This is a genomic window from Vibrio sp. Isolate33 (assembly GCF_022397895.1).
Taxonomy (GTDB): Bacteria; Pseudomonadota; Gammaproteobacteria; order Enterobacterales; family Vibrionaceae; genus Vibrio; species Vibrio pomeroyi.
In genome coordinates this window covers 173,014-230,684 of sequence record NZ_JAKEUP010000005.1, presented here as the reverse complement: position 1 = coordinate 230,684, position 57,671 = coordinate 173,014, and the positions used below count along the sequence as shown (strand labels likewise).

General features: G+C 44.5%; 52 protein-coding genes and 1 riboswitch (1 of these 53 running past the window's edge). Of the genes, 13 read left to right on the top strand and 39 right to left on the bottom strand.

The window, feature by feature from the left end:
• Both L1D37_RS10960 and L1D37_RS10955 read right to left on the bottom strand, forming a co-directional pair.
• On the bottom strand, positions 1–537 hold the 5' portion of the coding sequence (locus L1D37_RS10960; protein WP_239847906.1) for a DUF6363 domain-containing protein. It extends 678 nt beyond the left edge of the window; the window shows 537 of its 1,215 coding nt (coding positions 1–537); its start codon is at positions 535–537; its stop codon lies beyond the left edge, outside the window.
• 41 nt (positions 538–578) lie between these two features.
• On the bottom strand, positions 579–668 hold the full coding sequence (locus tag L1D37_RS10955) for a YnhF family membrane protein (RefSeq protein WP_100214626.1): 90 nt from the start codon (positions 666–668) through the stop codon (positions 579–581).
• Positions 669–813: 145 nt separating this feature from the next.
• Here L1D37_RS10955 and L1D37_RS10950 point away from each other — a divergent pair, with 145 nt between their 5' ends.
• On the top strand, positions 814–1,407 hold the full coding sequence (locus L1D37_RS10950; RefSeq protein WP_239847905.1) for a porin family protein: 594 nt from the start codon (positions 814–816) through the stop codon (positions 1,405–1,407).
• Between the two features lie 33 nt (positions 1,408–1,440).
• On the opposite strand, the gene L1D37_RS10945 is transcribed toward L1D37_RS10950, so the two are convergent.
• The 15 genes from L1D37_RS10945 to yceD form a co-directional block, all read right to left on the bottom strand.
• Entirely contained in the window at positions 1,441–1,845 is a 405-nt protein-coding gene (locus L1D37_RS10945; RefSeq protein ID WP_239847904.1) for a hypothetical protein, read from the bottom strand.
• 229 nt (positions 1,846–2,074) lie between these two features.
• A complete protein-coding gene (gene ptsG / locus L1D37_RS10940; protein ID WP_017630544.1) occupies positions 2,075–3,505 on the bottom strand; it encodes a PTS glucose transporter subunit IIBC in 1,431 nt (476 codons plus the stop codon).
• 444 nt (positions 3,506–3,949) lie between these two features.
• On the bottom strand, positions 3,950–4,717 hold the full coding sequence (locus L1D37_RS10935) for a YchF/TatD family DNA exonuclease (protein WP_176680170.1): 768 nt from the start codon (positions 4,715–4,717) through the stop codon (positions 3,950–3,952).
• A complete protein-coding gene (locus L1D37_RS10930; RefSeq protein WP_239847903.1) occupies positions 4,708–5,673 on the bottom strand; it encodes a DNA polymerase III subunit delta' in 966 nt (321 codons plus the stop codon). Before L1D37_RS10930 ends, L1D37_RS10935 begins: the two co-directional genes overlap by 10 nt.
• Before the next feature lie 6 nt (positions 5,674–5,679).
• Positions 5,680–6,312, bottom strand: coding sequence for a dTMP kinase (gene tmk, locus L1D37_RS10925; RefSeq protein ID WP_239830243.1), 633 nt, complete (start codon positions 6,310–6,312; stop codon positions 5,680–5,682).
• Positions 6,313–6,322: 10 nt separating this feature from the next.
• Positions 6,323–7,339, bottom strand: coding sequence for an endolytic transglycosylase MltG (mltG, locus tag L1D37_RS10920; RefSeq protein WP_132743046.1), 1,017 nt, complete (start codon positions 7,337–7,339; stop codon positions 6,323–6,325).
• Positions 7,336–8,196, bottom strand: a complete 861-nt coding sequence (gene pabC, locus L1D37_RS10915; RefSeq protein ID WP_239847902.1) for an aminodeoxychorismate lyase — start codon at positions 8,194–8,196, stop codon at positions 7,336–7,338. The genes mltG and pabC overlap by 4 nt, the downstream gene beginning before the upstream one ends.
• A 104-nt stretch (positions 8,197–8,300) precedes the next feature.
• Positions 8,301–9,545, bottom strand: coding sequence for a beta-ketoacyl-ACP synthase II (gene fabF, locus L1D37_RS10910; RefSeq protein WP_017630538.1), 1,245 nt, complete (start codon positions 9,543–9,545; stop codon positions 8,301–8,303).
• Positions 9,546–9,638: 93 nt separating this feature from the next.
• A complete protein-coding gene (acpP, locus tag L1D37_RS10905; RefSeq protein WP_004737381.1) occupies positions 9,639–9,872 on the bottom strand; it encodes an acyl carrier protein in 234 nt (77 codons plus the stop codon).
• 166 nt (positions 9,873–10,038) lie between these two features.
• On the bottom strand, positions 10,039–10,773 hold the full coding sequence (gene fabG, locus L1D37_RS10900; RefSeq protein WP_026084209.1) for a 3-oxoacyl-ACP reductase FabG: 735 nt from the start codon (positions 10,771–10,773) through the stop codon (positions 10,039–10,041).
• A 25-nt stretch (positions 10,774–10,798) separates the two neighbouring features.
• Positions 10,799–11,722: an ACP S-malonyltransferase gene (fabD, locus tag L1D37_RS10895; RefSeq protein ID WP_017630537.1), complete on the bottom strand. Its 924-nt coding sequence runs from the start codon at positions 11,720–11,722 to the stop codon at positions 10,799–10,801.
• 80 nt (positions 11,723–11,802) lie between these two features.
• Positions 11,803–12,753, bottom strand: coding sequence for a beta-ketoacyl-ACP synthase III (locus L1D37_RS10890; RefSeq protein ID WP_010437276.1), 951 nt, complete (start codon positions 12,751–12,753; stop codon positions 11,803–11,805).
• A 5-nt stretch (positions 12,754–12,758) separates the two neighbouring features.
• The gene (gene plsX / locus L1D37_RS10885) at positions 12,759–13,784 is read right to left on the bottom strand and encodes a phosphate acyltransferase PlsX (protein ID WP_017062152.1); all 1,026 of its coding nucleotides are present in this window, start codon (positions 13,782–13,784) and stop codon (positions 12,759–12,761) included.
• Between the two features lie 9 nt (positions 13,785–13,793).
• On the bottom strand, positions 13,794–13,964 hold the full coding sequence (gene rpmF / locus L1D37_RS10880) for a 50S ribosomal protein L32 (protein WP_004737376.1): 171 nt from the start codon (positions 13,962–13,964) through the stop codon (positions 13,794–13,796).
• A gap of 35 nt (positions 13,965–13,999) precedes the next feature.
• Entirely contained in the window at positions 14,000–14,527 is a 528-nt protein-coding gene (gene yceD, locus L1D37_RS10875) for a 23S rRNA accumulation protein YceD (protein WP_017630536.1), read from the bottom strand.
• 149 nt (positions 14,528–14,676) lie between these two features.
• Here yceD and L1D37_RS10870 point away from each other — a divergent pair, with 149 nt between their 5' ends.
• The gene (locus tag L1D37_RS10870; RefSeq protein WP_239847901.1) at positions 14,677–15,258 is read left to right on the top strand and encodes a nucleoside triphosphate pyrophosphatase; all 582 of its coding nucleotides are present in this window, start codon (positions 14,677–14,679) and stop codon (positions 15,256–15,258) included.
• A 297-nt stretch (positions 15,259–15,555) separates the two neighbouring features.
• Here L1D37_RS10870 and rluC read toward each other — a convergent pair whose 3' ends face one another.
• Positions 15,556–16,500, bottom strand: coding sequence for a 23S rRNA pseudouridine(955/2504/2580) synthase RluC (gene rluC, locus L1D37_RS10865; RefSeq protein WP_048659718.1), 945 nt, complete (start codon positions 16,498–16,500; stop codon positions 15,556–15,558).
• 618 nt (positions 16,501–17,118) lie between these two features.
• On the opposite strand from rluC, the gene rne reads away from it, so the two are divergent.
• Positions 17,119–20,271 (top strand): ribonuclease E, encoded by a 3,153-nt coding sequence (rne, locus tag L1D37_RS10860; RefSeq protein ID WP_239847900.1) that lies wholly within the window; start codon positions 17,119–17,121, stop codon positions 20,269–20,271.
• 259 nt (positions 20,272–20,530) lie between these two features.
• Entirely contained in the window at positions 20,531–22,078 is a 1,548-nt protein-coding gene (locus L1D37_RS10855) for a SulP family inorganic anion transporter (protein WP_176680177.1), read from the top strand.
• A gap of 123 nt (positions 22,079–22,201) precedes the next feature.
• Here the strand turns inward: L1D37_RS10855 and L1D37_RS10850 are convergent, their stop codons facing one another.
• Positions 22,202–22,651 (bottom strand): low molecular weight protein-tyrosine-phosphatase, encoded by a 450-nt coding sequence (locus L1D37_RS10850; RefSeq protein WP_239847899.1) that lies wholly within the window; start codon positions 22,649–22,651, stop codon positions 22,202–22,204.
• 84 nt (positions 22,652–22,735) lie between these two features.
• On the opposite strand from L1D37_RS10850, the gene cobO reads away from it, so the two are divergent.
• Entirely contained in the window at positions 22,736–23,341 is a 606-nt protein-coding gene (gene cobO, locus L1D37_RS10845; protein ID WP_239847898.1) for a cob(I)yrinic acid a,c-diamide adenosyltransferase, read from the top strand.
• 368 nt (positions 23,342–23,709) lie between these two features.
• Here the strand turns inward: cobO and L1D37_RS10840 are convergent, their stop codons facing one another.
• From L1D37_RS10840 to apbC, 3 genes are all read right to left on the bottom strand, one after another.
• Positions 23,710–25,848, bottom strand: coding sequence for an AsmA family protein (locus tag L1D37_RS10840; protein ID WP_239847897.1), 2,139 nt, complete (start codon positions 25,846–25,848; stop codon positions 23,710–23,712).
• A gap of 106 nt (positions 25,849–25,954) precedes the next feature.
• Positions 25,955–26,596, bottom strand: coding sequence for a uridine kinase (gene udk, locus L1D37_RS10835; RefSeq protein ID WP_004734002.1), 642 nt, complete (start codon positions 26,594–26,596; stop codon positions 25,955–25,957).
• Positions 26,597–26,871: 275 nt separating this feature from the next.
• Positions 26,872–27,948 (bottom strand): iron-sulfur cluster carrier protein ApbC, encoded by a 1,077-nt coding sequence (apbC, locus tag L1D37_RS10830; protein WP_239847896.1) that lies wholly within the window; start codon positions 27,946–27,948, stop codon positions 26,872–26,874.
• A 157-nt stretch (positions 27,949–28,105) separates the two neighbouring features.
• Here apbC and metG point away from each other — a divergent pair, with 157 nt between their 5' ends.
• Both metG and L1D37_RS10820 read left to right on the top strand, forming a co-directional pair.
• Positions 28,106–30,166 carry a methionine--tRNA ligase gene (metG, locus tag L1D37_RS10825; protein ID WP_239847895.1) on the top strand — a complete coding sequence of 687 codons (2,061 nt, stop codon included), beginning with the start codon at positions 28,106–28,108 and terminating at the stop codon, positions 30,164–30,166.
• 220 nt (positions 30,167–30,386) lie between these two features.
• Positions 30,387–30,866: a DUF1456 family protein gene (locus tag L1D37_RS10820; RefSeq protein ID WP_176680183.1), complete on the top strand. Its 480-nt coding sequence runs from the start codon at positions 30,387–30,389 to the stop codon at positions 30,864–30,866.
• A 113-nt stretch (positions 30,867–30,979) separates the two neighbouring features.
• On the opposite strand, the gene fadR is transcribed toward L1D37_RS10820, so the two are convergent.
• Positions 30,980–31,819, bottom strand: coding sequence for a fatty acid metabolism transcriptional regulator FadR (gene fadR, locus L1D37_RS10815; RefSeq protein WP_019823572.1), 840 nt, complete (start codon positions 31,817–31,819; stop codon positions 30,980–30,982).
• Between the two features lie 640 nt (positions 31,820–32,459).
• Here fadR and nhaB point away from each other — a divergent pair.
• Together nhaB and dsbB are read left to right on the top strand one after the other, a co-directional pair.
• Positions 32,460–34,052, top strand: a complete 1,593-nt coding sequence (gene nhaB / locus L1D37_RS10810; RefSeq protein WP_017632516.1) for a Na(+)/H(+) antiporter NhaB — start codon at positions 32,460–32,462, stop codon at positions 34,050–34,052.
• Positions 34,053–34,464: 412 nt separating this feature from the next.
• Positions 34,465–34,974: a disulfide bond formation protein DsbB gene (gene dsbB / locus L1D37_RS10805; protein ID WP_239847924.1), complete on the top strand. Its 510-nt coding sequence runs from the start codon at positions 34,465–34,467 to the stop codon at positions 34,972–34,974.
• A 126-nt stretch (positions 34,975–35,100) separates the two neighbouring features.
• On the opposite strand, the gene L1D37_RS10800 is transcribed toward dsbB, so the two are convergent.
• Positions 35,101–35,721 carry a YecA family protein gene (locus L1D37_RS10800; protein WP_019823577.1) on the bottom strand — a complete coding sequence of 207 codons (621 nt, stop codon included), beginning with the start codon at positions 35,719–35,721 and terminating at the stop codon, positions 35,101–35,103.
• Between the two features lie 211 nt (positions 35,722–35,932).
• Between L1D37_RS10800 and L1D37_RS10795 the strand changes: the two genes are divergently transcribed.
• Both L1D37_RS10795 and dusC read left to right on the top strand, forming a co-directional pair.
• On the top strand, positions 35,933–36,472 hold the full coding sequence (locus L1D37_RS10795; RefSeq protein ID WP_239847894.1) for a type II secretion system protein: 540 nt from the start codon (positions 35,933–35,935) through the stop codon (positions 36,470–36,472).
• Between the two features lie 71 nt (positions 36,473–36,543).
• On the top strand, positions 36,544–37,500 hold the full coding sequence (gene dusC, locus L1D37_RS10790) for a tRNA dihydrouridine(16) synthase DusC (RefSeq protein WP_076656953.1): 957 nt from the start codon (positions 36,544–36,546) through the stop codon (positions 37,498–37,500).
• A gap of 58 nt (positions 37,501–37,558) precedes the next feature.
• Here dusC and L1D37_RS10785 read toward each other — a convergent pair whose 3' ends face one another.
• The 4 genes from L1D37_RS10785 to yfbV all read right to left on the bottom strand — a co-directional run bounded on the left by L1D37_RS10785 (position 37,559) and on the right by yfbV (position 42,992).
• Positions 37,559–39,025 carry a GGDEF domain-containing protein gene (locus L1D37_RS10785; protein WP_239847893.1) on the bottom strand — a complete coding sequence of 489 codons (1,467 nt, stop codon included), beginning with the start codon at positions 39,023–39,025 and terminating at the stop codon, positions 37,559–37,561.
• A gap of 168 nt (positions 39,026–39,193) precedes the next feature.
• Positions 39,194–41,065: a maltodextrin glucosidase gene (malZ, locus tag L1D37_RS10780; RefSeq protein ID WP_239847892.1), complete on the bottom strand. Its 1,872-nt coding sequence runs from the start codon at positions 41,063–41,065 to the stop codon at positions 39,194–39,196.
• 190 nt (positions 41,066–41,255) lie between these two features.
• Complete coding sequence (locus L1D37_RS10775; RefSeq protein WP_239830258.1) at positions 41,256–42,221, bottom strand: ABC transporter substrate-binding protein; 966 nt, start codon at positions 42,219–42,221, stop codon at positions 41,256–41,258.
• Positions 42,222–42,539: 318 nt separating this feature from the next.
• On the bottom strand, positions 42,540–42,992 hold the full coding sequence (yfbV, locus tag L1D37_RS10770) for a terminus macrodomain insulation protein YfbV (protein WP_017062168.1): 453 nt from the start codon (positions 42,990–42,992) through the stop codon (positions 42,540–42,542).
• Positions 42,993–43,335: 343 nt separating this feature from the next.
• On the opposite strand from yfbV, the gene L1D37_RS10765 reads away from it, so the two are divergent.
• Both L1D37_RS10765 and pta read left to right on the top strand, forming a co-directional pair.
• Entirely contained in the window at positions 43,336–44,532 is a 1,197-nt protein-coding gene (locus L1D37_RS10765) for an acetate kinase (RefSeq protein ID WP_010437209.1), read from the top strand.
• Between the two features lie 147 nt (positions 44,533–44,679).
• Positions 44,680–46,845 carry a phosphate acetyltransferase gene (pta, locus tag L1D37_RS10760; protein ID WP_050633749.1) on the top strand — a complete coding sequence of 722 codons (2,166 nt, stop codon included), beginning with the start codon at positions 44,680–44,682 and terminating at the stop codon, positions 46,843–46,845.
• Between the two features lie 82 nt (positions 46,846–46,927).
• Here pta and L1D37_RS10755 read toward each other — a convergent pair whose 3' ends face one another.
• The 11 genes from L1D37_RS10755 to moaA form a co-directional block, all read right to left on the bottom strand.
• Entirely contained in the window at positions 46,928–47,866 is a 939-nt protein-coding gene (locus L1D37_RS10755; protein WP_239847891.1) for a glutathione S-transferase family protein, read from the bottom strand.
• 204 nt (positions 47,867–48,070) lie between these two features.
• Complete coding sequence (gene oppF, locus L1D37_RS10750; protein WP_239847890.1) at positions 48,071–49,063, bottom strand: murein tripeptide/oligopeptide ABC transporter ATP binding protein OppF; 993 nt, start codon at positions 49,061–49,063, stop codon at positions 48,071–48,073.
• Entirely contained in the window at positions 49,060–50,031 is a 972-nt protein-coding gene (locus tag L1D37_RS10745; RefSeq protein WP_048659733.1) for an ABC transporter ATP-binding protein, read from the bottom strand. Before L1D37_RS10745 ends, oppF begins: the two co-directional genes overlap by 4 nt.
• A gap of 42 nt (positions 50,032–50,073) precedes the next feature.
• On the bottom strand, positions 50,074–50,976 hold the full coding sequence (gene oppC, locus L1D37_RS10740; protein ID WP_048662067.1) for an oligopeptide ABC transporter permease OppC: 903 nt from the start codon (positions 50,974–50,976) through the stop codon (positions 50,074–50,076).
• A gap of 12 nt (positions 50,977–50,988) precedes the next feature.
• Complete coding sequence (gene oppB / locus L1D37_RS10735) at positions 50,989–51,909, bottom strand: oligopeptide ABC transporter permease OppB (protein WP_017062174.1); 921 nt, start codon at positions 51,907–51,909, stop codon at positions 50,989–50,991.
• A 114-nt stretch (positions 51,910–52,023) separates the two neighbouring features.
• The gene (locus L1D37_RS10730) at positions 52,024–53,655 is read right to left on the bottom strand and encodes an ABC transporter substrate-binding protein (protein ID WP_055319722.1); all 1,632 of its coding nucleotides are present in this window, start codon (positions 53,653–53,655) and stop codon (positions 52,024–52,026) included.
• A gap of 632 nt (positions 53,656–54,287) precedes the next feature.
• The gene (gene moaE / locus L1D37_RS10725) at positions 54,288–54,743 is read right to left on the bottom strand and encodes a molybdopterin synthase catalytic subunit MoaE (RefSeq protein WP_102332513.1); all 456 of its coding nucleotides are present in this window, start codon (positions 54,741–54,743) and stop codon (positions 54,288–54,290) included.
• A gap of 2 nt (positions 54,744–54,745) precedes the next feature.
• Complete coding sequence (gene moaD / locus L1D37_RS10720; protein WP_239847889.1) at positions 54,746–54,991, bottom strand: molybdopterin synthase sulfur carrier subunit; 246 nt, start codon at positions 54,989–54,991, stop codon at positions 54,746–54,748.
• The gene (gene moaC, locus L1D37_RS10715) at positions 54,988–55,467 is read right to left on the bottom strand and encodes a cyclic pyranopterin monophosphate synthase MoaC (RefSeq protein ID WP_239847888.1); all 480 of its coding nucleotides are present in this window, start codon (positions 55,465–55,467) and stop codon (positions 54,988–54,990) included. Before moaC ends, moaD begins: the two co-directional genes overlap by 4 nt.
• A gap of 12 nt (positions 55,468–55,479) precedes the next feature.
• Positions 55,480–55,992 carry a molybdenum cofactor biosynthesis protein B gene (gene moaB / locus L1D37_RS10710; protein ID WP_017084034.1) on the bottom strand — a complete coding sequence of 171 codons (513 nt, stop codon included), beginning with the start codon at positions 55,990–55,992 and terminating at the stop codon, positions 55,480–55,482.
• Positions 55,993–56,348: 356 nt separating this feature from the next.
• A complete protein-coding gene (gene moaA / locus L1D37_RS10705; RefSeq protein WP_017632500.1) occupies positions 56,349–57,338 on the bottom strand; it encodes a GTP 3',8-cyclase MoaA in 990 nt (329 codons plus the stop codon).
• Positions 57,327–57,479, bottom strand: a riboswitch (molybdenum cofactor riboswitch). (Overlaps the previous gene by 12 nt.)
• Between the last annotated feature and the right edge of the window lie 192 nt (positions 57,480–57,671).

Genomic DNA, 57,671 nt, shown 5'->3' with positions numbered 1-57,671 from the left:
GTCGCCGATGAAGATCTCATCATTGTACAAACGAGGAATCGCACAGGTGGCGATCATCACCTTGTACCAATCTTCTCCCAATAACGGGAAGTAGTGATCGCGTAGATCTTTAGAGTCTGTCACTGCCGCATAGAAATGTCTGTCGCCTAAGGTTTGTCGCCCTAAATCAAGGTCGAGCTTATAGGGATAAGCCATAATTTGTTCTAAGGCCCACTCTAATCCCAGATTTTTCCTGTGTCGTATATAGGAGAAGATATTGAAGAACTCTGGTGAGGTGGTGAGATCGAGCACGAAAGAGCGGCCGAGGCCTTTATCGCGGCAAAGGTACGCACATAAGTTAAGGGCACCTGCAGATGTACCAAAAAATTCATCGAAGGGGTCAAAATTAGAAAGAAGAAAAGCATCCAGCACACCTGAAGTAAAAATACTTCTCTGTCCGCCACCTTGAGCGACCAGTGCTGTTTTTCCAGCAATAAACTTAGCGTAGTAATCCAAGTCTATTGCTGTATCAATATTGGTTACAAGCCCACTATTCATTAGTCCCTGAGTATCAAAACTCAGCCTCGCAATAGATGGTATTAACTACCAATCGCAATAAAGCCAAATGAAAGAATGATCATGTAAATAAACACGGTAATTTGTAGGGCATTTTTCAGATTATGGTCCATAGACACCTCTGGCTTATTATTAATTTGTCGAGTCTCTATTTAAGTACTATCAGGTGTGTGAAGTATCTTCAAGAATCGTCGAAATTAGTCGCACAATATTGATGTAACCATCACAATTAGTAAGTGTATGGATAAGGATATACTCATGAATAACAAAGCAAATATGATGGCGCTTATCGCGCTTTTCTCTGTATCGAGCGTGTATGCTTCACCGGAGATCATCATTACCCCAATGGTGGGCTATACCGGAGGTGGTAGTGTCGAAGACCAGGATGGCAAAACCTACGACATGAAAGCGTCTGAAAACTACACCTTTGCCATTGAAACACCACTTGATAAAGGTCGCATCGGCTTTTTCTATTCTAACCAGAGTTCTGAGCTAGAAACGCTCAACCTAAGCTCCTCAATCCAGTACCTGCACTTGCAAAGCAGTATCTACTACCCGGCTTCGCCTGTGTTATCTGGATACCTTGGCTTAGGTCTTGGTGCTTCTTACGTGGATGTTGACTGGGCGAAAGATAAATATGGATTCTCGACCTCAATCTTTGGCGGTTTGGAATACAAATTCAGCGACCGTTTAGCACTCAACACACAAGTACGTTGGTTGGGCACAGTTGTTGATAACGACACATCTGGTGTGTGTAACATCCCTAGTACGGGTCAAGAGTGTATCATCCGCTTTGATACTGATTGGATGAATCAATTCCAAGCCAATGTCGGGCTGAGTTTTACGTTCTAATTACTGTAACTGATAAAACGGTTTAAGTTCACTTTAGAACTTATAAGTCACACCCAGTGCACCACCGACTTGCAGCTCAACGCCTTTGTACATGTCTAGCTCAGGGTGAACTTGTGCGTAAGCATTCCAGCCTTCGTAGAAATTCACTTTGACGCCCAACGGCAAACGCAAGCCAAAATCGTCATTCCATTCAGCCCAAGCACCAGCACCTACATACCAGCTTAACGGAGCTTCCGTTTCGAACTGACCACGTTTCCAAATGTAGTCGAATGCCGCGCCGTCATTACCAACGGTTGCACGGTACTTCTGATCAAACTCAACAACGACACTCAGGTCTTGGTCAATGGCTAGACCAACTTCTAAATCTGGAGCTTCAGAAGCATGAGCAAACGAAGCTCCGCTGCAGCACATAAGGCCAATCAAGTAACGATGTTTCATAATATTCTCAGAATGTATTTTAAAAACGGTAGATTACTTAAATCACAACGGATGTTGTCATCATAAAGTTAAAGATAAGAGGTACCCAAAGCGGATAATTGAGCATCAGAACATCGAGCTGTTCGATAACCGATTGAGTGGAAAAGAATAAGTGCGGGAAGGACTTTCCTAAGGCAGAAAACAAAAAAGGAGGCCTCTCGGCCTCCTTTCAATTTATTGAATCAGTGAATTAACCGTTGTTACGGATCCACTCATCCATGTCTGTCTTAAGGTTGTCAGACTTAGTACCGAAGATAGCTTGAACGCCACCAGCAACTACAACAACACCTGCTGCGCCTAGTTTCTTCAGTTTGTCTTGGTCAACAACTGCTGTATCAGCAACTGCAACACGTAGACGAGTAATACAAGCGTCAAGACCAGTGATGTTCGCTTTGCCACCGAATGCAGCAACTAGCTCACCAGCAAGTTCAGAACCAGTCGCAACTGACTCTTCTTCAGTCTCGTCTTCACGGCCTGGAGTTTTAAGGTCTAGAGCTTTAATCACAGTGCGGAATACGATGTAGTAAATTGCAGCGTAAGCAATACCACATACAACCATTAGGCCCATCTTAGACGCGTTGCCAGATAGAACTAGGAAGTCGATTAGACCGTGTGAGAAAGATGTACCGTGTACAAAACCTAGAGTGTTCGCAAGAACGTAAGCAGAACCAGCTAGTAGAGCGTGGATTGCGTACAGTACAGGAGCAACGAATAGGAATGAGAATTCGATTGGTTCAGTGATACCCGTTAGGAATGAAGTTAACGCAGCAGAAGCCATGATACCCATTACTTTAGCGCGGTTTTCAGGCTTAGCTGAGTGTGCAATAGCGATTGCAGCAGCAGGTAGACCGAACATCTTGAACATGTAACCACCAGCTAGCTGACCGAAGCCATTGCCCGCTGCACGAGATGCGTCATCAGCAACTAGGTAACAAGTAAGAACACCGTTTTGAGTTTCGCCAGCAGCGTTTACACAAGTACCAGCTTCAAAGAAGAAAGGTACGTTCCAAACGTGGTGAAGACCAAATGGAATCAGAGAACGCTCAACGATACCGTAGATACCAAACGCCACTTGTGGGTTTTGGTGAGCAGCCCAATCAGAGAACGCAGAGATTGCGCCGCCAACTGGTGGCCATACGATAGATAGTAGGATTGCTAGACCAATCGCAGAGAAACCTGTGATGATTGGCACAGCACGCTTACCAGCGAAGAAGCCAAGGTACTCTGGTAGTTGAATACGGAAGAAACGGTTGAATGCCCAAGCAGCAACACCACCGACTAGGATACCACCTAGTACACCAGTGTCGATTTTATCAACGCCCATTACACCAGCCATTACGCCAAGTGTAGCAGTCATGATGCCGTAACCAACGATTGCAGCTAGACCAGCTACACCATCGTTGTTAGTAAAGCCAAGTGCAACACCTACTGCGAACAGCAGTGCCATTTGACCGAATACTGAACCACCAGCTTGTTCCATTAAGTTTGAAACGATTTCTGGAATGAAAGGAAGATCTGCTGCACCGACACCTAGCAAAATACCCGCAACTGGTAAAACTGATACTGGAAGCATCAGAGACTTACCAACTTTCTGCAGGCTAGCAAAAAGGTTCTTAAACATGTTTATGCTCCTGATAAAGATAAAATAATTATATGGGTACTAACGGCACACCCCCGTAGCCTATATGTTAGCACCCTGCGAAAATGTAACCATGTATTGCATTATATTTTCTGCCGCTAAATATATATTGATGGGGAACTAACTTTCTAGTCACTTACGAAATTTAGTTTCAAAACACGTCTTGGATCACATGTCAAATCTAGAAATGCAATGCTTTACAAGAGTTTAATTAGTTGAAATATATAGTTATTTTTCAAGAGCTCTATTATTTTACTGGGTAAATAAAATAGGAGCGAATGTTATTTTTAGTAACAAAATTACAAATGTTATAATTAGCGCTCTCAAGTTCAACATAATTCGTAAACATTAAAAAAAAACGCACTTTTGGTGATCAAAAACACAAAAAGGAAGCTTTCGCTCCCTTTTATTTGTTTACTTAGTTTTTTATCGCAAAAAAAGTTTTTGATAGTTTTTGGTCGTTTGTTCAGCAACCTCTTTCATCGACACACCTTTCAACTGCGCAATATAGGCCGCCACTTCCACGACATATGCAGGTTGATTCTGCTTCCCACGATATGGGATTGGTGCCAAGTATGGAGAATCCGTCTCGATCAGTAACCTATCTAACGGTAGATTCTTAACAACTTCTTTAAGTTCTGTTGCCTGCTTAAAGGTCACAATGCCTGAAATTGAGATATAGAAACCTAATTCCATTGCCGCTTCAGCGAACGCTTGATCTTCGGTGAAGCAGTGAATCACACCACCACACTTCTCAGCACCACCATCACGCAGAATCGCGAGAGTGTCTTCACGCGCGTTGCGTGTATGGATGATCAAAGGCTTGTTCAGCTCTACGGCCAACGCGACATGTTGCTTGAATCGCAGCTGTTGCAATTCCGCCGTCTCTGGTTGGTAATGGTAATCTAAGCCTGTCTCACCAATCGCAACAACTTTTGGGTTGCTCGCGTATTCACGCATTCTCTCTAAACAGAAATCACTCTCTACATCGAGAGGATGAACGCCACAAGACGCTTTAACGTTATCAAACGGCGAGATCATCTCGAGCATATTTTCAAACGAATCCAGTGTCACACCAACAGACAACAGCTGGTCTACGTTTGCTGCCTTCGCTTTGTTCACAACGTCTTCTACGCTTGTGTGTAAATCTTGATAATCCAGTTTGTCTAAATGACAGTGGGAATCTACGAACATGTTTCCTCGCAAGTGGCTATCAGCCAATTCATTATGAGTAGCTCCGTATTGAGCCCAGGGTGTTGCTTTAACTGCTCAATCAATGTGAGCAGTTTACTCGATGCTGCGTAAGCACTTTGATAAGACATCACCTCAACCAGTGCTTTCGCGCTAGGAGTGATCGCCTGATTCGCCAAGCCAAAATGCAGCTTCTGTACGTCAGACAATAAGTGCCATAACCAACCCAATTGAATCAAAGGGTCTTTGCTAAGCTCTGTCGAGAATTTTAGCATGTCAGGTTGAGTGCCCTTGATGACATTAACAAAGCCATCAAGCGCTTTGGTCGAAGCCTCTACCCCACCCTGCTCAAACATCGCCTTTGCTTTTAAAGGCGCGTTGTCATTGAGCGCTAAAATATATTGTGGGACAGCCTTACCAACTTCACCATCTAACCAAGCCGACCCGGCCTCCAACTGTGGGCTTACCACATTAAATTGTTGGCAACGGCTAATGATAGTCGGCATCAAACGGTTACTGTTACGAGTAGAAAGAATGAAGATACACTTGCTTGATGGCTCTTCCAGCGTTTTCAACAGCGCATTAGAGGCCGACTCATTCATTGCCTCTGCCGGGTTAAGCAAGATAACGCGTAAGCCACCCAATTGAGATGACTCTTGAGCCCAGCGGTTACTGGCACGCACTTGATCAACAGTGATCGACTTACCTTCTTTCTCAGGCGAGATAACATGAAAATCAGGATGACTGCCCGACTTCATTAATTCACAGCTATGACAAAACCCGCACGACTCACTTTCGTAGTTGGTGCACATTAATGCTGCGGTAAGTTGATCAATCAACGCATCAACGCCAAGCCCTTCCGGCGCATTAACAATCACCGAGTTAGGAAAACGCTCAGCATCAAGACTTTTTTTCCACTCATTCCATACGGGAGTGAGCCAAGAATACACTTCAGCCATGACTACCTACTGTTTGTCGAGCCAAGCACCAAGCGCTTGCTTAATATCAGCAGCCACTTGATCTATCTCTTGCTGCGCATTAATCACAAGAACCGTGTCGTCTTGTGCGGCAATCTCAAGGTAACGTTCACGCGTACGATCGAAGAACGAGATATCCATTTTTTCGATTCTATCTAACTCACCACGACCACGTGCGCGTTCAAGCCCTACTCTAGGGTCTAAGTCCAAGTATAGGGTTAGATCAGGCTTAAAATCGCCTAGCGTGGTTGCTTTCAATGATTCCATCGTTGTGCGTGCGATCTGACGACCACCACCTTGATAAGCCTGAGAAGACATATCATGGCGATCACCCAATACCCACTTACCACTGTCTAGTGCAGGCTTGATAACGTTTTCTACTAATTGAACGCGTGCAGCGTACATCAGCAGTAATTCAGTCATGTCTTGAAGCTTCTCGCCTTCGTGTTCTTCTTTAACCAGTGAGCGCATCTTTTCTGCCAACACGGTACCGCCCGGTTCACGAGTGTTGACGAGTTCTTCTACACCAGATGCTTTCAATGTTTCTACGATGGCATTGATTGCAGTGCTTTTGCCCGCGCCTTCAAGGCCTTCAACCACGATAAATTTCGACTGATTCATAATTCTTTCTTTATTTGTTTTTTCTTAATTGCTTTAAGTAAGCTCGTACTGCACGGTTGTGCTCAGCCAAACTCTTTGAAAATACGTGACCGCCCGTTCCGCTCGCAACAAAATACAGGTAGTTGCTGTTCTCTGGGTTCAGAGCTGCATTAATCGACGCTCGACCCGCCATAGCGATCGGCGTAGGTGGCAAACCGCTCATTGTGTATGTGTTGTACGGCGTTGGTGTGCGCAGATCTTTCTTACGGATATTGCCTTTGTAGCTGTCACCCATGCCATAGATAACCGTTGGATCAGTTTGCAAACGCATACGCTTGTTCAAACGGTTAACGAATACAGAAGAAACACGCTCGCGCTCTGAAGCAACGGCGGTTTCTTTCTCAATGATAGACGCAAGAATCAGAGCTTCATAAGGTGACTTAAGAGGCAGTTTATCCGCTCTGTTTTCCCATTCATCGTTCACCACATTCATTAGGTCACGATGAGCGCGTTTCAACAAATCTAAATCGGTTGTGCCGTAGGTGTAGTGATAGGTTTCCGCTAAGAAAAGACCTTCTAGCTTCTCATTTTCGATGCCCAGCTTTTCAGCGATCTCTTTTTCAGAAACACCATCCAACGTTTGTTGAATGAATTCGTTATCTTTTAGCTGCACAAGCCATTCATCAAAGCGGCTGCCTTCAACGAAGGTAATCGTGAATTGGTGCTCTTTGCCCTCAACAAGCACTTGTAGCGCCTGCTCTAGGGTCAAACCCGGCTCTAGCAGAAATGTACCCGCTTTTACGTCAACCAGCTCAGGATGTAACTTACGGATTAATTTCTCGTAAGGAGAAGCCTCAAATAGCCCCTCATTTATCAACTGTGCCAGAACACGATTAAAGCTGCTGCCTGAAGCAACGGTTACGACCTGTGGTTTTTCTAATTGGATGACTTGTTTCAGGTTGTCTTGTGCTTGGTTATAAACATAGAACCCAGCAGCGCCTGCTGCGATTAGGCACAAGATAAGAAAAATAAATAACTTTTTGATCACGAGTTTAGTTGTCCTTGAAGGCTACGAGTAACGGTTCCAATGTTAAATTGGGTTTCACTAATACGGGTAACTGGGGCAACCCCTAAAATGGAGTTGGTCATGAAAACCTCATCAGCTTGCATGAGTTTAGATAAGCAGTAGTCACTAATAGTAACGGAAAGTTCAGCTTGATTCAGCGCGGTTAACACTTGCTTACGCATAACCCCTGCGACGCCACTCTGCGTCAGTTGAGGTGTGTAGATGGTATCCCCTTTTCGCCAAAACAGGTTAGCCATAGTGGTTTCAATGACATTGCCTGAAATATCAAGTACCACACCATCGACTTCATTGGCCTGATCCATTTCATCTTTCATCAAGATTTGCTCTAGGCGATTATTGTGCTTGTGCCCGGCAAGCAATGGGCTCAAGCCTAAAGCTTGTTGGCAGACACCGAGTTCAACACCAGAGTCTTGCCACGCTGAATAATGGCTCGGAAAAGCAAACGTACTGATGGTAACCGTAGGTTTAGCGATATTCTTGGTGCTATAACCTCTGCCACCAGAGCCACGACTAACGTGCAGCTTTATTCCTGCTTTTTCATCATGAGGCTTGTTTGTCTCATGGCGGTTCTCTGTTCCATGAAACGCATTATTTTGGATGTGTTGAAGTGCAATATCGAGCCAAACATTAACCACATCCCAATCAAGTTCAGAAATGCGTAACGCTTTCAGGCATTCATCGACACGACGCTGATGATCGTGAAAATGTTGAATCTCGCCACCTTTTACAAACATGGTGGTAAAACAGCCGTCTCCGTATTGAAACGAACGGTCCAAGATATCGACAGTTTGCTGGCTTTCTCCATCAACCCAAAACATGTTTTTCCCCATAAAAAGAAACGGCTCAATGCTAAAGCATCAAGCCGTTTAAAAACAAGTCTAATTGTGACTATCTACGAGTGTTTGCGTCTTTAATAAGATGATTAAATCTTTTTGAAGATCAAACAGCCGTTTGTACCACCGAAACCGAATGAGTTACATGCAGCATATTCCATGTTGCTAACTTCACGCGCAGTGTGAGGTACTAAGTCAATATCTAAGCCTTCTTCAGGATCATCTAGGTTGATTGTTGGTGGAACAATTTGGTCAACCAGAGACATCGCCGTGATGATAGCTTCAGCAGAACCAGCAGCACCTAGAAGGTGACCAGTCATCGATTTCGTAGAAGAAACCAATACTTGCTTGCTGCCTGCTTCGCCAAGAGCACGCTTAATGCCCTTAACTTCCGCTACGTCACCCGCAGGAGTCGATGTACCGTGTGCGTTAACATAACCGATTTGTTCACCAGTAATGCCAGCATCACGCATAGCCGCTTCCATCGCTAGTGCACCACCAGAGCCATCTTCACTTGGAGATGTCATGTGGTAAGCGTCACCCGACATACCGAAGCCAACTAGCTCACAGTAAATCTTAGCGCCACGAGCTTTCGCATGTTCGTACTCTTCAAGAACCATCATGCCAGCACCGTCACCGAGAACGAAGCCGTCACGGCCCTTGTCCCATGGACGAGAAGCTTTTTGAGGCTCATCGTTACGAGTAGACAGTGCTTTAGCCGCACCAAAACCGCCCATACCTAGTGGAGTTGATGCTTTTTCAGCACCACCCGCTAGCATTGCGTCAGCATCGCCGTATGCAATCATACGTGCCGCGTGACCAATGTTATGTAGGCCAGTCGTACATGCAGTAGAGATCGCGATGTTTGGACCGCGTAGGCCGCGCATGATAGACATGTGACCAGCAATCATATTCACGATCGTCGACGGTACGAAGAACGGGCTGATCTTACGAGGGCCTTTTTCAGTTAGAGCTTGGTGACCTGCTTCGATCAAACCAAGACCACCAATACCAGAACCGATTGCAACACCCACACGTGGAGCGTTTTCTTCAGTAATAGTTAGGGCTGAATCATCTAAAGCTTGAATACCTGCTGCGACGCCGTACTGGATGAACAAGTCCATCTTACGAGCATCTTTTTTAGACATATACTCTTCGCAGTTAAAGTCTTTAACTAGACCTGCAAAACGAGTTGAGAAATTGGTTGCATCAAAGTGCTCGATATTAACGATACCACTTTGACCAGCTAGCAGGGCTTTCCAAGAAGATTCTACAGTGTTGCCTACCGGTGACAACATACCCATGCCAGTGACAACTACACGACGCTTGGACACGATTTTACACTCCGGAGATTGAGGTGATTTAAGATGAGGATAGATGAGTTAGATAAAACACAGGCGGTCGAGGTGACCGCCTGGGAGAGATTATTACTGAGCGCTAGTTACGTAATCGATAGCTGCTTGAACAGTAGTAATTTTCTCAGCTTCTTCATCTGGGATTTCAGTGTCGAATTCTTCTTCTAGAGCCATTACTAGCTCAACTGTGTCTAGAGAATCTGCACCTAGGTCATCAACGAAAGAAGCTTCGTTTTTAACTTCAGCTTCGTCTACACCTAGCTGTTCAACAATGATTTTCTTTACGCGTTCTTCGAGGTTGCTCATTTTTTCTTTTCCTTTACAGAGTTCGCTTTATGCGATGTTTTCCGTAGTTTATTCAATCTATTGAAAGTTGCAAGGTCAACTTTTCTGGTCAAACCACAATTTTCACGATTTTAACCGAAATTACGTATGATCTTGACTTAAATCATGCACAAATGTTGCACATAATTTACACCATGTACATACCGCCATTGACGTGAAGTGTTTCACCTGTGATATAAGCTGCCGCAGGTGACGCCAAAAATACCACAGCTTCAGCGATTTCGCGAGGGTCACCTAGTCGACCTGCTGGTACATTCGCCAAAGTTGCTGCACGTTGGTCATCATTTAGCGCTTTAGTCATATCAGTTTCGATGAAACCAGGAGCAACAGTGTTCACTGTAACGCCACGAGATGCAACTTCACGAGCCATTGATTTAGTAAAACCAATTACACCAGCTTTAGCCGCTGCGTAGTTAGCTTGACCAGCGTTACCCATAGTACCTACTACAGAACCAACGTTAACGATACGGCCTTGACGCTTCTTCATCATGCCACGCAATACAGCTTTAGACATACGGAAGATAGGCGTTAGGTTAGTATCGATGATGTCATTCCATTCGTCGTCTTTCATACGCATAAGAAGGTTATCACGAGTGATACCTGCGTTGTTAACTAGAATGTCAATCGCACCGAACTCATCGTTGATGGTTTTCAGTGTCGCTGCAATTGAATCAACATCCGTTACGTTAAGAGCAAGACCTTTACCGTTCTCACCAAGGTACTCGCTGATTGCAGCAGCGCCGCCTTCAGACGTAGCAGTACCGATAACTTTAGCACCACGCTCAACTAAAAGTTCAGCGATTGCACGACCGATGCCACGGCTTGCGCCTGTAACGAGTGCAACTTTGCCTTCTAAATTCATCATAACTTCTCTATTAAGTGGTTATTTACTTAGCAGCTTCTAGTGATGCAGTGTCATTAACTGCAGCAGCTGTCATAGTTTTTACGATTCGTTTTGTTAGACCAGTAAGAACCTTACCTGGACCTAATTCTAATAGCTTCTCAACGCCTTGCTCGTTCATTGCTTGTACGCCTTCAGTCCAACGAACTGGGCTGTATAGCTGACGAACAAGGGCGTCTTTGATTTTTGCAGGGTCTGTTTCAGCAATAACATCAACGTTATTGATAACAGGCAGTGCTGGTGTATTGAACTCTAGAGCTTCTAGAGCAACCGCTAGCTTGTCTGCTGCAGGTTTCATCAGAGCACAGTGAGATGGCACAGAAACAGGTAAAGGAAGTGCACGCTTAGCGCCCGCTTCTTTACATAGTGCACCAGCACGTTCAACTGCTGCTTTGTTACCTGCGATAACAACTTGGCCTGGCGAGTTAAAGTTAACTGGCGACACAACTTCGTCTTGCGCAGCTTCTTCACACGCTTTAGCAATCGCTTCATCATCTAGACCGATGATTGCGTACATTGCACCAACACCCGCTGGTACTGCTTCTTGCATCAGTTGACCACGTAGTTCAACCAGCTTAATCGCTTCTTTAAAGTCGATAACGCCAGCACATACGAGTGCAGAGTATTCGCCTAGGCTGTGACCTGCTAAGTTTACAGGTTGCTCTAGACCAAGCTCTTGCCATACACGCCAAATTGCAACAGACGCTGTTAATAGAGCCGGTTGAGTGCGGAAAGTTTCATTTAGATTTTCTACTGGACCATCTTGAACCAATGCCCATAGATCGTAACCAAGTGCTTCTGAAGCTTCAGCAAATGTTTGTTTAACAACATCATACTGTTCGCCTAGGTCAGCAAGCATACCGATAGCTTGAGAGCCTTGGCCTGGGAATACGATAGCAAACTTGCTCATTGTAATTATCCTTTAAGCAAAGCAAAAAATTGAATAAGGCACATAAGTTATGTGCCTTGTTTGTTGATTATCGCTTGGGGTTAGAATTTAACTAACGCAGAACCCCAAGTGAAGCCGCCGCCAAATGCTTCAAGTAGAAGCGTTTGACCACGTTTAATTCGCCCGTCGCGAACAGCCTCATCGAGGGCCGTTGGTACGGTAGCTGCCGAAGTATTGCCGTGCTTATCAAGGGTAATTACCACTTGATCAAGTGACATCGTCAGCTTTTTAGCCGTTGCCGAAATAATACGGTAGTTCGCTTGGTGTGGAACTAACCAATCAAGCTCTGACTTATCCATATTGTTCGCAGCTAATGTGTCTTTAACTAGCTTAGAAAGCTGAGTTACCGCCACTTTGAATACTTCGTTGCCCGCCATGTGCAGCCATTTGTCAGCATCACCGCCGCGCTCTGGTACTTCTAAGCTTAGAAGCTCACCATATTTACCATCAGAGTAAATGTGAGTAGACAAAATACCTGGCTCTTCGCTTGCGCCTACAACCACCGCGCCTGCTGCATCACCAAATAGGATGATAGTAGAGCGGTCAGTCGGATCACAGGTTTTTGACAGTGCATCCGCACCAATTACCAAAACGTTCTTGCACATACCAGTCTTGATGTGTTGATCAGCAACAGACAGTGCGTAAACAAAACCAGAACACGCTGCAGCCAAATCAAACGCAGGGCAACCTTTAATACCAAGCTTACCTTGTACCTGACATGCCGAAGACGGGAATGTGTGGCTACTGCTGGTTGTCGCAACGATGATTAAATCAATATCTTCTTTATCGATACCTGCCATTTCAATGGCATTTTCAGCAGCGTAAAACGCCATATCAGCAACGGTTTCGTTTTCCGCTGAAATACGACGCTCTTTAATACCTGTTCTAGCAACAATCCACTCATCGCTAGTCTCTACCATTTTCTCTAAGTCTGCGTTTGTACGCACCTGAGATGGCAAGTAGCTGCCAGTACCTAAAATTTTGCTATACATGAAGACTAATAATGCCTCTCGAGTAAAACCGCTTCCAAACGATCGCTAATGCGGCTGGGGACTTGTCGTTTGACCTCGTGTACTGCCTCACCAATCGCGTTGACGACTGCAGACACATCAGCACTTCCATGACTTTTAATGACAATGCCGCGCAATCCTAACAAACTTGCGCCGTTATACTGGTCGGGGTTCAAGGTTTTTAATTCAGTAAATAGCTCAGAAAACAACATTCTGGCTATCCAACCCTTTATTGTTGAAGCCATCATGCGCGTTTTTAGCTTATCAATAAAGAGCTGAGCTGTACCTTCGCACGTTTTTAAGCAGACATTGCCCACAAAACCATCACATACGACGACATCAGCAGCATCTTGAAGTAGTTGATTACCTTCAATATAGCCTATGAAGTTCACAGACTGAGTATTCGACAACATTTCAGCGCATCGTTTTACAAGGTCATTGCCTTTGATTTCTTCTGCGCCGATATTCAATATAGCGACACGTGGAGCGCGACCTAAATGTTGTTCGGCTAATGCACTGCCCATCACGGCAAACTGAAAGAGTGAATCCGCATCACTAGAAACGTTCGCCCCTAAATCAAGCATCCATGTGCGATTCCCTGATGCGGTAGGCAAAGCTGAAACCAATGCAGGCCTATCAATACCAGGAAGAAGTTTAAGTCGGAAACGGGACAAAGCCATCAGTGCGCCAGTGTTACCACCACTCACACAAGCATCGGCCTGTGATTCGGCAACCAGATCGATAGCGGCACGCATAGAACTGCCCTGACTATTACGTAAGGCTAGTGAAGGTTTTTCAGAATTGGAAATAACTCGATCACAATGCTGGATGCTCAAACGAGAATCAGGCATTCGACCTAATGAAGATAATTGAGATGTGATCGCATTTCGATCACCTATGAGAATGACTTTTAGCTCTGGGAAATACGACAGTGCCTGCACGGCGGCAGGCACTGTTACACGAGGACCGAAGTCCCCGCCCATTGCATCAAGCGCAACGGTTAGATTTTGCAAAGGTCAACCTTACTTGTTGATAACCTTTTTGCCGCGGTAGAAACCTTCGGCAGTCACGTTGTGACGTAGGTGAGTTTCACCTGAAGTTGCGTCTACAGAAAGTGCAGCTGTAGTTAGTGCATCGTGTGAACGACGCATGCCACGCATTGAACGTGATTTCTTGCTCTTTTGTACGGCCATTGACCCTACTCCTATGTAAATTCTTAAAGAAGCTGTTACTTCTTCAAGCTTTTTAAAACATCAAATGGATTCGGCTTTTTATCTTCCTCAATTTCTTCAGGAAGTTCGCCAAACACCAAATTATTTGAGTTAACGCTACAGTCCGCATCGTCGTGCATTGCTATTTGTGGCAATCCAAGGATGAACTCGTCTTCAACTAATTGAATCAGGTCTAACTCACCGTACTCGTTCAGATCTACCAAATCGTACTCTTCCGGTGCTTCCTCTTCACTTTTCTCGCTGTAAACAGGAGTATAAGTAAATTGGACATCGCACTCATGTGCGAAAACCTCATTACAACGTTGACACTCTAAATCGACTTCGACGTTAGCTTTACCAGAGATAACGACTAATCGTTGTTCATCAAGCCCAAATGACATTGAGACTTGCGCGTCACGTTTTACGCCTTCAGTTGCTTCAGTTAAACGCTTTAAAAGACTGACTTGAATGATGCCATTCATATCCAGTCGTTTTTGAGCCGTTCTTGCCGGATCAACTGTACGCGGTATTTTTTCCTTTTGCATAGGGCGCGAATCTTATCTTCCAAATCATGTTTAGTCAAAGGAAATGGCAAAAAAAATGTACTTTCCTGCCTTTCCTATTCAGAGCATTATGAATAGCAGGACAAGTTACGTTATCCTGAGATAAATGCTTCCTTGAATTGTAAATTAAAATGAGAAATTACCAACTAGTTTTAGCCTCTACATCACCATTTAGGCAAGAGATCCTCAAAAAACTACAGTTAAGCTTCATTACTGCTAAACCAGACTGCGATGAAACGCCGCTTTCAAATGAGACGCCTCAACAGTTAGTCATGCGCCTTGCCGAGACCAAAGCTAAGTCTTGCGCGGTAGAGCAACCGAGCTTGGTGATTGGTTCTGATCAAGTTTGTGTGATTGATGGGGAGATCATTGGTAAGCCACATACTCGTGAAAAAGCAATTGAACAGCTATCTCGTCAAAGCGGTAAGAGCATCACTTTCTATACTGGTCTTTCTGTTTGGAACAGCGAAACCGACAAAGCTGACACGCGTCTCGACACCTTCATCGTGCATTTTCGTGATTTAACCGAGCAGCAGATCGTCTCCTATGTTGAGAAGGAACAACCTTATTACTGCGCGGGCAGTTTTATGTGTGAAGGGTTAGGTATTGCTTTATTCAAGCGAATGGAAGGGAAAGATCCGAACACCCTAATTGGTCTGCCACTGATCAACTTGGTCGATATGCTTGAAGTACAAGGAATGAGTGTGCTTTAACTAACGCTTATCACACTTACAGAGATTCCCTACTCCTTCCTTCGTCAGTCTAGGGAATGACGAAATAATTACAGTCCTGAAGGCTTCTACTTATTTAGCCATTGGTAATTCAATGTGTCGTCATCCTCAAGAGCGAGGCACGAGCGAGTCGGGGATCTTCTACAGTAGGCACAAACAAAAAAGGTTGACGATATTCGTCAACCTTTATCAATTTCAGATAGCTGATACTCAATCCTGAAAGGGTTTTTCCTTTCGTATCTCGTATCTCGTATCTCGTATCTCGTATCTCGTATCTTCTTAGATCTTACGCAATCCGGTCAGTGCTTTTTCAAGTCTCGCTTCCATTGGCGCAGAGATATCCATCTTCTCTTCACTACCTGGGTGCGTGAACTTAATGTTTGCTGCGTGTAGGAACAAACGATCCAAGCCAACCTTACCAGTGTAAGCATCAAAACGACGATCACCGTAACGATCATCCCAAGCGATTGGGTGGCCAGTATATTGAGTGTGCACACGGATTTGGTGTGTACGCCCCGTAATTGGACTTGCTTGAACTAACGTCGCATCTTTGAATTTTTCTAAAACTCTAAAGCGCGTCTCAGAGGCTTTACCATTCGGGTTCACACGAACAATGCTGTTCACTTCGTTTTTCAATAATGGAGCGTTAACAACCTTACAGCTGTTCTTCCATTCGCCCATGACTAAAGCGAAGTAATATTTTTGAACCGTTTTTTCACGGAACTGTGCTTGAAGGTGTCTTAGCGCCGAGCGCTTCTTAGCAACAAGCAAAATGCCAGATGTATCTCTATCAATACGATGCACTAACTCTAGAAAACGAGCATCAGGACGAAGTGCACGCAATGCTTCGATTGCGCCAAACTTCAACCCACTGCCACCATGAACAGCAGTGCCCGAAGGTTTGTTTAGAATCAGCATGTGATCATCTTCATAAATGATGCACTGTTCTAATTCTGAAACCTTATTGAGTTTCGTGCTTGGCACGTTCTCTTCAGTTTTCTCTTCAATCGTGACTGGCGGGATACGAACTAAATCACCAGCTTTTAGTTTGTACTCAGCCTTGATGCGTTTTTTATTTACGCGGACTTCGCCTTTACGCACGATTCGGTAAATCATGCTTTTCGGGATGTTTTTTAATTGGTTGCGTAAGAAGTTATCAATACGCTGACCAGCCATATCTTCGTCAATGTCGACAAATTGGACTTGGGTTCTAATTTCGCTCATTGGGCTATTGTATCACTGTCACTTTTGATAATTGAGATTTTCTTAGCTCGATTCCGAACTTATTTATCCATAATCCCTACCGATCTATCCTCAAATGCTCGTTGAAGTTCTATATTTCTTTGATTCTTCGAACAAAAAAGCACCAAGATTCCTGCAAATTAAAATATCAATTGATAAATTATTTATAGACAGTGAGTTAGAGCTATCAAAACCCAAACAAAAACTGTTTTTTTTACAGCATTCCGACAAAGCAGATTGCTGTGTTTACCGACCGCTGCTATAGTTCACAGCTGCTATCAGTGGTTTGACTATTATTTAAACAGCTAACCATTCATAAGCAAGTAAATGAGTAGATAACTCAGATTAGACAGTGCTGCAATCGGCGTAAGACACGGTCAACTGAGTTCCTTATCGCTCTACTCACGTACGCTCATGTTGAGTATTCACCGCCACATCGCGGATCATAGGCTAACTCCCTATGATGACTGACGTGCCCCAGAGCATCCCTCTCCAGCCGGGAGGCTGCACCGATAAAGCCATGGGATCTGGCACCATGAGAAACGAAATAAAGCGATAAGAACAATGATGAAAATAAGAAAAGACAATGAGAATTTCTAAATGAAAAGAATGTTAATTAACGCAACTCAAAAAGAAGAGTTGCGTGTCGCTTTGGTTGATGGCCAGCGACTGTTCGATCTAGATATCGAAAGTCCAGGTCACGAGTCAAAAAAAGCGAATATCTACAAAGGACGTATTACCCGTATTGAGCCAAGCCTAGAAGCGGCATTTGTTGATTACGGCGCAGAACGTCACGGTTTCCTCCCTCTTAAAGAAATTGCCCGCGAATACTTCCCTGAAGGTTATACATACCAAGGCCGTCCTAGCATTAAAGAAGTGCTAAAAGAAGGCCAAGAAGTAATCGTACAAGTAGAGAAAGAAGAACGTGGTAGCAAAGGTGCTGCACTGACAACTTTCATCTCTTTGGCGGGTAGCTACTTAGTTCTTATGCCTAATAACCCTCGTGCTGGCGGTATTTCTCGTCGTATCGAAGGTGATGAGCGCACTCAACTGAAAGCAGCATTAAGCACTCTTGAGCTTCCTCAAGGTATGGGCTTGATCGTGCGTACAGCAGGTGTTGGCAAAAGTGCAGAAGAGTTAGAGTGGGACCTGAATGTTCTATTGAATCACTGGGGCGCTATCAAGCAAGCTTCTGATTCGAATGCAGCTCCTTTCCTAATTCACCAAGAAAGTAACGTTATCGTTCGCGCGATTCGTGACTACCTACGTCGTGACATCGGCGAGATTCTAATCGACAGCAACACTATTTTTGAACGTGCACAAGCGCACATTCAATTAATACGCCCAGATTTCATGAATCGCGTTAAGAAGTACGATGGTGAAGTACCACTATTCAGCCATTACCAGATTGAAAGCCAGATCGAATCTGCTTTCCAACGTGAAGTTCGTCTTCCATCTGGTGGTTCTATCGTAATCGACCCAACAGAAGCTCTAACTTCTATCGATATCAACTCTGCTCGTGCAACAAAGGGCGGCGATATCGAAGAAACAGCGCTAAACACTAACCTAGAAGCAGCGGATGAAATTGCACGTCAATTACGTCTACGTGACCTAGGTGGTCTTGTTGTTATCGACTTCATCGATATGACTCCGGTTCGCCACCAACGCGAAGTAGAAAGCCGTCTACGTGATGCCGTTCGTTTAGACCGCGCACGCGTTCAGATTGGTCGTATTTCTCGCTTTGGTCTTCTAGAGATGTCTCGTCAACGTTTGAGCCCATCACTAGCGGAAGCAAGCCACCACATTTGTCCTCGTTGTACAGGTACTGGTGTTGTTCGTGATAACGAGTCTCTAGCACTGTCTGTTCTACGTTTGATCGAAGAAGAAGCTCTAAAAGACAACACAGCGCAAGTACTTGCTGTTGTGCCTGTGCCAATCGCTTCTTACCTTCTGAACGAAAAACGTCGCTCAGTAAACCACATCGAGAAGAACCAAGAAGTTAAGATCACTGTTGTTCCTAACTCAGACATGGAAACACCACACTTTGAGGTTATCCGTGTTCGTGAAGGTGAAGAGTTCGATCTACTGTCTTACCTACTTCCTAAGAAGCTAGACGCTCTTAAAGAAGCAGAAAGCAAAGAACCAGCAGAACAGACTATTCGTCCTAAGAAGATCGAAGAGCCAGCTCTGAAAGGTTTCGCAGCCCCTGCTCAATCAGCTCCAACTCCTGCTCCAGCACCTAAAGCTGTAGAAGAGAAGAAAGCTGAGCCAGCAGCGACTCAAGAACCAGGTCTAATTGGTCGTTTCTTCAAAGCTATCGGTAGCTTCTTATTCGGCTCTTCAACTCAAGAAGAGAAGAAAGAAGAAGAGAAGAAAGAAGAAGAAAAACCTAAGAACAATCGCAACAACGGCAACCGTCAACGTCGTGATCGTAACGATAACCGTCGTCGCAACCAACGTGGTGAGCGTGGTGACAATCGTAACGAAAACCGTGACAACAAGCGCCGTCGTAAGCCAGCTCGAGACGAGAAACCTGAAGAGCAGAAAGAAGCAGCTCCACAGCAAAATCGTCAACCTCGCAAGCCTAAGCAAGATCGTCGCAACAAGCCACGTGATGAGCAGAAGCAACGCGAAGAGCAAGTTCCTTCTAAGCTAGCAGAAGAAGGTCTACAGCTAGCGGCAGAAGCTCAAGCTGACAAGCCAGAAGCGCCTAAAGCTAAGCCTGAAGCGAAAGCGGCTAAGATCAAAGAGCGTCGTCAACGTCGTAAACTGAACAAGCAAGTTCGTGTTAAAGACCAGCAAGCTCAAGCTGAAGACAACGCGTCAAAAGAACAAGCTGTTGCAAAAGAACTATCTGTTTCAAAAGAACAATCAGTCGCTCAAGAGCAAAAAGTTGCGGAACAAGTAGAAGCAACTCAAGCAAATGCTGAGCAAACTGAACAGGAAGAGCCGAAGCAACGTCGTAACCGTCGTTCTCCACGTCACCTACGTGCAAGTGGTCAACGTCGTCGTCGCGGTCGTGATCGTCGCCCGAACCCATTCCGCCTACGTAAAGGTGGTGTAGCTTCTCCAGAGATGGCTATGGGTAAAGTGATGCCTCGCTTCATTCCGAAACCTCACCACAAACAGGCAAAACCTGAAGTGGCTGAAGTTCAAGTAGCAGTTGAAGCTCAAGTTTCTGTTAAAGAACAAGAGCAAAACGTAGCTCAAGAGACGGCTCCACAAAGCAACGTAGCAATGGCAGGCGGCTTTGCATGTCCTGAACTGGCTATGGGTAAAGTGATTATCCGTCGCGAAGAAGCTGTTGTTGAAGCTCAAGTAGCTGAGACTCCTGCTGTAGTTGAAGAAGCTCCAGTTGTTGCTGAAGTGAAAGTTGAGGCTCCTGTCGTTGAAACTGCAGTAGTTGAAGCACCTGTTGAGACTGTGAAAGCAGAGGAAGCGGTTGTTGAAGCACCAGTTGTTGAAACTGCAGTCGTTGAACCAACAAAAGCAGTTGAAGCGCCTAAAGCTGAAAGTGTGAAAGTTGAACAAGCTCCTGTGGTAGAAGCACCAGCTTCAGAAGCAGCACCAAAAGCGGCAGTTGCTAAGAAACAAGCGGGTTCGCCAATGACTAAAGCTCCTGGTCCTCAAGAGATCAAAGAGATTGAAGTTGTTGCTGCTCCATTCCGTACTGAGCGCTTTGTACCGAAAGGTGCAGGCAGTCAAGCAGCGTCAAACAAAGCTGGCGCAGGCATGACTAAGCCAAACTACTAGCGTTTACTTCTAAGTAATCACTAGAAAATCGAATCAAAGGCTGCTTATTAAAGCAGCCTTTTTCATATCTGCTAATCGAATAAAAATTAATAGATATATTACTCAAAGTTAGGTTCAACCTTGAACTTAATCACATTTTTGGGTAGCATTCGCGCACTTATCTTTTCGACACTTCGCTATTGCCGCTCTTTTCAATCACCGTTTGGCTACGCAATACACTCGTGTCGGGTAAATCCATCTAAAGCATAGCTGAGCAAACATGTTCGAATTCCCACAATTTTCAAAGCACTCTGTAAAGAATGATGTGCTTTCAGGTCTAACAGTAGCCCTAGCTCTGGTACCTGAAGCCGTAGCATTCGCCTTTGTTGCAGGCGTTGACCCAATGGTTGGTCTTTACGCAGCATTCATCGTAGGTTTAATTACTTCTGTCTTCGGCGGTCGTCCAGGTATGATTTCTGGTGCAACTGGCGCAATGGCTGTTGTAATGGTGAGCCTAGTAGCAACCCATGGCGTTCAATACCTATTTGCGGCAGTTATGCTAGCCGGCCTTCTGCAAATTGCAGCGGGTGTATTTAAGCTAGGTAAATTCATCCGTATCGTTCCGCATCCAGTAATGATTGGTTTCGTGAACGGTTTAGCGATCGTTATCTTCTTAGCGCAGCTTGGTCAATTTAAGGCACCAGACGTAACAGGTGCACTAACTTGGTTACCAAGTGGTCAAATGACACTGATGTTAGGCCTTGTAGCACTGACTATGGCTATCATCCACTTCCTACCTAAGCTAACAACAGCGGTACCATCGTCATTGGTTGCCATTGTTACGGTAACGGCTTTGGTTGTTGGCCTTGATCTAGAAACTCGTACTGTTGTTGATTTCTTGCGCACTATGTCTGGTGACGAAGCAGCAACACTAGCGGGCTCTCTACCAACATTCTCTATTCCAGCCGTACCATTTAGCCTAGAAACGCTATACATCATCCTGCCTTACGCAGTGATTCTTGCAGCGATTGGTCTAATCGAATCATTACTGACGCTAACTGTACTAGACGAAATGACAAACACTCGTGGTCAATCTAACCGTGAATGTGTTGGTCAAGGTATGGCGAACGTGACGTGTTCAGTATTTGGCGCGATGGGTGGTTGTGCGATGATCGGTCAATCGATGATCAACGTAAACTCAGGTGGTCGTGGTCGTCTTTCTGGTATCGTTGCTGCCGTTGCACTACTGATGTTCATCCTATTCGGCTCTGCACTTATCGAGATGATTCCTCTAGCAGCGCTAGTGGGTGTAATGTTCATGGTTGTAATTGGTACATTCGAATGGGCAACCTTCAAGCTTGCACGTCGCGTACCTAAGCAAGACTTCTTCGTTATCGTTCTTGTTACGGTTGTAACTGTAATGACTGACCTAGCGGTTGCTGTATTTGTGGGTGTAATTGCATCTGCACTGATGTTTGCATGGCAACATGCCAAGCATATCTACGCAGACACGTCGGTAAATGACAAAGGCTCTAAAGAGTACAAGGTTAACGGCCCAATCTTCTTTGGTTCAACGGCTAACTTCCTAGAGTTGTTTGACGCATACAACGATCCACAAGATGTTATCGTTGATTTCGCAAACTCACGCGTTACCGACCACTCAGCTATTGAAGCGATTGATACCATTGCAGAGCGTTACGCAGCACTAGGTAAAACGCTTCACCTTCGCCACCTAAGCCAAGACTGTGTTGCTATGCTGCACAAAGCTGGTAGCTTAGTGGAAGCGAACGTTGCAGAAGACCCAATCTACAAAGTAATGTCTAAGTAATCTTAGTCAAAACGTAAGCTAGATTTTAAAAGGCCGACATTGAATGTCGGCCTTTTTTATACGTCGTCTTTAATAACTCGCCAGCAAAGCACTGAACACCAAACACTAAACATAGCTTCGATGTTAAATAGACCTCAATATCGCTTCGCTCGACTCTTCGATTAAGTCCAAAACCAGCTCAAAACCATCGCCCTCTCCATAATATGGATCCGGAACCTCTTGATAGTCCGATTCTCCAAAACTCAAAAATAACGCAAGCTTGTATTGGAGGTGCGCAGGGCACAGACTCATTAAGTCTTCTAAATTCGCCTTATCTGCCGCGAGTATCAGGTCAAACTCTTCGAAGTCATTCGCGCTCACTTTACGAGAAGTAATTCCCTTGAAACTGTAGCCTCGCTTCTCGCCTGCCGCCTTTGAGCGCGAATCCGGTGGGTTTCCTTGATGGAAGCCAATCGTCCCTGCAGAGTCGACCACAACATCAATATCCAGCTGTTGCGCTTTCTTTCTGAGTACCGCCTCACCTGTTGGCGAGCGACAAATATTCCCCATGCAAACCACGAGTATCTTTTTCATCCGTAATCACCTGTTCTTCCGATGGTTTTTGCTATCGTTAAGTTAGGCTATGATAGGCGCAATCACAACTTAAAAGGATTTGTTATGTCGACTGAAGACAACAAAGAACAACGTCATAAAGCAAGACAACAGAAAGTCAAAGAACAAGTCGATGCTCGTGTCGCTGCAGCACAAGAAGTAAAAGGCCTGCTACTGGTCATCACTGGTAATGGCAAAGGCAAATCGACCTCTGGATTTGGCACCATAACTCGTGCAGTAGGCCACGGTAAGAAATGTGCGGTTGCTCAGTTTGTTAAAGGCACTTGGGATAACGGCGAGAAAAATGTCCTGCAAAAGCTAGATGTCGAGTTCCAAGTAATGGGTACTGGTTTTACGTGGGAAACGCAGAACAAAGCGCAAGATATTGAAGCGGCACAACGCGTATGGAAAGAGTGTAAACGCATGCTGGCTGACGAGTCGATTGATGTGATTCTGTTTGATGAGCTGACATACATGGTGAGCTACGGCTACATTGAGCTAGATGAAGTCGTTGAAGCGCTTAACAACCGTCCGAAGATGCAATCAGTGATCATTACAGGCCGTGGGGCACACCGCACACTGACTGAAATAGCAGACACCGTATCAGAAGTACGTAACGTGAAGCACGCATTTGAATCTGGTGTTAAGGCGCTACAAGGCGTTGACTGGTAATCACCTTCAACCAGAGATCCCCGACTCGGTCATTCTTCCCTCTCGAGGGTGACGACCACTAGGCCGTTACGCTCTTGAACAAAGGGCGAATACCTGTCGTCATTTCCTAGAGCGAGGAACGAGTGTCATAGGGAATCTCTTTGATTGCGAGACTCTAAAAGTAAGCACTAATGCGCCTAAGCTTACCTCGCGAGGGTGACGAGCACTAGACTGTCACGTTCTTAACAAAGGGCGAATACCTATCGTCATTCCCTAGAGCGAGGGACGAGTGTCATAGGGAATCTCTCTTGAGTATTATCGAGCCAAAATAAAAAGCGCCATTCCTACAACAGGAATGGCGCTTTATTCATTTTCAAATGAGATGAAGATTAGTTAAATAAACCTTTTAGTAGACCGTTTACTGCGTCTCTTGTTTTCTCATCTTTGATCTTGTCGCCGTACTTTTCGTCCAGCTTTTCTAAACCACGATCAATCTCTTTCTGTGCTTTCTGTTTCAACACATCATCAAAGACAAGTGCGAATTTTGGCTCAGCCCACTGACCAGTGATCTTGATTGGGATCGTCACGTCTTTCAGGTCATCAATGCTCTTACCGCCCTGGCCTTCAAGTGAACCTACAATCGATGTACGAACAAGGAAGTCTACGGTTTCATTAATGAAGTTCGCTTTACCTTGACCCGTAACGCGCAGTAGTGGCGACTGTGCCGATAAGTCGTTGGTTGAAACCCAACCTTTGTCGACCTTCAGCGTCGCTTTCATTGCACTAAAGTCCGTTTTTTGAGTTTCATTTGTGCTTTCAACTTTCTCGCCTTTGATCTTCGCGTAATTCTCACGAATCAATTGTGCAACGTTGATACCGTTAACCGCACCATCTTCAAAGTTAATCGCGATAGTACCGACTAGGTTCTTCTTAATACCCGTCGGAGTCAGGCTCTTACCTTTCACGTTAACATCGATATTACCGGTACCTTCCAGCATATCGTTATCTGCAACATCAACCAGTAACGGCTGAACTTTCACGCCTTTGATTTTCTTCTTAGCTGTGTAAGTCGCTGGTGTTTTACGTGCATCTAACTTAGCTGTCGCAGAAATAGAGCCTTGGTAAAGGTTCGATGTGAATGAAGTAAGTTCTGCAATGCCACGGTTAACAGAGAATGCTGTTTTAACATTCTGCATTTTCGCATTGCTCGCCTTGAACTTATCAATCGTGATATCACCTTTCACGTCTAACGTTTTCAATGCAGACAGATCAGGTTCTACTTCTTTCGCAGGTGCAGAGCTAGCTGAGTTTGACGTTGAACCACCAGCAGACTCAGAAGGAGCCGTGCTTGCCGTTTCTGTTGTGTTACCTAAGCCTAAGAACTCATCAAGGTCGATGTCCGGGCTATGAAGAGAGAAACGAACCTTTGGAATTTCAGATAGGGTTACGTCTGCTTTACCATCTAGCGCGATCGAGTTTGCTTGTAGCTTCTCTAACACGAAGCTCAGGTGGCTCTTAGTTAGGTCAAAGCTCAAGTCAGACAACATATCGACTTTCATTGGTGATTGCGGAAGCGTATCACCTTTGAATGTTGAATCTAGTGTTAGCTTATTCAATGTCACTTTTGAAATTGCGCTATCAACGGTTAGCTCACCACCACCTTTCAGGTCTAGGTCAAGACCCGCGGCTTTACCTACCACAGCGTAAGTCAGTTGGTTTACCTTATCGAACTCAAACGTATCCAAGCCAATCTTCGCTGAGTCAATCGACGTTGCTGGATCATTGAATTTCGCATTGAGGTCAATATTGCGTAATGCGTAACTTGCGAAACCTTCCGCTAGTTTAAATTCAGCACTGCCGTTTGCAGAGAATTTCTGTTGATTGTTTTCACCAGAAGCAGCGAAGGTTGCCGTTGTCCATGTATCCACAGCAAATTCAGATAAGTTCAAAGACACATCGTACAACTTAGTGAATGAACCCGCTTGCTTGTCGTCCATTTCAAAAAGTGCGTTTGATACCGTGACACCCGCAAGGTTAATCGTCCAACCAGATGCTTCCGTTGCGCTTTGTTCTTCAGGTGCTGGAGCTGATGCAGTATTAGTATCTGCAGCTGGTTCAGATTCTTGAGGCGCTGACGCCTGTGTTAACGTATCGATGTTCTTGCGACCATCTTTAAGCGTTTCTAAATAGAATTCTGCACCGTCTAGAGTGATGTTGCCGATCTCTAGTTGGTTGCTAAATAGCGGAGTAACCGAAACATCAACACCAACGGTATCAACCTTGAATAGGTTCGGTTGGGTGAACCCTTCTGGGTTACGTAATTCAGTTTGACCAAGTTCAAAGCCAATAGATGGGAAGAATTGCCAGCTGATATCGCCCTCGATCACTAGCTCTAGGCCAGTGTGTTTCTGGGCTTGTTCGACAATTAATGGCTTAAATTGGTTGGGATTCACTAACAGCACTAGTGCCAGAATTGCTGCAATAACAACAAACACTGGTACAGCTATGAAAATGAGTAGTTTCTTCATCCGCATATTCCTTGCTTAGATTCCAAAAGAAAGTGGCACTATAAAAGTGCCACTGATTCGGTAAAAAATAAAGCTAAGTGAGTCACTTAGGCAAATTTTTATTCGATTAAGACTTCAACAACTTCGCAATGTGCGCTTTTAGCACATCAATCGCAATACGGTTTTTACCACCACGAGGAACGATGATGTCTGCATGTTGTTTTGAAGGCTCGATAAACTGCATGAACATTGGACGTACAGTTTCTTGGTATTGCTTAAGTACCGTGTCCATTGTACGACCACGCTCTTCCACATCACGCTTAACACGACGTAGTAGACAGATGTCTAACGGTGTATCCATAAACACGCTTGCGTGCATTAGTTTACGAAGACGCGGGTCTGTAAGAAGCAGAATACCTTCTAAAATGATCACTTTCTTAGGAGTAAGTGTAGTCGTTTCAGAAGTACGTGTGTGCTCTGTGTAGCTGTATTCAGGAACTTCTACGGCATTGCCACTCATTAGCTGCTGTAGATGTTCACATAAAAGGTCATGATCTAGTGCATTTGGGTGATCGTAGTTAGTTTTAACTCGCTCTTCCATACTCAAGTGGCTTTGGTCGCTGTAATAGCAATCTTCCGTGATAACACCAATTTGATGGTCGCCTACTTTTTCGCGCAGCTCATTATAAATCGTACTAGCAATCAGACTTTTTCCTGAAGCTGAAGCGCCAGCGATACCTACGATGACACATTGATTATTATCAGACATTATTTTGCACCCGATATGGTTTGGTGGTGGGAATAGATAAACCGCCTGATTATAGGGGCTAAAGCACATAGATTCTAGTCGCCATTTTAGCTAATTGCAGTCAAATTGATGATCTCAATACATTTACTTAAGACAATCGTTTGCTTTCAAATAACTTGCCTACAACTATTTGCACAAGCCTAATGGATATTGGCTTAAATCCACCGCTGTTTATCTAATCCAAACAATATTTAAACGACTTTGTGATTAACTTGCGCTATTCAACTATATATTCGCTATTCAATCATAGAGAAGTTAATCGCTTCCGGCCTTGCTTTTCCTGTCCAGAACATTTTCGCAGCTACATTCTCTGCCAGCTCTAAATAGTGACGAGTATGTTCGCTATCTGGTCGACGAACGACTGTCGGGCAACCAGCATCGATGTCTTCACGAACATCAATGTGCAGTGGAATTTGCGCTAGGATATCGAGGTAAAACTCTTCTGACATCGCTTCTGCACCACCCGCACCAAAGATATGCTCTTTCTCACCACAGTGACTACAAATATGGTAGCTCATGTTTTCAACTAAGCCCGCAACTGGCACGCTCACCTTATCAAACATCGCGACACCTTTACGTGCGTCCGCTAATGCTAAATCTTGAGGAGTAGTAACAACAACTGCGCCTGTTACTGGGATTTGCTGAGATAGAGTTAACTGAATATCGCCCGTGCCCGGTGGCATGTCGATAACTAGGTAATCCAATTCTGGCCAAACAGTTTCGTTAACAAGTTGACCTAAAGCCTTGGCCGCCATTGGGCCACGCCAAATCGCAGCATCATCTTTCGACACAAGGTAACCGATAGAATGAGTGAAAATGCCGTGCGCTTCGATTGGCATCATCCACTTATTGTTCTGAACTTCTGGTTTCGCATCTAATTGGCCAAGCATCATCGGCACAGAAGGGCCATAGATATCGGCATCCAATAGACCCACTTTTGAACCAGACTTAGATAAAGCCAAAGCAAGGTTGACTGAAGTGGTCGATTTACCCACGCCACCCTTTGCAGATGTCACGGCGATGATGTTCTTCACGCCCTTCAATGGTGTCGCTACTGCCGTTTCTAACGCAGATGGCTTCACCTTCACTTCAAATTGGAAAGCACTCACAAGCTTTTGCTCAATCTGGGTATTAATCCAATCTTCAAGATCAACAGCAAGCTGGTTGGCAGCGAAAGGCAAGGTAATAACAAACGATCCACGAGGATCAACAGAGACAATATTTTGGTGTAGCGCCCACTCTGGGATGAGGATTGGTGATTCAAACTCATTCAACCATGAACAGAAATCTTGCTTCGAAGTAAAGTTACGCATTGGGGCTCCTTTTTTTATTTATGCTATCACCCACGAGATGAAGACTGAACCCCTAAAAAACTAAGGGAATCCTTTGTCTGATACCTTGGCGTATCACACGTTATAAAGTAGTATTACCTCTCAAATTTATACCTATCAAAAAAGCGAATTATTAAGTATGGCAACTGATCCAAGACAACTTTTGGTAACTTGTGCGCTTCCGTACGCTAACGGCTCTATTCACCTTGGTCATATGCTTGAGCATATCCAAGCTGATATCTGGGTTCGATACCAGCGTCTACGTGGCAACACTGTAAACTTCATCTGTGCTGACGATGCTCACGGCACGCCAATTATGCTTAAAGCTCAACAGATGGGTATCACACCAGAAGAGATGATCGCTGCTGTTAGTGAAGAGCACCAAAAAGACTTCGCTGGCTTTGATATCAGCTTTGATAACTACCACAGCACACACAGCGAAGAGAACCGTGAACTGGCTTCTCACATCTATCTAGAACTTAAAAAGAACGGCTTCATTTCTAGCCGTACTATTTCTCAGCTTTTCGACCCTGAGAAAGAGATGTTCCTACCAGACCGCTTCGTAAAAGGTACTTGCCCTAAGTGTAAGTCAGAAGACCAGTACGGTGATAACTGTGATAACTGTGGTGAGACATACAGCCCAACTGAACTGATTAACCCTAAATCAGCGGTTTCTGGCGCAACTCCAGTAATGAAAGACTCTGAGCACTTCTTCTTCGACCTACCTCAGTTCGAAAGCATGCTTAAAGAGTGGACTCGTTCTGGCTCTCTACAGAACGAAACTGCAAACAAAATGCAGGAATGGTTCGAGTCTGGCCTGCAACAGTGGGACATCTCACGTGACGCGCCTTACTTCGGCTTCGAAATCCCAGGCGAAAAAGACAAGTTCTTCTACGTATGGCTAGATGCACCTGTTGGCTACATGGCTTCTTTCAAGAACCTATGTGACAAGCGTGACGACCTAAACTTCGACGAATACTGGAAGAAAGACAGCACAGCTGAACTTTACCACTTCATCGGTAAAGACATCGTTTACTTCCACAGCCTATTCTGGCCAGCAATGCTAGACGGCGCGGGTTTCCGTAAGCCAAACAACGTATTCGTACACGGCTACGTAACTGTAAACGGCGCTAAGATGTCTAAGTCAAAAGGCACATTCATCAAAGCAAGCACGTACCTAAATCACCTAGACCCTGAGTGTCTTCGTTACTACTACGCTGCTAAGTTAAACAGCCGTATCGATGATTTAGACCTTAACCTTGAAGACTTCACTCAACGCGTAAACGCTGACGTAGTAAACAAGATTGTTAACCTAGCTTCTCGTAACGCTGGCTTCATCACTAAGCGTTTTGAAGGCAAGCTTTCTGCTGAATTTGCAGAACCAGAACTTTACAACGAATTCGTTGCTGCTGCTGAGCGTATCGGTGAGCTATACGAAACTCGTGAGTTCAGCCGCGCTATCCGTGAAATTACTGCACTAGCAGACAAAGCTAACCAGTACATCGATGAGAAAGCACCTTGGGTTCTTGCAAAAGAAGAAGGTAAAGAGAAAGAGCTTCAAGAAGTTTCTTCTGTAGGTATCAACCTATTCCGCGTACTAATGGCTTACCTGAAACCAGTAATGCCTGAGCTTGCGGCTCGTACTGAAGCTTTCCTAAACGAAGAGCTAACGTGGGAAGGTGTTGCAACGCCGCTAACTGATCACGAAATCACTAAGTTCAAAGCGCTATTTAGCCGTATTGACCCTAAGAAAGTGGAAGCGATGATCGAGTCTTCTAAAGAAGATGCAGCCGCTGAAGCAGCAGCAAAAGAAAAAGCAGACGCAGAGAAAGAGCAAGCAAGCCAAACTGAGCTAGACAAAGAGCCAATCGCAGATGAGATTGAGTTTGATGCCTTTGCTGCAGTTGATATGCGTATTGCTCGTATCATCTCTTGTGAAGAAGTACCAAAAGCGAACAAACTACTGAAATTCCAATTGGACATCGGTGGTGAAACGCGCCAAGTATTCTCTGGCATCAAATCAGCATACAAACCTGAAGAGCTAGAAGGCAAGCTAACTGTTATGGTAGCAAACCTAAAACCTCGTAAGATGAAGTTTGGTATGTCTGAAGGTATGATCCTAGCAGCTGGCCCTGGCGGCAGCGACCTATGGATCCTTGAGCCACACGAAGGTGCTCAACCTGGTATGCGTGTAATGTAATTCTGACTTCTGTCAGATAGAAAACACTCATAGCAAAATCCCTAATGCACTTTTAGCTTGAAAGAGCTAACAAGCATTGGGGATTTTTTATATCTACCGAAAATAGGCGTTCTCTGTTAGAGTCGCCGTCAACTATGCTAAGTAAAGTATGAAATGGTTTCTGAATGGCAATGCGCCATTTGAATCCACTTTACTCTCTAAACCTCTTTAGGACACCTCAGTGACTAACAATGAAATCTTGCGTCGTATTCAGCACGCACTAAACCTTAAAAATGCACAAATCATCAAAGCTATCGAACAAGCTGATGTGACGGTTGCTCATGACCAAGTGATTAACTGGCTGAAAGACGACAATGACAAGTCATGCTCTAAGATGAAGGATAAAGAGCTAGCGGTATTCCTAAATGGTTTCATTAACCTGAAGCGTGGCAAAAAAGAAGGTGCTCAACCTAAGCCTGAGGTAGCACTGACAAACAACATGATTTTTATGAAGCTACGTATCGCGTTAAACATGAAAGCAGAAGATGTGCTGGACGTGTTAGAAGTGGTTGGCGTAAGTCTAAGTAAATATGAGATTGGTGCCTACTTCCGTAAGCCAGAGAACAAAAACTACAAAGTGTGTGAAGACCAACTGCTTTGCGACTTCCTAAATGGCGTTCAGTTTACTAACCGCCCTGACTCAGAAGAGTTTGCAGGTTAAATGAAAACCTACTGGTAAATTGGCCAGATTCTAAATAAAAAGCGGCGAGATAATTGAATTATCTCGCCGCTTTTTTTGTTCTTTCTTTAACGCTATTTAGTTAGCCCAAAAGATTAGCTGTCGTCTTCAGTGAAGTTCGTTGGCAACGTTGTTTTCATTTCGTTCCAAACCTGCGCACTTGCGATACCGTAATTACGGATCACCAATGGCAAGTTTTCACGTTGGCCGCTCTCACAGATAACAAACAACTCTTTATAGAAGTCCATCGCTAAACGTCGAGCTTCTGGGTTAGAGAAGTAGTAGCTACCAATGCGGTCATACAGTTTACGTACACCGTTGAAGATCAGGCCGTAAATTTGGTTGCCTGAATGGAATGCTAAACGTTGGAAAAGCATGTAATCATAGAAGTTGAAAGTCTTCGCGATTAAGATCGTTTGACGTTTCGCTTCATCTTTCTCTGAATCTTCTTTGACTGCTTGCTTGATCTTGTCAGCGTATGGTGATGATTCTAAGAACTCATCCCATGTTGGTGCCGCAAGTAGCGCTTCACAAGATTCAATCACGTTGCTAATAGTACGCTCTGAAGCTTCTTTGTTTGCTTTGAATGCATAACGCATAAAGATCGGGCTGATATTAGTACGAGCAGCAAGTAAGTCTTCTACCATCTTGCTTGCGTTATCAACGTCCAACGTCATTAGCGTATCAAGGATATGAAGACCTGATGTCTCCATAAACTGGTTAACTTTTGTTGGTTTGCCGTGTTGGATTGTCAACCAACCATCACGAGCAAGACGTTGAAGTACTTCACGAAGCGTAGTACGTGTAACACCAATTAGCTCAGAAAGCTCACGCTCTGCTGGCAAGATAGAACCTGGAGGGAAACGGCCATTCCAAATACTTTCAATGATATACTTTTCTGCAAATCCTGCCGGGCTCTTCGCCTTAATGACCATCTACACTTCAATCCAATTTAATTATTCTGTTCTAATTTACTCATCATACCACTAGTTAACACCTAGCGGAAACACCCTCAAAAATTTTACTCACTCAAAACACCAATAGAGTTAAAACTCTAAAGTTCAGCACACGTTTGCACCTTAGGTTTAGAAAGCAAGCGACTATAAATCACTATTTCAACAAATCATTAACACAATAAATTTTCTTTAAAATCAATGAGATTGGTCATAATTTTAAAGCCATTAAATTGCAATATTAAGTTGTAATAATCATATATAAACCGTCTTTATTCTGTAAATTTCAATCATTTCGCTGAAATATTGATTCTAGTCGGTTTTTATCACATTTTAAGTGGTATGCTTCCGCTACTTTGATCGCGTTTCTCAACAAAAAAGAGGTATTTTTAGTGCTACAGGGCTTTTCCTGTTGACTAAATGTTATCTAAGAGTAGAGTTGCGCTCAAAAATAAGCAGTGCTTGAGTTTCTAAGGGAGTGACTTGGCAAGACCACAGAACATTACATGGAATGTAGTTTTTCTAAGTCACTGTTAGTTATAGTTTTTAACAATTTCTATAGCTCGATTCTCAAAATGTTGTATTGCTTGTCTATTCATAATCAACATAAAAGAGTATTAACATGCCGATGTCTCTCGGAAACGCTTTTATCAAGAACTTCCTTGGTAAAGCTCCTGATTGGTATAAACTTGCCATCATTTCCTTTTTAATCATCAACCCGTTTGTTTTCTTCCTAGTTGACCCATTTGTTGCGGGCTGGCTATTGGTGGTTGAGTTTATTTTCACTCTAGCTATGGCTCTCAAATGCTACCCTCTTCAACCGGGTGGTCTATTAGCTATTCAAGCAGTCGCCATTGGCATGACCAAACCAGAAATGGTTTATCACGAGCTGCAAGCAAACCTTCCTGTATTACTCTTGCTCGTATTCATGGTTGCTGGCATTTACTTCATGAAAGAACTGCTTTTGTTCATTTTCACGAAGATCTTGCTTGGCATCCAATCTAAAATTTTACTCTCTGTTGCCTTCTGTGTTGCTGCCGCTTTCTTATCAGCATTCCTAGATGCACTAACAGTAATCGCCGTAGTTATTAGCGTTGCGGTCGGCTTCTACTCTATTTATCACAAGGTTGCATCGGGTAAAGGCACAACGTCTGCACACGACCATACGCATGATGAAGAGATCTCTGAGCTAACTCGTGATGACTTAGAGAACTACCGTGCTTTCCTACGTTCACTGCTTATGCACGCTGGTGTTGGTACAGCTTTAGGTGGTGTAATGACCATGGTAGGCGAACCACAAAACTTGGTAATTGCTAAACAAGCGGGCTGGGAATTCGGTGAATTTATCATCCGTATGCTGCCAGTAACACTGCCTGTATTCTTCTGCGGTATTGTGACTTGTGCACTAGTAGAAAAATTCAAAGTATTTGGTTACGGTTCTGAACTACCAACGAATGTTCGCCAAATCTTGGTTGAGTTTGACAACAAAGAACGTGCAAACCGCACCAAGCAAGACGTAGCAAAACTATGGGTTCAAAGTGCAATCGCAGTTTGGCTTATTGTTGGCCTTGCACTTCACGTTGCTGAAGTAGGTTTGATTGGTCTTTCTGTAATCATCTTAGCAACAGCATTTACGGGTGTTATTGAAGAGCACTCTATGGGTAAAGCCTTTGAAGAAGCGCTACCATTTACTGCACTTCTTGCTGTTTTCTTCGCTGTTGTTGCTGTAATCATCGATCAAGCTCTATTTAAGCCAGTAATCGATGCTGTACTTCACGTTGAAGATAAAGGCGCACAACTCGCCCTCTTCTATGTAGCCAACGGTATTCTATCGATGGTTTCAGATAACGTATTCGTAGGTACGGTTTACATCAACGAAGTGAAAACTGCATTAGTAGAAGGCATCATCACTCGTGACCAATTCGACCTACTTGCTGTTGCTATCAACACAGGTACTAACCTACCTTCTGTTGCTACACCAAACGGCCAGGCTGCATTCCTATTCCTATTAACATCAGCACTTGCTCCGTTAATTCGACTGTCTTACGGCCGCATGGTTATCATGGCTCTGCCATACACCATCGTGTTAGCACTGGTTGGCCTTGCAGGTATCGTGTTCTTCGTAGAACCGATGACAGCATGGTTCTATGATGCAGGTTGGATCATTCAACGCACTGGTGAAGCTGTTGCTCCCGTTATCTCTGGCGGTCACTAATCTGACTTTGTGTTGTAAAGCACAATAAGTGTATTTAGGGCGTGTTGACCTTTCGAGCTGATTTTTGCAGCGAGTTGCTGGGTATTTATACAAGACAGAGGCTTTGATGTGTAGCTAGCCTACATGAGAAGCCGATAACGTAGTAGAAATGACCAGCAAACGCTGCCCGAAGGGTTCGGTTAAAAGCGTTTTACTCTTTGTTGAGAGGAATTTACTTAGAATAACTAGGCTACTTTCCCCTCGCCGCGATTAAAACGCTTTTCTCTCGAACAAAATTTAACCGCGAAAGGTTAACACGCCCTAGCTAATCAAAAATATTAGTTGATTAGGAAACTTATCCAAGATAAAAAGCTCTGAGTAATCAGGGCTTTTTTATTTTATAGACAGGATTCAATTCGTGAACTTTTTAGCAATGATCAAAGACTTCTCTAAGGGACGTTTATCTTGGCTTTTACTGCTGGCTTTTATTGTCTTTTTTGAAGCGTGCGCTCTCTTCTTCCAACACGTGATGATGCTTGGTCCTTGCGTGATGTGTATCTATGAGCGCGTTGCTATGCTCGCTATCGGTGTTGCTGCCATGATTGGTGCTATTGCCCCGAATAACCCAATATCACGCTGGTTAGGCCTTGCTGGTTGGGGATTTGGCGCATACAAAGGTTTGATGCTTGCTTTAGAGCACGTCGATTACCAGTTCAATCCGTCTCCTTTCGCAACCTGCGACTTATTCGTAACCTTCCCTAGCTGGGCGCCTTTAAACCAATGGGCTCCGTGGATGTTTGAAGCGTACGGTGATTGCAGCAAGGTTGTGTGGCAGTTCTTCGATCTTTCTATGCCGCAATGGCTTGTGATTATCTTCGCAGGTAACTTGATTGCTTTCGGTATTGTGGTTATTTCTCAATTTGTGAAGTCGAAAAACGACTAGCAGTAAGCCGTTGAAACTTGGGCAACAAAAAAGTCGACCACGAGGTCGACTTTTTATGACTTAAGCTTTTGAACATATAAAGAGAGTCTGTTACTGACCCAAGTAATGTTCATCAACAAACTGCGATTAGCTGTTTTTACCACAGCATTGTTTGAACTTTTTACCACTTTCACATGGGCAAGCATCGTTGCGGCCGATATCTTTAAATGGATTCACGCTCTGCGATTTATTACCTAGCATCGCCTCATCAGCCGCCATTGCCACTTCTGAGATCATCAGATCGACCTGACCCACTAAATCGGCAAGCGATGGTGGGTTTTGAAGCCCAGCCGCAACCATTTGTTGTTGAGTTTGCTCTTCATCAATCGCTAGCATTAATGTCGTCAGCAGAGCTTGCAGCATGCGCAGAGTGCCGTCCGCTACCGTAATGCTTTGCCATTGCTCTTCCACTGTCGGCCAAACCATCATAAAACCTTCCGCAAAATCTGCGAACTGCTCATTGAAGTCACCTTCTGCAAACACATCAGTCAGTAAGTATTCACTTCGCTGAATTAGGTTGTGCTGTCGGTTAATCTGTTCTGTCACTAATGTTACAAGCTCTTTGCCCGCTTCAGGAGCTACGATAGCAATCCATTCTTCAGGATCGAGGGGCTTTGTCGCTAAGTTAGACGCAAGGATTGCACCTTCGATAAACTGCGGCGTAATGTCTGAAATAGATTCTGGTAGGCTTAATAATTGATATGTCATGAAAGCTCTGGATATTTGGGCATTTTCGATATTATAACGTTATCCCCGCTAAGATGTCGCCAACCACTTCCCTCTGTTTTCTAACCGATAACGATACGCAAACCATTGCTATTCAGATATTGGCGAGATTTCACTTATTTCGCTTTGATAATCAGAATCTTGGGTGTAAAACGCTTCCATAAACATTTAGTTACATTTAGGCGTGGTCAACATGAAATCAAAATCCCAAGGTTTTACATTACTCGAACTTGTCGTTGTGATCGTTATTCTAGGAATATTGGCAGTGACCGCTGCACCTCGATTTCTTGGTGTTCAGAGAGACGCTCATGAAGCATTAGCACAAGGCGCATTTGCTGCGTTCAGAAACAGCATTGATATGTACCACTCTCAATGGCTTGTTGATGGAGAGCCAAATTTTGATCAAGTGGTAGATTACGGCGAAGGCGATGTGTACCCATCACTTACTGGCTTTCCAATATCAGTTCTTGATAAACCATCTAACCCCCCAATCCTAATCGGTGAGCAGTGCGAAAAAATCTGGACTGCTCTAATGAACACTGACCTGACAATCCGCTCGTACACAAATGATGTTTTCCCATCAAATACCGATATTGTCTCTTGGTATCAAGGTTCATCTACCTGTTTCTATTACTACACTACCGGATATTCTCAAGGAGAACCTCTGCCAAGGCTAAACTACAACACAGACACAGGCGAAATCGAGATTACTACAGGCACTCCACACTCATAGTGACAATCCTGTAAGCACACCGTACAATCACGCCTCTTAATTTCAGGACAGAGATGTTTCGGTAGATCAGCATGCGAGTAATACTTGGCCCTATGGAGGGCGTTCTAGACCACCTAATGCGTGAAATTCTCACAGAGATCAATGATTACGATCTCTGTGTCACTGAATTTGTTCGCGTTACGGATCAATTACTGCCACCGCATGTATTCCATCGCTTGTGTCCAGAACTCCACCAAGGCTCTCAAACCATGGCCGGTGTTCCTGTTCACGTTCAACTGCTTGGACAGCACCCAAAATGGATGGCAGAAAACGCTATCCAAGCTGCAAGCCTTGGTGCGAAAGGGATCGACCTTAACTTTGGTTGCCCAGCAAAAGCGGTAAACAAAAGTAACGGTGGTGCGTCTCTACTGAAAGAGCCAGAGCTTATCTACCAAGTAGTCAAAGCAACTCGAGAAGCGGTGCCTGCACATATCCCTGTTTCCGCGAAGATTCGCTTAGGTTGGGAACACCCAGACGAGTGCTTTGAGATTGTCGATGCCATTGAACAAGCAAAAGCCGACGAACTAACCGTGCATGCAAGAACCAAAACCGGTGGTTACAAAGCCAGTGAAATCAAGTGGGATTACATCAATCAGATCCGTCAGAAAACCTCTCTGCCGTTGATTGCAAATGGTGAGATCTGGAATTACCAAGATGGGCAAGATTGTATAAAAACTACAGGCATCGATTCATTGATGGTCTGTCGTGGTGCATTCAATGTTCCAAACCTTGGTAACGTCGTTAAACACAACCACCAGCCAATGCCTTGGCAACAAGTGATTGCCCTGCTGCTACGTTACTCTGAGTTTGAAATTGAGGGTGATAAAGGTCTGTATTATCCAAACCGCGTAAAACAGTGGTTTGTGTATCTACGTAAAGAGTACCCGGAAGCTGAAGAGCTGTTTCGTGAGATCAGAACCTACAAAAAAGCGGCTCCAATCGTCGAGCAGATTAAACGTTATCAAGAGCAGTACTGCCAACCTGTTTAAATCTTCGAACAAGCTGGCTGTTCCCTACTTCTAACAATACGCCGATTGATTAACGTGGTTAAAATTCGAGACGGTCTTTACCCGTCGTCTTCGCCACGTAAAGCTTTTCATCGGCGTACTTAAATATCTCTTCAAAATTGAGCTTACTTTGCTCTGTTTCTACAATGCAGACACCGCCAGACACCGTGAATCCATTCGGAACAATATCGACTGATTTGACACTGATTGCATTCTTTACGCGCTCTAGTGTTCTCATCAGAGTTTCACGATCATCACCTTTCATGTAAACGACAAACTCTTCTCCACCAAACCTTGCGGCTACATCACTGCTGCGAACACTGTTACTGATCTGGCGCGACATATAACGAATCACATCATCACCTTTGTCATGGCCATAAGTATCATTGATTAACTTGAAATCATCGATATCAAATACCGTTAAGGCAAACAACTGATCGTGATCGACGCTTCGCCAAAACGCTTCTAAACCACGTCGGTTTAACAGCCCCGTCATTGGGTCTTTCGCAGCGAGCTCTTTGAAGTAACCCCGTTCAATAGTCGAATTGACGTAGAAAAAGATCGTTACAGAGAAAAGATAGACAATGATAGCAACGATAAGGCTGTCTTTCTCATACACGAAAAAGTGTTCGATCTCTATGGCGATATCCAATTCGTAATACATGGCATGGTGGGATGCGACACCTTCTAGATTAATCTCATGATAGAAAGCCGCGCTATCAATCGGCGCAGAGCGAGTGGTATCGATAATATCTATCCGACCTGCCAGATGCTCATTAGAGTTCTCAAGCAACCTGCCAGCATTAATATCCACCGACAGCATCCCTTGGTGAACGCCTTTATGGAATACAGGGATGGTCATACTGATCATGCGGTCAAGGGAATCAAAACGATAACCAGGGCCAGAAAGAGTGAGTTGGTCAGGGTTGTTGGCGGTTTTCTGCCAGTAAGGACGACTTTTTATAGTCGAGAGCAGCTCTTTACTCAGTCCTTTGGCAAAATCTTCCGGCGAAGAGATCACATAGCCACTCGTATCAATAAAGTGCACGCCGTCGTGGTATTCATCAAGCTGAGATAAAAACGAAAGAATAGGAGCTAGAGCTATCTTCTCTGAGGCGCTCTTATAGCTGTCACTAGTTTCGGAACACAGGGATTCTTGGCCGACTAGCATATAGTCGATATCGACAGAAGGAATGTCTGAAGTTTTACCATCCGCGAGGAGTAACACATCAATAGGCCAGATTTGGCAAAGCCCATCCACAACTTGTTTGTTGTGATCGAGAAAGAGAGGGTTTCCGGATTTGTAGTAGTTGGAGAAGCTGTAGTCTAGGGCCGTCACCACTTTTGTGGTTCTTTTGAACACCTCTTCGATACGATGGAACTCGCTGTCGATGTCTTTTTTAACCGAATCAAAATGGTTCTTTCCGATTAGACCAAGCAGCATCGTCGCAATCACCGCGGGAAAGCCGAAGATAAAGGTAAGGCTAAAGTGCCTATTTACTTTCATATAATTTGCTCTTAGCGCTCAGCTATTTTCATTTACCCCATTAATATTATTACATTAATTGTCATTTCCCACGAGGTAAAAGAGTGTAAATTGATATGAATCGATCTTTCCCATTCACTCGAAGCTTTAAAAGCTAGCCCAGACTAAGCAGGGCTAGCCTTGAGTGATTTAGTCCAGTTTATTGCCAACGTCAAAAATCATCGACTGCATCGCTGGAATAACTATATTTGCGGTACCGTTGCAGATCAAAACACGTTCTATTTGACCAAGCAAAGCGACCACTTCACCTTGCTCCTGTCCAAGCATCCATACAGGTAAAGCTAGCGACTTTTCTTTGTTAGATAAGTTTAGTACAACTAAGGTCTTTTCCCCTCCAAGGCAACGTGCAAGCACTAAGGTTTCAGCGTCACAATACAACTCTAAGTAATCACCACTTTGCAAGCTTCTTCGCTCTGTTCTCAAGCTAATCAACGCTTGATGGAATGAGAACCAATGGGATGTTTGCTCTGCTCCCCACGGAAAACATCTGCGATTATCCGGATCTTGACCACCTTCTAAGCCCACCTCGGTTCCATAATACAAACACGGTGTCCCAACGTAAGTGAATAACAAAGTCAGAGCTAATTTTTGTTTCGCTTCATCGCCATTGAGAAGCGTCAAGAGCCGTGCTGTATCGTGGCTATCCAATTGATTCAGTTGCGATAACTGATTCAGCCATGGCACCTTAGCTCTTGCTTCTGCTAACCAATCAGAGAAAGTGTACATATCAATATTGATGGGCTCATACGCGATATCTTGTTTCGCCAATAATGCGCGGACCGGATGGGCAAAACCGTAGTAGTTCATTGACCCGTCTTCTTGCTCTCCCTGTAACCATTGGCTGGCCTCAAAGAAATGCTCTCCCAAGATATAAGCCTCTGAGTTCTCATCCTTAGCTGAGTCACGGAATGCCTTTACATAATGTGCATTGTTATAGGCGCCCTCGCCTTCCCCTAGCATATGGATCACATCGAAACGCCAACCATCGATATGGTAAGGCGCTTTCAGCCAATGTTTGATCACTGACTCTTCGGATTGGTAGATATGATCTCGAACTGCTTCGTTAGAGAAATTTAAAACAGGAAGCGATGAGATACCTTTCCATCCTACGTACTGAGTCGAATCACTTGGTTTGAAGAAGTAGTAGTCATGATAAGGAGAATCAGAATGACCATAAGCCCCTTTCTCTGATTTCAGATTTGAACTGTTGGTTTTGAGTTTATCAAACCAAGGGTGCTCGACCGACGTATGGTTGAACACGGCATCTAAGACAATTTTCATATCACGTGCATGAATGTCGCTAGAGAGCGTCGCGAACTCTTCATTCGTGCCAAAGTGTGGGTCGACTTTGTAGTAATCGGTCGTGTCGTATTTGTGATTGCTCGGTGATTGGAAGATCGGGTTTAGGTACAAGGCGGTAATACCTAGATCTTGTAAGTAGTCTAGCTTGTTGTGAATGCCCGCTAAGTCGCCACCAAAAAACTCAGCAGCTCCTGTTCCATTGTGCCCTTCAACAGAATCGCCCCACTCTTTAACAACGACATCTAATGTGTTTTCTTTTAAGCGATATTCCCCGGCTTTAACACTGATACTCGGGTTACCATTGCAAAAACGTTCTGGGAAGATTTGGTAGAAGACCTGCTCCGAGACCCATGATGGTGGGCGGTGGTGGGCATTAAACTTGAAATGAAACTCACGGCTAGGAACGCGACTATGTACGCCTCTAGCATCAAGCCAGTGCTGTCCTTTCGAGTCGACTAACTTGAATACATAATGAGTAATGTCTTTGTCAGCATTGAGAGGAAAAGAGACTTGCCACACCGTCAACCGACCTTCAGTACCGACTTTGATCATATCAAGCAGATACTCTTCATTATCCGGCTCATGCCTCAAGAGAACCCTATTCCAATCACTGCGGTCAGTCATTAATTTAACGGTCAGAATGCCGTCTTTTTCGTGGAAGTAGTCGGAGGTTTGCGCATGAAAGATAAATGGCTTCATAGTGGTTCTCGAGCAATGTTTAATTTGCTTAAGATATGAAATTTTTTGTTGGCGACAATCAGAAAAATATCGTCAGTCAAAGTAGATCACGCTTTGTAGACCCACTTTGTTTTCAGTAAGACGATTTCTCTCAAAATGATCAAATGAATAGGCCTGTTACCAAGCGTAGATCGCGTTTGAAGTCGACCTATTAACGACTGACTACCGCGCGGTCGATCACTGATTGAGGCAGTGTCACACCTAACTCACGAGCAGCTTCTAGATTCACCACCAGCTGTGAGCTTTGTGCGGTTTTAACGCTCAATTTTCCAGGCTTTTGTCCATTGAGAATAGCCGCTACATAATCCGCAGTTTGTACCCCAACGTCATAATAATCTAAACCCAAACCTGCAATAGCGCCTTTTCCTACATAAGATGTAGCGCCTGCGACGACGGGCGTATCAGCTTGGTTAGCCGCGTTGATAAGACCTTCCATGCCGCTTGCAACAGTATTGTCCGTTAAGGCGTAGATAACATCCGATTTCTTTGCCACTGATTCTGCTTTTGATTCCACATCATCAATGGTGAGTGCTCTTTCTGTATAAAGGGTAAAACCAAAGTCTCGTGTCGCTTTCTTTAACAGTCCAACCAAGGCAACTGCATTTGCTTCTGCAGGGTTGTACACAACACCGATTGAGTTAGCTTCAGGAAGCAGTTCTTTGATTAATGACACATGCTGAGTGATCGGAGATAAGTCAGAAAGCCCCGTGACATTACGCCCAGGCTTTTCCAGTTGTTTGACGAGCCTAGCGCCGATAGGATCCGTAACCGCAGTAAACACGATAGGAATCGAGCGAGTCGCTGAGACTAAGGCTTGTGAGGTCGGTGTTGCGATACCTACCAATACATGGGGATTTTCACTGACGAGCTCTCTGGCAATTTTGGCAGCTTGCGCTGGATTCCCATCCGCCATTTCATAAGAAAACTCTAAGTTCTTACCGGGTTCATAGCCTTTAGCTCTTAAACCTTCAAGAAGCCCTAAGCGTGTTGCATTTAGATCTGGATGATCTACAACTTGTGACACCGATACCTTGGCAATATTTGCTGCCACACCACTAGCCCATAGTAACAAGCAACTGCTCAACGCAGCCGTTAATACTTTTCTTACAGAACCCATCAATACTCCCTTCATCAAGCGCTCGTTGTTATTGCTCGATCTAGAGAGAACACAACATTAAATTCACTATTGATATTATTACCAGTAAGTTTTGATAACTTGAAGTGATATTTAACAAAAACACAACAAAGCTCGAATTATGCGTCAAAAGGCTGGTTGGGTTGAATCCCTAGGTAAGAAACGAAGTGAATAACAAGAAGCAAATGAAACACACAACAAAGGGGAAGATGAGCAAACAGGATCAAGAAGAACGAATCTGAGAACATGCTATCAACGATGTGTAGCCGTTCTCAGACGATAGGGAGAAGTGAGGTTTTCTTAGAACCAGCGTTCCATTGAAGATTTGTCTAACTGACGGAATGCTCGATTCAGAATAATCGCCAATTCCTTATAACGAGGGCGTGGCTTCATTGGCTCTAACGCAAAACCCGTTTCAGTGATCTTCTCGTGCAGTTCGCGGTACCACGATACTAACGCTGGCGGAAGTTGTGTATTTGAGCGGTTACCTAACCACCACATGCCTTGAAGTGGCAAACTAATAGCAAACAAAGCCATAACCACGGCTTGTGGCATCGCTTGATAATTATTAAAGACCATTTGCGTAAGAACGCTGATAGCAGCTATCGCGGGCATCACCTTTACACCAAAGCGCGTCGCTTTAATGATGCGTTGCTCAGGGAAAATAGCGTTTAACTCTTTTCGAACAGGCCAGAGATCCATGTACTTTTGGCCATCTTTTAAACTGCTAGCTAAACCAACTCTATTGCTCATATGAGTCTCCCATTAAAAAAAAGTTGAAATCATCAACTAAAAACACAAAAATTTGACGAAAAATAATATTCTTTCAAATTTTTTTGTTATATTTGCACAATATCGCTATTATTTGCAGACCTCAATCTCATTGTTGCCCTTATTTACAATTTAAGCAACTTTGAGAAGACTTCTGCAAGGAATGCACAAGCCTCTTTTTTTGAAAAAGTGCGCTTTCACTTTATACGGAAATTAACGTTTTTTTGACCAAGGTTAGTACGCAAGCTACCGTGCTTCGTCTATTCTTGAGATTAATTTTCATCCTTAACTGATTTCGATCAGAAAAATTAACAGGTAGTCATTAATGTCTAAGCTAGTTTTAGTTTTAAACTGTGGTAGTTCTTCTCTTAAATTCGCTGTGGTTGATGCAGAAACAGGTGCTGAGCACCTAACTGGTCTTGCTGAGTGTCTGGGTCTTCCAGAAGCTCGTATGAAGTGGAAACTTGATGGCAAGCACGAAGCACAACTAGGCGCGGGCGCAGCTCACGTAGAAGCACTATCTTTCATGGTAGAAACTATTCTTGCTTCTAAGCCTGAGCTTAAAGCTAACCTTGGCGCTATCGGTCACCGTATCGTACACGGTGGCGAGCAGTTCACTTCTTCTGCACTTATCACTGATGAAGTACTTAAGGGTATCCAAGACGCTGCGACTTTCGCACCTCTTCACAACCCAGCTCACCTTATCGGTATCGAAGCGGCTCAACAGAACTTCCCAGGCCTTAAAAACGTTGCTGTATTTGACACTGCGTTCCACCAAACAATGCCTTCTGAGTCTTACCTATACGCTCTACCGTACAACCTGTACAAAGAGCACGGCATCCGTCGTTACGGCATGCACGGTACTTCTCACCTATTCATCACTCGTGAAGTTGCAGGCCTACTAAACAAGCCAGTTGAAGAAGTTAACATCATCAACTGTCACCTAGGCAACGGCGCTTCTGTATGTGCTATCAAGAACGGTCAATCTGTAGATACTTCTATGGGTCTTACTCCTCTTGAAGGTCTTGTAATGGGTACTCGTTGTGGTGACCTAGATCCTGCGATCATCTTCCACCTACACGACGCGCTTGGTTACTCTGTTGAAGAAATCAACAACATGCTAACTAAAGAGTCTGGTCTTGCTGGTCTAACTGAAGTGACTTCTGACTGTCGTTTCGTTGAAGACAACTACGGTGAGAAAGAAGAAGCAACTCGTGCAATGGACGTGTTCTGTCACCGTCTAGCTAAGTACGTAGCTGGTTACACTGCAACTCTAGAAGGTCGTCTAGACGCAATCACTTTCACTGGCGGCATCGGCGAGAACTCTGGCCCAATCCGTGAAATGGTTCTTAACCGCCTAGGCATCTTCGGCATCGAAGTTGACGGTGAAGCTAACCTTAAAGCTCGTTTCGGCGGCGAAGGTACTATCACTACAGCTAACAGCCGTATCCCAGCAATGGTTATCTCTACTAACGAAGAGCTAGTAATTGCTGAAGACACTGCGAAACTAGCAGGTCTTTAATTGATTTTCCTGACTAGCTTCACTCGAAGCTAGTCAGTTTTTCATATCAAGAAAATGGGGCTCAACTTCTATTCCTACCCCAATTTAAATATCGGTGGGAATAGCCGTTGAGCTTTTTTTATTTCCAATAGTCAAAGGTGTTCGTCAATGTCACGTACTATTATGCTTATCCCTACAAGCGCTGGTGTTGGTCTTACTAGTGTTAGCATGGGTGTTCTTCGCGCTATGGAGCGTAAGGGCGTAAGTGTTTCTTTCTACAAGCCAATCGCTCAACCTCGCAGCGGTGGTGATCAACCAGATCTAACGTCTACTATTATCAGCGTAAACAGCGACATTAAGATTGGTGAGCCAATCGCAATGACTAAAGCTGAAGCTTTGATCGGTAGCGAAAAAATGGACGTACTTCTTGAGTCTGTTGTTGAGCAATACAACAAGATCAACAAAGACGCAGAAGTAACGCTAATCGAAGGTCTAGTACCTACTCGTAAGCACCCATTTGCTAACCAAGTAAACGCGGAAATCGCGAAGACACTTGGTGCGGAGATCGTATTCGTTGCGACTCCTGGTACTGACAACCCTACGCAACTTAAAGAGCGTATCGAAGTAGCATGTTCTAACTTCGGCGGTACTAAGAACAAGAACATCAAAGGCGTAATCATCAACAAGCTTAACGCTCCTGTTGATGAAGCTGGCCGTACTCGCCCTGACCTATCTGAAATCTTCGACGATGCAGATACAGCTCAGCAAGCGAACCTTGAAGTAATGCAAATCTTCAACTCTAGCCCTATCCGTGTTCTTGGCTGTGTGCCATGGAGCATCGACCTAATCGCAACTCGTGCGGTTGATATGGCTAAGCACCTTAACGCTGAAATCATCAACGAAGGTGAAATCGCGACTCGTCGTATTAAGAGCATCACTTTCTGTGCACGTTCTCTACCGCACATGATTGAGCACTTTAAACCAGGTTCACTGCTAGTAACTTCTGCAGACCGTCCTGACGTTATCGTTGCTGCGGCTCTTGCTGCGAAAAACGGTGTTGAGATTGGCGCAATCCTGCTTACTGGCGGTTACGACATCCCAGAAAGCATTGCTAACCTATGTGCACCAGCATTCGCTTCAGGTCTACCGATCTTCAAGGCGCAAGGTAACACTTGGCAGACGTCTCTTAACCTACAGAGCTTCAACCTAGAAGTTCCTGCAGACGATAAAGAGCGTATTGAATTCGTTAACGATCACGTTGCAAGCCACATCGATGGCCCTTGGATTGACTCTCTATCTGAAGGCACTCAAGGCATCCGTCGTCTAAGCCCACCAGCATTCCGTTACCAGCTAACTGAATTTGCTCGTAAAGCAGCTAAGCGCATCGTTCTTCCTGAAGGTGATGAGCCACGTACAGTTAAAGCTGCGGCTATCTGTGCTGAGCGCGGTATCGCGACTTGTGTACTTCTAGGTAACCCAGAAGAAATCCGTCGTGTTGCTGCACAGCAAGGTGTTGAGCTTGGCGCTGGCGTTGAGATCATCGATTCTGCATCAGTTCGCGAAAACTACGTAGCTCGTCTAGTAGAACTTCGTGGCGCTAAAGGTATGACTGAAGTTGTAGCTCGTGAGAAGCTAGAAGATTCAGTATTCCTAGGCACTATGATGCTTGAAGCTGGTGAAGTTGACGGCCTAGTTTCTGGTGCTGTTCACACAACGGCGAACACTATCGTTCCTCCGTTCCAGATCATCAAGACTGCTCCTGATGCTTCTATCGTATCTTCAATCTTCTTCATGCTTCTGCCTGATCAAGTTCTTGTATACGGTGACTGTGCGATCAACCCAGATCCAACAGCTGAACAGCTTGCTGAAATCGCTATCCAATCTGCAGATTCTGCTGCGGCATTCGGTATCGACCCACGCGTTGCTATGATCTCTTACTCTACTGGTGAATCTGGTAAGGGTGCAGACGTAGATAAAGTACGTGAAGCGACGAAACTTGCTCAAGAGAAGCGTCCTGATCTAGTGATCGACGGTCCTCTACAGTACGATGCTGCTATCATGGAAAACGTTGCTGCTTCTAAAGCACCAAACTCTCCAGTAGCTGGTAAAGCGACTGTATTCGTATTCCCAGACCTAAACACTGGTAACACGACTTACAAAGCGGTACAACGTTCAGCAGATCTAGTATCAATCGGTCCAATGCTTCAAGGTATGCGCAAGCCAGTAAATGACTTGTCTCGTGGCGCTCTAGTAGACGACATCGTTTACACAGTGGCTCTAACGGCTATCCAAGCAGACCAAGCAGCTCAAGCTGAAGAAAAAGTAATTAACTAATTTTTCTTTAGTAGAAAGCAAAAACCCTAGATGTTTATCTAGGGTTTTTTTATGTCTGGAGTAAAGGAACTAACTGGTAAGCCTAGCCTCGGCCATGTGGCGATTCTAAATCTAACGCGGGTCCTTTAGGGACAACCTGAGTTGGGTTGATGCCCGTATGGCTATAATAGTAGTGACGTTTGATATGGTAAAAATCAGTCGTCTCTTTGATGCCTTCGATCTGATACAGCTCTTTTAAGTAGCCCTGAATATTTACGTAGTCCTCAATTCGCTGCTTGTTACACTTAAAGTGACCCACATACACAGCATCGAATCGGACCAAGGTCGTAAACAACCGCCAATCCGCTTCTGTAATCTCGTTACCCGCCAGATAACGGTGCTCGCTAAGATGGGCGTCCACTTTGTCTAACGCTTCAAATAACGCGTCATACGCTTCTTCATAAGCCTCTTGTGTGGTCGCAAAGCCGGTACGATAAACACCGTTATTGATGTTCGGATAGATGTAGTCGTTCCATTCGTCAATCTTGCTCGCCAACTCCCATGGATAGTAATCATCGGTGTTACCCGTTAGCTCATTAAATTCTGAGTTAAACATGCGGATGATTTCAGACGACTCGTTGCTCACAATGGTATTGGTTTTCTTATCCCATAAAACAGGAACCGTGACTCGACCTGAATAGTCCGGTTTGGCTTGGGTGTAGATTTGGTACATGCGAGTGTGACCGAACAGAGGCTCAGGCAAGCCCATTTGCCAACCTTCACTCATCATGTCGGGGCAAACTACTGTCACATCAATGTGATCGGTTAGATCTTTCAATTCACGGAAGATCAGCGTGCGATGCGCCCACGGACAAGCTAATGATACGTATAAGTGGTAACGACCACTTTCTGGCTCAAATTGCGCTCCTGGTTTGTTTTCAACCCAGTTGCGAAAGCCCGCATCTTCACGAACGAACTTACCACCGCTTTCTTTGGTGTCGTACCACACATCGTGCCAAACACCTTCAACTAACTTGCCCATATCCAAACCTCTGTGATGCTAACTTTTCTCTAGTATAAAAAAAGCCAACTTTTTCAAAACTAGAAGAAGTTGGCTTAGTTGTTCGAATATTTTGATGAAGCGTGTTGAGCGGACCAATAAGCCTAAACCTAAGACAAAAAAAGCGCGACTCTAATAACTAGTCGCGCTTAAGCCTGTCACAGGCTGAACCGTTTTAAATAGGCTCTAGACTTGTACGTGCAAGCAAGATACTGCGTGAACGTCATCGCCTTGAATCGATGGCTTAGTTTGCGCACACGCCTCTGTTGCTTGTGGACAACGAGTACGGAACACACAACCTGATGGCGGGTTGATTGGCGATGGTAGATCACCTTCCAACATCTGGATGGTTTTGCTGCGCTCTAAACGTGGGTCTGGAATTGGAACTGCAGACATCAACGCTTTGGTGTATGGGTGCTTAGGATCAGAGAACAATGCATCTGATTCGCCAAGTTCTACCGCGTTGCCTAAGTACATCACCAACACGCGGTCAGAAATGTGTTTAACAACCGACAAATCGTGTGCGATGAATACCAAAGACAAACCTAACTCTTTTTGTAATTCCTTCAAAAGGTTAACTACTTGAGCTTGGATAGATACGTCCAATGCTGAAACTGGTTCATCACAGATGATCATCTTAGGCTTCAAGATAAGAGCACGTGCGATACCGATACGCTGACACTGACCACCTGAGAACTCATGCGGGTAACGGTTGATTACGTTTGGTAGTAGACCAACCTTTGCCATCATCTCTTTAACTCGATCCTTCACTTCCTGTTTAGAAAGCTCTGGGTAAAAAGTCTCTAGAGGCTCAGCAATGATGTCACCAACAGACATACGCGGGTTTAGCGATGCTAGTGGGTCTTGGAAGATCATCTGAATCTCTTTACGAGTTTCACGACGCTGCACTTCCTGCATTTTAGTTAGGTCTTGGCCTAACCACATAACTTCGCCGTCTGTCGCTTCAACCAAACCAATGATTGCACGAGCAAATGTCGATTTACCACAACCAGACTCACCTACTACACCTAGCGTTTCTCCTTCGTAAAGGTGAATATCAACGCCATCAACAGCTTTCAGGTTTGACGGTTTTGCCCAAGGCCACGCTGATTTAGCTGCGATGCTAAAGTGAACTTTCAGGTCTTTAATATCTAATAATAACTGCTTATCTACACTCATTTTGTCCAAGTCTCCCAGTCAGAAAAACAAGCACGCTGACGGTCATTACCAAATGGCGTCAAAATAGGTGCTTCTTGCTTACAACGGTCCATTACACGGTGACAACGGTCTTGGTAAGGACAGCCTGTTGGCAGGCGAAGTAAGTTTGGTGGATTACCTGGAATAGTCGGTAGAATTTCACCTTCTGTATCCAAACGAGGAATCGCTTTCAGTAGGCCTTCTGCGTATGGGTGGCTTGGCTCGTAGAAGATTTCATCAACCGTGCCGTACTCCATTGTACGACCAGCGTACATCACAAGTACTTTGTCACATGAACCTGCAACCACACCCAAATCATGGGTGATCATGATGATTGCCGTGTTGAACTCATCTTTCAATTCGTTCAGCAACTCCATGATTTGCGCTTGAATAGTTACATCCAAAGCGGTAGTTGGTTCATCAGCGATAAGCAGTTTAGGACGACACAATAGTGCCATTGCGATCATCACACGTTGACGCATACCGCCAGAAAATTCGTGTGGGTACATAGTGATACGCTTGCGTGCTTCAGGGATTTTAACCGCTTCAAGCATGCGTACTGATTCTTCAAACGCCTCTGCTTTACCCATGCCTTTGTGCAGCATAAGTACTTCCATCAGCTGATCACTTACTTTCATGTAAGGGTTCAGTGATGTCATCGGATCTTGGAAGATCATCGCGATCTGTTCAGCACGAACTTTGTTCAGCTCTTTCTCTGGAAGGTTAAGAATCTCTTTACCTTCAAACTTCGCGCTACCCGAGATGATGCCGTTCTTAGCCAGCAGACCCATGATAGAGAATACAGTTTGTGATTTACCTGAACCTGACTCACCCACGATACCCAGCGTTTCGCCTTGGTTGAGTGAGAAGTTCAGATCGTTTACTGCGGTTACGATACCATCTTGCGTGGTAAATTCGACGCGCAGATCTTTGACATCTAATAAGCTCATTATTGCTTCCTTAATCTTTTATAGCTTTTAATTGCTATTTCTTTATCTGTCTTTTGGATCAAGCGCGTCGCGCAGACCATCACCTACGTAGTTAAAGCAGAACAACGTAACTACCATGAATGCCGCAGGGAACGTCAATTGCCAGATAGCAACTTCCATTGTTTGCGAACCTTCTTGAAGCAATGCGCCCCAGCTTGTCATAGGCTCTTGAACACCAAGACCAAGGAAAGATAAGAATGATTCTGTAAGGATCATACTCGGGATAAGCAGCGTAGAGTAAACCGCTACAATACCCAGTACGTTCGGTACAATGTGACGTGTAATGATCTTCCATTTGCTCACACCACATACGTGTGCTGCTTCAATGAACTCTTTACTACGTAAGCTCAGCGTTTGACCACGTACAATACGCGCCATATCTAGCCAAGCAATCGCACCAATAGCAACGAAGATTAGGATGATGTTACGACCAAAGAATGTTACTAGAACGATAACTAGGAACATGAATGGAACCGCGTACAAGATCTCTAGGATACGCATCATCACTCGGTCAGTACGACCACCGATGAAACCAGAAGCGGCACCGTAAAGCGTACCAATCAGTACCGCTACGAATGCACCCATCACACCAACCATCAGTGAGATACGGCCACCGATAAGCGTACGAACGTACAAGTCACGGCCTAAGCTATCTGTACCAAACCAGTGATCCGCGTTTGGACCTACGTGCATTGCGTACCAGTCAGTATCATCATAAGTGTACTGAGCTAGCATCGGTAAGAAGATAACTGCCAGTACCATAATAGTAAGGATGAACAGGCTGACCATCGCAGCTTTGTTACGCATGAAACGAATGCGAGCATCCTGCCACAAACTACGACCTTCAATCTCTAAACTCTCAGAGAACTTTTCGATCGCTTCTAAATTTTCTTTTTTCTTCAACATAACCAGTCCCTGTTAGTAGCGAATTTTCGGGTCAATCAGCGCTAGCAAAATATCAACGATTGCGTTGAACAAGATGAATAGGAAACCAATCAAGATGGTTACACCCATTACTAGCGAGTAGTCACGGTTAAACGCGGCGTTAACAAACAGCTTACCGATACCTGGTAGGCCGAAGATGGTTTCAACAACAACTGAACCTGTGATGATACCTACGAACGCAGGTCCCATGTAAGAAACAACAGGCAGCATTGCTGGCTTAAGTGCATGTTTTAGAATGATATAGCGGTAGCTTAGGCCTTTTGCACGTGCAGTTCGGATAAAGTTACTGTTTAGCGTTTCAATCATGCTACCGCGAGTAATACGAGCAAAGGTTGCTACGTAAAGAAGAGACATCGCGATAACAGGCAGCACGATGTACATGAATGTACCGCCATGCCAACCACCTGCTGGGAATATATTCCAGTGCAGGGAGAAAAGGTAAATAAGCGCCGGTGCCAACACGAAGGATGGCATCACCACCCCGAGCATGGCGGTCGACATTATGGTGTAGTCGACCCAGGTGTTGTGCTTCAAGGCAGCAATCGTCCCGACGGTGACCCCCATCAATAATGTGAAGATAAAGGCAACAAAACCTACCTTCGCAGATACTGGAAGTGCAACCGCGATCAGCTCATTTACTGTGTAATCTTGGTATTTAAACGAGGGACCGAAGTCACCTTGTAAGATATTTGTCAAATACGTGGTGTATTGTTCAAATACTGGTTTATCTAAGCCGTATTTAGCTTCGATGTTAGCCATAACTTCTGGCGGTAATGGACGTTCGCTTGAAAACGGATTACCCGGTGCGAAACGCATGAGAAAGAAAGATATAGTGATCAACACCAACATGGTTGGAATCGCTTCAAATATCCTTTTCATAATGAATTTAAGCATAAACTCACTCTTTCAGTCTGTGACAATTAAAATTAGAAAGACGCTACATGCGCGCCCTGCGCATGTAGTGCCTGTATCGTTATAGTTATATTAACTTTTTAGAATCGAAGCTTATTATTGAGCTTTGATGTATAGGTCTTTCGAGAAGATCTTGTCTTCCGCGTTGTTGATTGGGAAACCACCAACATGCGGGTTAAGTAGACGAGATTTAACGTATTGGTAGATAGGAGCGATTGGCATGTCTTTTGCCATTAGCGCCTCAGCTTCTAGGTAAAGTGCTTTACGCTCTTCTTCTGAAGTTGAGTTAAGTGCTTTATCGATGATTTGATCGTAAGCCGCGCTGTCGTAGTGAACACCACCGGTAGTGTTGTTACTCTTCATTAGCGTTAGGAACGAAGACGCTTCGTTGTAGTCACCACACCAACCAGCACGTGCTACTTCGAAGTCACCAGAATCTTTAGAAGATAGGTACGTTTTCCACTCTTGGTTCTCAAGTGTTACAGAAAGACCCAGTGTTTTCTTCCACATAGAACCTAGCGCTACAGCAATCTTCTTGTGGTTCTCTGAAGTGTTGTAAAGTAGGTTGAATTTAAGTGGGTTGTCTTTACCGTAACCCGCTTCTTCAAGAAGACGTTCCGCTTCTGCGTTACGCTCTTTCTGAGACATCTTACCGTAAGCTGGTAGCTCAGGATCGAAGCCAGCTGTGATTTCAGGCGTTAGGAAGTACGCAGGTTTTTGACCTTGCGCTAGGATAGCACCTGTTACGATATCACGATCGATTGCGTAAGAGATTGCTTGGCGAACACGAACATCATCAAATGGTGCTTTCTTCGTGTTGAAGATGTAGTAGTAAGTACATAGGTTACCCGCTACAGATACATCTTCCGCGTACTCTTTTTGAAGACGCTTGAAGTGCTCAGTTGGAAGTTCGTTTGTGAAATCGATTTCGCCAGATAGGAAGCGGTTCATTTCCGCTACTTGGTTCTCGATTGGTAGGAACGTTACTTTATTAAGAACCGTTTTGTCGTTGTTCCAGTATTGGTCGTTACGCTTAAGTACTAGACGCTCGTTAACAACCCATTTATCAACAGAGAATGCGCCATTGCCAACAAAGTGCTCTGGCTTAGTCCACTGGTCACCGTATTTTTCAACAGTCGCCTGGTGTACTGGCTTCATTGTTGTGTGGCCCATCATCATTACGAAGTATGGTACCGCTGTTTCTAATTCAACAACAAGCGTGTTTGCATCTACAGCTTTAACGCCTAGCTCACTCTTGTCTTTCTTACCCGCTACGATGTCCTTCGCATTCGCCATCTTGGTATATTCCATGTACCAAGCGTATGGAGAAGCCGTCGCAGGATCGACTGCACGTTTCCAGCTGTATACGAAATCTTCAGCTGTTACAGGATCGCCGTTAGACCATTTTGCGTCTTTGCGTAGGTGGAAAGTGAATGTTTTGTTGTCTGTCGTTTCCCAGCTTTCAGCAACACCAGGGATAGTATTACCTTCGCCGTCTTGGTTCACTAGACCTTCAAGAAGATCACGGATTACGTGAGATTCTGGTACACCTTGAGATTTGTGTGGGTCGATTGTCGCAACTTCAGTACCGTTACCACGAACAAGTTCCTGAACTTTTGCCAGTTCTGTACCTGCTGGAACTTCAGCAGCAATAGAAAGAGTAGAAGAGGCAGCCACTGCCAAACCAGCACCTAGAAGAAGGGCCTGAGTGATTTTATTCTTGTACATTTAATAAACTCCAAGTTTTATGTATTGCATCCATGACTTCTTTGCTAGGTTCACTGAACGGCAGTGATTTAGATTTATTTAGCTCAAAATTTAAGCATAAAAACCTAAAACCTTACAAAGATTGAGGCACACACTATCAACCATTGAAGTAATTTGCCATAAACAAGTCGCAAAAAATCGGATAATTCTCCGAATTACTCAAGGTAACAGTGTAAATCTCTAATAAAAACCTAATGAATAGTGAGTTACACATAGGGATTAATTAAAAAACAGCCTTTAGTGTTGATGTATCTGTATTGATACTTTTTTTTAGCATCTTATGCTAGAACACGGTCAGCAAATTAACATTAATGCCACATGAAATCTAATTGCACATCACATATCCCCTAAATAGACTCCACTATTTGTGAGGATTATCACTTTATACAAAACAGCATAATGCACTGCACCAAAACAGATTTAGAAATGCACCAAGACAGACAAAATCACGCACCGAATTTATATGCAACTTGAATGATTAACCATTTATTAATACACCGCTTATTTATAAATAGCTTTGTAGCACGCACAAAAAAACCGACTTTAATAGTCGGCTTTTAATATTCGTTCTGAAGGTGAGTAACCTTGGGTAGTTATTTTTCCCAACGCTCTGCAGCTTTCGCATCTGAATCTCGAGAGTCAACCCAACGAGTTGCTTCAGTGGTACGTTCCTTCTTCCAAAACGGCGCTTTGGTTTTTAGGAAGTCCATAACAAACTCACAGGCTTCAAAGGCCGCACCGCGGTGTGCACTGGATACACCAACGTAAACAATCTGGTCACCGATATCTAGGTCACCAACACGATGGATAACTCGCATCTTTTGGATTGGCCAGCGTGCCTCAGCTTGATCACAGATCTCGCTCAGTGATTTCTCTGTCATACCTGGATAGTGCTCCAGAGACAAACCAATCACATTGTCGCCAAGGTTCATGTCGCGAACTTTACCAACGAACGTCACAATCGCTCCGGCAGCTGTCCCTTGAGCCAAGTAGTCGTATTCGTCGCCTACAGAGAAGTCCTCTGCTGTCACTAATACTCTTGGATCCATGCTTAACCTCCAGTCACTGGTGGGAAGAAAGCGACTTCATCGCCGTCTTTCACTTCAGTAGTCAAAGGTACGATAGATTGGTTAAGCGCCGCCAGAAGCTTGCCCTCTTCCAAAGCGATATCCCATTTTCCTTCCTGTTCTACAAGGTGGCTGCGAATCGATTCAATCGTCTTAAATTGTGCATCAACTTCAACGCTGTCCACACCAACAAGCTCACGAGTTTGAGCAAAGAAAAGTACTGTAATCATGCATCCACCTTAAAGTGACCAGATTTACCACCCGTCTTCTCTAACAGGCGTACATTCTCGATAACAATGTCTTTCTGAACAGCTTTACACATATCGTAAATCGTTAACGCAGCAACAGAAGCAGCCGTTAGCGCTTCCATTTCTACGCCTGTCTTACCCGCAAGCTTACAAACAGATTCGATGCGAACCTTGTTTTCAGACTCGATAGCTTCAAGCTGCACTTCTACTTTGGTTAATAGCAGAGGGTGACACAGTGGAATCAGATCCCACGTCTTCTTAGCCGCTTGAATACCCGCGATACGTGCCGTCGCGAAAACATCACCTTTATGGTGGCTACCAGAAACAATCAGCTCTAGCGTTTCAGCAGACATTTGAACGAATGCTTCCGCTCTCGCTTCACGTACTGTCTCAGCTTTAGCCGATACATCGACCATGTTTGCTTCGCCAGACGCGTTAATGTGTGTAAATTGGCTCATGCTCAAACCACCTTATACAGAAAGGTGTGGCATGAAGTTACAAGGGCGGTGGCTAGCATCCATCTGTTGCTTGATGATCTTAGTCCAACCTGTACGACAAGCACCTGTAGAGCCTGGCATCGCAAAGATTACTGTGTGGTTAGCAAAGCCTGCAATTGCGCGAGATTGAATTGTCGATGTGCCGATCTCTTCGTAAGACACTTGACGGAATAGCTCACCAAAGCCTTCTACTTCTTTGTCGAATAGTGGCTTAAGCGCTTCAGGCGTGCTGTCACGAGAAGTGAAGCCCGTACCGCCCGTGATCATGATCGCTTGTACGCTTTCATCAGCGATCCACTGAGATACGATCGCACGGATCTTGTACATGTCGTCGATAACGATTTGCTTATCAACAACGTTGTGACCCGCTTCTTTAGCATGCTCAGCTAGGTAACCACCTGACGTATCATTTTCTTCTGTACGTGTATCTGAAACCGTTAGTACTGCGATGTTTGCTGCTTGAAATTTGCTTTCTGCGTGACCCATTTGTTCACCTATATAAATTTTTCAATTATGAGGGCGTGTTGACCTTTCGTGATTAAATTTTGTTCGAGATAAAAGCGTTTTAATCGCGGCGAGGGGGAAGTAGCCTAGTCATTCTAAGCAAATCTCCCTCAACAAAGAGTAAAACGCTTTTAGCCGAACCCTTCGGGCAGCGTTTGCTGGTTATTTCTACTACGTTATCGACTTCTCATGTAGGCTAGCTACACATCAAAGCCTCTGCCTTGTATAAATACCCAGCAACTCGCTGCAAAAATCAGCTCGAAAGAGCAACACGCCCTAGACTGATTCGCCCAGCCTAAAGAAGCTGAGCGATAAAATGCTTTAGAGTATATAGCGGGTTAACCGCCGATTGACGCCAAGTTTGGAGTCATGCCGCTGTTGCCATCATGTAAGAAGTGGCTAACGGACTTGGTTTGAAGCTGAGCCTGAATTCGATCAATGAGCTCTTGCTCTTGTTGATCTTCTTGAATCAGATCTCTCAGTTCAACACCGTGGTCGCCAAACAGACATAGGTGAAGTTTACCGGTCGCAGAAACACGCAGGCGGTTACAACTCTCACAAAAGTCTTTCTCGTAAGGCATGATCAAACCAATTTCACCCTTGTAGTCTGGGTGGACAAACACTTGTGCAGGGCCATCATTAACGGCTTTGACTTTTAGTAGCCAACCGTTAGCAATAAGCTGATTGCGAATCGCAACGCCCGATACATGGTGTTTATCAAACAACTCGTCCATCTCGCCGGTTTTCATCAGCTCGATAAAACGTAATTGAATAGGTTTGTCTTTGATCCAATTAAGGAAGGCTGGTAATTCCTGACTGTTGAGGTCTTTCATCAATACAACGTTGACTTTGACTTGTTCGTAGCCAACCTCAAACGCTTTATCAATGCCTCGCATAACCTCGGTAAACTTATTCTCACCAGTGATTTGGTGGAACATGCGCGAATCTAAGCTATCCACGCTCACGTTTATATGGGTTAAACCAGCATCACGCCATTGCCCTACTTGTTTCTCCATGCGATAGCCGTTCGTTGTCGTGGCTACTTTTTCGATGCCTGGAGTAGAAGCAACGGTATGTATGATTTCAGGAAAGTCTTTACGCAGACTCGGCTCTCCGCCTGTAATGCGGATCTTTGAGGTACCACAATCTGCAAACGCTTTTACAACGCGTTTGATCTCGGGAACACTTAAAAAAGACGAGTTTTTTTGCCCTGACGGTTTATAACCATCCGGCAAGCAGTAAGTACATTTAAAGTTACAGACGTCTGTAACCGACAAGCGCAAGTAATAAAACTTGCGATGGAATCTATCTTCGAATTGTTGCGCCACGGAACACCTTTCCAAACACGGGAGGCATAATCATTTCCAATTAAGCCCTTGTGACAACATGTCACTGGCTCTTGATGCGTATCGGTACAGCAAATACCACTGTGCGACTTAGCATGCGAGAGCTCGGAGTTATGGCAACCGCACGTTATATTCATACGTGCAGTAGCTGAGTAATAAAATACTTAATATTTGTACGTGAATCTAGCTCTGATGGTAAAAAACGGGTCACATCGGCAAAAAAAACGTATCAAACGCTCAAAATAACTCTTGTTGAGTATATAGCGAGAAGCATTTACCCTAAATTATAGTTGGTAATAATCTAACAAGAACAAA

Coding starts and splice junctions, on each gene's coding strand:
- L1D37_RS10955 (WP_100214626.1), bottom strand. CDS start 668: ATGGACCATAATCTGAAAAATGCCCTACAAATTACCGTGTTTATTTAC.
- L1D37_RS10950 (WP_239847905.1), top strand. CDS start 814: ATGAATAACAAAGCAAATATGATGGCGCTTATCGCGCTTTTCTCTGTA.
- L1D37_RS10945 (WP_239847904.1), bottom strand. CDS start 1,845: ATGAAACATCGTTACTTGATTGGCCTTATGTGCTGCAGCGGAGCTTCG.
- ptsG (WP_017630544.1), bottom strand. CDS start 3,505: ATGTTTAAGAACCTTTTTGCTAGCCTGCAGAAAGTTGGTAAGTCTCTG.
- L1D37_RS10935 (WP_176680170.1), bottom strand. CDS start 4,717: ATGTTCGTAGATTCCCACTGTCATTTAGACAAACTGGATTATCAAGAT.
- L1D37_RS10930 (WP_239847903.1), bottom strand. CDS start 5,673: ATGGCTGAAGTGTATTCTTGGCTCACTCCCGTATGGAATGAGTGGAAA.
- tmk (WP_239830243.1), bottom strand. CDS start 6,312: ATGAATCAGTCGAAATTTATCGTGGTTGAAGGCCTTGAAGGCGCGGGC.
- pabC (WP_239847902.1), bottom strand. CDS start 8,196: ATGTTTTGGGTTGATGGAGAAAGCCAGCAAACTGTCGATATCTTGGAC.
- acpP (WP_004737381.1), bottom strand. CDS start 9,872: ATGAGCAACCTCGAAGAACGCGTAAAGAAAATCATTGTTGAACAGCTA.
- fabG (WP_026084209.1), bottom strand. CDS start 10,773: ATGAATTTAGAAGGCAAAGTTGCACTCGTTACAGGCGCAAGCCGTGGC.
- fabD (WP_017630537.1), bottom strand. CDS start 11,722: ATGAGCAAGTTTGCTATCGTATTCCCAGGCCAAGGCTCTCAAGCTATC.
- L1D37_RS10890 (WP_010437276.1), bottom strand. CDS start 12,753: ATGTATAGCAAAATTTTAGGTACTGGCAGCTACTTGCCATCTCAGGTG.
- rpmF (WP_004737376.1), bottom strand. CDS start 13,964: ATGGCCGTACAAAAGAGCAAGAAATCACGTTCAATGCGTGGCATGCGT.
- yceD (WP_017630536.1), bottom strand. CDS start 14,527: ATGCAAAAGGAAAAAATACCGCGTACAGTTGATCCGGCAAGAACGGCT.
- L1D37_RS10870 (WP_239847901.1), top strand. CDS start 14,677: ATGAGAAATTACCAACTAGTTTTAGCCTCTACATCACCATTTAGGCAA.
- rluC (WP_048659718.1), bottom strand. CDS start 16,500: ATGAGCGAAATTAGAACCCAAGTCCAATTTGTCGACATTGACGAAGAT.
- rne (WP_239847900.1), top strand. CDS start 17,119: ATGAAAAGAATGTTAATTAACGCAACTCAAAAAGAAGAGTTGCGTGTC.
- L1D37_RS10855 (WP_176680177.1), top strand. CDS start 20,531: ATGTTCGAATTCCCACAATTTTCAAAGCACTCTGTAAAGAATGATGTG.
- L1D37_RS10850 (WP_239847899.1), bottom strand. CDS start 22,651: ATGAAAAAGATACTCGTGGTTTGCATGGGGAATATTTGTCGCTCGCCA.
- cobO (WP_239847898.1), top strand. CDS start 22,736: ATGTCGACTGAAGACAACAAAGAACAACGTCATAAAGCAAGACAACAG.
- L1D37_RS10840 (WP_239847897.1), bottom strand. CDS start 25,848: ATGAAGAAACTACTCATTTTCATAGCTGTACCAGTGTTTGTTGTTATT.
- udk (WP_004734002.1), bottom strand. CDS start 26,596: ATGTCTGATAATAATCAATGTGTCATCGTAGGTATCGCTGGCGCTTCA.
- apbC (WP_239847896.1), bottom strand. CDS start 27,948: ATGCGTAACTTTACTTCGAAGCAAGATTTCTGTTCATGGTTGAATGAG.
- metG (WP_239847895.1), top strand. CDS start 28,106: ATGGCAACTGATCCAAGACAACTTTTGGTAACTTGTGCGCTTCCGTAC.
- fadR (WP_019823572.1), bottom strand. CDS start 31,819: ATGGTCATTAAGGCGAAGAGCCCGGCAGGATTTGCAGAAAAGTATATC.
- nhaB (WP_017632516.1), top strand. CDS start 32,460: ATGCCGATGTCTCTCGGAAACGCTTTTATCAAGAACTTCCTTGGTAAA.
- dsbB (WP_239847924.1), top strand. CDS start 34,465: ATGATCAAAGACTTCTCTAAGGGACGTTTATCTTGGCTTTTACTGCTG.
- L1D37_RS10800 (WP_019823577.1), bottom strand. CDS start 35,721: ATGACATATCAATTATTAAGCCTACCAGAATCTATTTCAGACATTACG.
- L1D37_RS10795 (WP_239847894.1), top strand. CDS start 35,933: ATGAAATCAAAATCCCAAGGTTTTACATTACTCGAACTTGTCGTTGTG.
- dusC (WP_076656953.1), top strand. CDS start 36,544: ATGCGAGTAATACTTGGCCCTATGGAGGGCGTTCTAGACCACCTAATG.
- L1D37_RS10785 (WP_239847893.1), bottom strand. CDS start 39,025: ATGAAAGTAAATAGGCACTTTAGCCTTACCTTTATCTTCGGCTTTCCC.
- malZ (WP_239847892.1), bottom strand. CDS start 41,065: ATGAAGCCATTTATCTTTCATGCGCAAACCTCCGACTACTTCCACGAA.
- L1D37_RS10775 (WP_239830258.1), bottom strand. CDS start 42,221: ATGGGTTCTGTAAGAAAAGTATTAACGGCTGCGTTGAGCAGTTGCTTG.
- yfbV (WP_017062168.1), bottom strand. CDS start 42,992: ATGAGCAATAGAGTTGGTTTAGCTAGCAGTTTAAAAGATGGCCAAAAG.
- L1D37_RS10765 (WP_010437209.1), top strand. CDS start 43,336: ATGTCTAAGCTAGTTTTAGTTTTAAACTGTGGTAGTTCTTCTCTTAAA.
- pta (WP_050633749.1), top strand. CDS start 44,680: ATGTCACGTACTATTATGCTTATCCCTACAAGCGCTGGTGTTGGTCTT.
- L1D37_RS10755 (WP_239847891.1), bottom strand. CDS start 47,866: ATGGGCAAGTTAGTTGAAGGTGTTTGGCACGATGTGTGGTACGACACC.
- oppF (WP_239847890.1), bottom strand. CDS start 49,063: ATGAGTGTAGATAAGCAGTTATTATTAGATATTAAAGACCTGAAAGTT.
- L1D37_RS10745 (WP_048659733.1), bottom strand. CDS start 50,031: ATGAGCTTATTAGATGTCAAAGATCTGCGCGTCGAATTTACCACGCAA.
- oppC (WP_048662067.1), bottom strand. CDS start 50,976: ATGTTGAAGAAAAAAGAAAATTTAGAAGCGATCGAAAAGTTCTCTGAG.
- oppB (WP_017062174.1), bottom strand. CDS start 51,909: ATGCTTAAATTCATTATGAAAAGGATATTTGAAGCGATTCCAACCATG.
- L1D37_RS10730 (WP_055319722.1), bottom strand. CDS start 53,655: ATGTACAAGAATAAAATCACTCAGGCCCTTCTTCTAGGTGCTGGTTTG.
- moaE (WP_102332513.1), bottom strand. CDS start 54,743: ATGGATCCAAGAGTATTAGTGACAGCAGAGGACTTCTCTGTAGGCGAC.
- moaD (WP_239847889.1), bottom strand. CDS start 54,991: ATGATTACAGTACTTTTCTTTGCTCAAACTCGTGAGCTTGTTGGTGTG.
- moaC (WP_239847888.1), bottom strand. CDS start 55,467: ATGAGCCAATTTACACACATTAACGCGTCTGGCGAAGCAAACATGGTC.
- moaB (WP_017084034.1), bottom strand. CDS start 55,992: ATGGGTCACGCAGAAAGCAAATTTCAAGCAGCAAACATCGCAGTACTA.